The 46472-nt window shown below is 67.8% G+C and carries 52 protein-coding genes, 1 tRNA gene and 1 other RNA gene; 38 read left to right on the plus strand and 16 right to left on the minus strand.

The features are described 5' to 3' along the window. Positions 1 to 358 precede the first annotated feature (358 nt). Complete coding sequence (locus tag WC493_RS08135; protein ID WP_373064398.1) at positions 359 to 760, minus strand: hypothetical protein; 402 nt, start codon at positions 758 to 760, stop codon at positions 359 to 361. Positions 761 to 937: 177 nt separating this feature from the next. Then, positions 938 to 1705, minus strand: a complete 768-nt coding sequence (locus tag WC493_RS08140; protein ID WP_373064400.1) for a hypothetical protein — start codon at positions 1703 to 1705, stop codon at positions 938 to 940. Positions 1706 to 1803: 98 nt separating this feature from the next. Between WC493_RS08140 and WC493_RS08145 the strand changes: the two genes are divergently transcribed. Both WC493_RS08145 and WC493_RS08150 read left to right on the plus strand, forming a co-directional pair. Continuing rightward, a complete protein-coding gene (locus tag WC493_RS08145) occupies positions 1804 to 2391 on the plus strand; it encodes a site-specific DNA-methyltransferase (protein WP_373064402.1) in 588 nt (195 codons plus the stop codon). Beyond that, the gene (locus WC493_RS08150) at positions 2388 to 3245 is read left to right on the plus strand and encodes a DUF5681 domain-containing protein (protein WP_373064404.1); all 858 of its coding nucleotides are present in this window, start codon (positions 2388 to 2390) and stop codon (positions 3243 to 3245) included. Before WC493_RS08145 ends, WC493_RS08150 begins: the two co-directional genes overlap by 4 nt. Positions 3246 to 3861: 616 nt before the next feature. On the opposite strand, the gene WC493_RS08155 is transcribed toward WC493_RS08150, so the two are convergent. Then, a tRNA-Ser gene (locus WC493_RS08155) sits at positions 3862 to 3951 on the minus strand. Positions 3952 to 4035: 84 nt separating this feature from the next. On the opposite strand from WC493_RS08155, the gene WC493_RS08160 reads away from it, so the two are divergent. From WC493_RS08160 to WC493_RS08235, 16 genes are all read left to right on the plus strand, one after another. Continuing rightward, positions 4036 to 4341, plus strand: coding sequence for a DUF2293 domain-containing protein (locus WC493_RS08160; protein WP_373064406.1), 306 nt, complete (start codon positions 4036 to 4038; stop codon positions 4339 to 4341). A gap of 165 nt (positions 4342 to 4506) precedes the next feature. Further along, on the plus strand, positions 4507 to 4818 hold the full coding sequence (gene rplU / locus WC493_RS08165) for a 50S ribosomal protein L21 (protein ID WP_373064408.1): 312 nt from the start codon (positions 4507 to 4509) through the stop codon (positions 4816 to 4818). A gap of 30 nt (positions 4819 to 4848) precedes the next feature. Beyond that, positions 4849 to 5118, plus strand: a complete 270-nt coding sequence (gene rpmA / locus WC493_RS08170) for a 50S ribosomal protein L27 (RefSeq protein ID WP_373064410.1) — start codon at positions 4849 to 4851, stop codon at positions 5116 to 5118. A gap of 104 nt (positions 5119 to 5222) precedes the next feature. Then, positions 5223 to 6287, plus strand: a complete 1065-nt coding sequence (gene obgE, locus WC493_RS08175) for a GTPase ObgE (protein ID WP_373064412.1) — start codon at positions 5223 to 5225, stop codon at positions 6285 to 6287. A 55-nt stretch (positions 6288 to 6342) separates the two neighbouring features. After that, positions 6343 to 7491: a glutamate 5-kinase gene (proB, locus tag WC493_RS08180; RefSeq protein ID WP_373064414.1), complete on the plus strand. Its 1149-nt coding sequence runs from the start codon at positions 6343 to 6345 to the stop codon at positions 7489 to 7491. Between the two features lie 5 nt (positions 7492 to 7496). Next, entirely contained in the window at positions 7497 to 8786 is a 1290-nt protein-coding gene (locus tag WC493_RS08185) for a glutamate-5-semialdehyde dehydrogenase (RefSeq protein ID WP_373064416.1), read from the plus strand. Continuing rightward, a complete protein-coding gene (locus WC493_RS08190; RefSeq protein WP_373064418.1) occupies positions 8783 to 9421 on the plus strand; it encodes a nicotinate-nucleotide adenylyltransferase in 639 nt (212 codons plus the stop codon). Before WC493_RS08185 ends, WC493_RS08190 begins: the two co-directional genes overlap by 4 nt. Before the next feature lie 72 nt (positions 9422 to 9493). Further along, a complete protein-coding gene (rsfS, locus tag WC493_RS08195) occupies positions 9494 to 10180 on the plus strand; it encodes a ribosome silencing factor (RefSeq protein WP_373064420.1) in 687 nt (228 codons plus the stop codon). 28 nt (positions 10181 to 10208) lie between these two features. Then, positions 10209 to 10676 (plus strand): 23S rRNA (pseudouridine(1915)-N(3))-methyltransferase RlmH, encoded by a 468-nt coding sequence (locus WC493_RS08200; protein WP_373064422.1) that lies wholly within the window; start codon positions 10209 to 10211, stop codon positions 10674 to 10676. A gap of 40 nt (positions 10677 to 10716) precedes the next feature. Then, positions 10717 to 12306 carry a 2,3-bisphosphoglycerate-independent phosphoglycerate mutase gene (gene gpmI / locus WC493_RS08205; protein WP_373064424.1) on the plus strand — a complete coding sequence of 530 codons (1590 nt, stop codon included), beginning with the start codon at positions 10717 to 10719 and terminating at the stop codon, positions 12304 to 12306. Further along, positions 12293 to 13588 carry a murein hydrolase activator EnvC gene (locus tag WC493_RS08210; RefSeq protein WP_373064426.1) on the plus strand — a complete coding sequence of 432 codons (1296 nt, stop codon included), beginning with the start codon at positions 12293 to 12295 and terminating at the stop codon, positions 13586 to 13588. Before gpmI ends, WC493_RS08210 begins: the two co-directional genes overlap by 14 nt. Positions 13589 to 13593: 5 nt before the next feature. Next, complete coding sequence (locus WC493_RS08215; protein ID WP_373064428.1) at positions 13594 to 14880, plus strand: S41 family peptidase; 1287 nt, start codon at positions 13594 to 13596, stop codon at positions 14878 to 14880. A gap of 16 nt (positions 14881 to 14896) precedes the next feature. Next, positions 14897 to 16282 carry a divergent polysaccharide deacetylase family protein gene (locus WC493_RS08220; protein ID WP_373064430.1) on the plus strand — a complete coding sequence of 462 codons (1386 nt, stop codon included), beginning with the start codon at positions 14897 to 14899 and terminating at the stop codon, positions 16280 to 16282. Between the two features lie 30 nt (positions 16283 to 16312). Beyond that, the gene (locus WC493_RS08225) at positions 16313 to 16786 is read left to right on the plus strand and encodes an RNA pyrophosphohydrolase (protein WP_373064431.1); all 474 of its coding nucleotides are present in this window, start codon (positions 16313 to 16315) and stop codon (positions 16784 to 16786) included. A 10-nt stretch (positions 16787 to 16796) separates the two neighbouring features. Further along, positions 16797 to 17585, plus strand: a complete 789-nt coding sequence (locus tag WC493_RS08230) for an alpha/beta hydrolase (protein ID WP_373064433.1) — start codon at positions 16797 to 16799, stop codon at positions 17583 to 17585. After that, a complete protein-coding gene (locus WC493_RS08235) occupies positions 17585 to 18073 on the plus strand; it encodes a hypothetical protein (protein ID WP_373064435.1) in 489 nt (162 codons plus the stop codon). Before WC493_RS08230 ends, WC493_RS08235 begins: the two co-directional genes overlap by 1 nt. A 12-nt stretch (positions 18074 to 18085) precedes the next feature. On the opposite strand, the gene WC493_RS08240 is transcribed toward WC493_RS08235, so the two are convergent. Beyond that, positions 18086 to 19402, minus strand: a complete 1317-nt coding sequence (locus WC493_RS08240; protein WP_373064437.1) for an NtaA/DmoA family FMN-dependent monooxygenase — start codon at positions 19400 to 19402, stop codon at positions 18086 to 18088. A 175-nt stretch (positions 19403 to 19577) separates the two neighbouring features. Here WC493_RS08240 and WC493_RS08245 point away from each other — a divergent pair, with 175 nt between their 5' ends. Beyond that, a complete protein-coding gene (locus tag WC493_RS08245) occupies positions 19578 to 20519 on the plus strand; it encodes a helix-turn-helix domain-containing protein (protein ID WP_373064439.1) in 942 nt (313 codons plus the stop codon). Between the two features lie 14 nt (positions 20520 to 20533). On the opposite strand, the gene WC493_RS08250 is transcribed toward WC493_RS08245, so the two are convergent. Next, on the minus strand, positions 20534 to 21130 hold the full coding sequence (locus tag WC493_RS08250) for a YceI family protein (RefSeq protein WP_373064441.1): 597 nt from the start codon (positions 21128 to 21130) through the stop codon (positions 20534 to 20536). A 184-nt stretch (positions 21131 to 21314) separates the two neighbouring features. On the opposite strand from WC493_RS08250, the gene ssrS reads away from it, so the two are divergent. The 11 genes from ssrS to WC493_RS08305 all read left to right on the plus strand — a co-directional run bounded on the left by ssrS (position 21315) and on the right by WC493_RS08305 (position 28644). Beyond that, a non-coding RNA gene (gene ssrS / locus WC493_RS08255) (6S RNA) lies at positions 21315 to 21470 on the plus strand. Positions 21471 to 21514: 44 nt separating this feature from the next. Beyond that, complete coding sequence (locus tag WC493_RS08260) at positions 21515 to 22093, plus strand: 5-formyltetrahydrofolate cyclo-ligase (protein WP_373064443.1); 579 nt, start codon at positions 21515 to 21517, stop codon at positions 22091 to 22093. Then, positions 22090 to 22905, plus strand: a complete 816-nt coding sequence (locus WC493_RS08265; RefSeq protein ID WP_373064445.1) for a YmdB family metallophosphoesterase — start codon at positions 22090 to 22092, stop codon at positions 22903 to 22905. Before WC493_RS08260 ends, WC493_RS08265 begins: the two co-directional genes overlap by 4 nt. Before the next feature lie 95 nt (positions 22906 to 23000). Next, on the plus strand, positions 23001 to 23747 hold the full coding sequence (locus tag WC493_RS08270; protein ID WP_373064447.1) for a YebC/PmpR family DNA-binding transcriptional regulator: 747 nt from the start codon (positions 23001 to 23003) through the stop codon (positions 23745 to 23747). Between the two features lie 11 nt (positions 23748 to 23758). After that, on the plus strand, positions 23759 to 24274 hold the full coding sequence (ruvC, locus tag WC493_RS08275) for a crossover junction endodeoxyribonuclease RuvC (protein WP_373064449.1): 516 nt from the start codon (positions 23759 to 23761) through the stop codon (positions 24272 to 24274). Next, entirely contained in the window at positions 24271 to 24888 is a 618-nt protein-coding gene (ruvA, locus tag WC493_RS08280) for a Holliday junction branch migration protein RuvA (protein ID WP_373064451.1), read from the plus strand. The genes ruvC and ruvA overlap by 4 nt, the downstream gene beginning before the upstream one ends. Next, a complete protein-coding gene (gene ruvB, locus WC493_RS08285; RefSeq protein WP_373064453.1) occupies positions 24885 to 25928 on the plus strand; it encodes a Holliday junction branch migration DNA helicase RuvB in 1044 nt (347 codons plus the stop codon). The genes ruvA and ruvB overlap by 4 nt, the downstream gene beginning before the upstream one ends. Next, entirely contained in the window at positions 25921 to 26388 is a 468-nt protein-coding gene (ybgC, locus tag WC493_RS08290) for a tol-pal system-associated acyl-CoA thioesterase (protein WP_373064455.1), read from the plus strand. The genes ruvB and ybgC overlap by 8 nt, the downstream gene beginning before the upstream one ends. A 12-nt stretch (positions 26389 to 26400) precedes the next feature. Further along, positions 26401 to 27165 carry a protein TolQ gene (gene tolQ / locus WC493_RS08295; RefSeq protein WP_373064457.1) on the plus strand — a complete coding sequence of 255 codons (765 nt, stop codon included), beginning with the start codon at positions 26401 to 26403 and terminating at the stop codon, positions 27163 to 27165. Positions 27166 to 27168: 3 nt separating this feature from the next. Continuing rightward, positions 27169 to 27603, plus strand: a complete 435-nt coding sequence (gene tolR / locus WC493_RS08300; RefSeq protein ID WP_373064459.1) for a protein TolR — start codon at positions 27169 to 27171, stop codon at positions 27601 to 27603. A 36-nt stretch (positions 27604 to 27639) separates the two neighbouring features. Continuing rightward, positions 27640 to 28644, plus strand: coding sequence for a hypothetical protein (locus WC493_RS08305; RefSeq protein WP_373064461.1), 1005 nt, complete (start codon positions 27640 to 27642; stop codon positions 28642 to 28644). A 19-nt stretch (positions 28645 to 28663) separates the two neighbouring features. Here the strand turns inward: WC493_RS08305 and WC493_RS08310 are convergent, their stop codons facing one another. Next, on the minus strand, positions 28664 to 29845 hold the full coding sequence (locus WC493_RS08310) for an acetyl-CoA C-acyltransferase family protein (RefSeq protein ID WP_373064463.1): 1182 nt from the start codon (positions 29843 to 29845) through the stop codon (positions 28664 to 28666). An 82-nt stretch (positions 29846 to 29927) separates the two neighbouring features. After that, entirely contained in the window at positions 29928 to 30572 is a 645-nt protein-coding gene (locus tag WC493_RS08315) for an outer membrane lipoprotein carrier protein LolA (protein ID WP_373064465.1), read from the minus strand. A gap of 204 nt (positions 30573 to 30776) precedes the next feature. Between WC493_RS08315 and WC493_RS08320 the strand changes: the two genes are divergently transcribed. Beyond that, entirely contained in the window at positions 30777 to 32231 is a 1455-nt protein-coding gene (locus WC493_RS08320; protein ID WP_373064467.1) for a malonyl-CoA decarboxylase, read from the plus strand. Then, complete coding sequence (locus WC493_RS08325) at positions 32231 to 33748, plus strand: malonyl-CoA synthase (RefSeq protein WP_373064499.1); 1518 nt, start codon at positions 32231 to 32233, stop codon at positions 33746 to 33748. Before WC493_RS08320 ends, WC493_RS08325 begins: the two co-directional genes overlap by 1 nt. A gap of 117 nt (positions 33749 to 33865) precedes the next feature. On the opposite strand, the gene WC493_RS08330 is transcribed toward WC493_RS08325, so the two are convergent. From WC493_RS08330 to WC493_RS08345, 4 genes are all read right to left on the minus strand, one after another. Next, the gene (locus WC493_RS08330) at positions 33866 to 34024 is read right to left on the minus strand and encodes a hypothetical protein (protein WP_373064469.1); all 159 of its coding nucleotides are present in this window, start codon (positions 34022 to 34024) and stop codon (positions 33866 to 33868) included. 20 nt (positions 34025 to 34044) lie between these two features. Next, positions 34045 to 36513 carry a DNA translocase FtsK gene (locus WC493_RS08335; RefSeq protein ID WP_373064471.1) on the minus strand — a complete coding sequence of 823 codons (2469 nt, stop codon included), beginning with the start codon at positions 36511 to 36513 and terminating at the stop codon, positions 34045 to 34047. Positions 36514 to 36617: 104 nt separating this feature from the next. Beyond that, on the minus strand, positions 36618 to 36956 hold the full coding sequence (locus tag WC493_RS08340) for a P-II family nitrogen regulator (protein ID WP_373064473.1): 339 nt from the start codon (positions 36954 to 36956) through the stop codon (positions 36618 to 36620). A 64-nt stretch (positions 36957 to 37020) separates the two neighbouring features. Further along, entirely contained in the window at positions 37021 to 37422 is a 402-nt protein-coding gene (locus WC493_RS08345; RefSeq protein ID WP_373064475.1) for a hypothetical protein, read from the minus strand. A 185-nt stretch (positions 37423 to 37607) separates the two neighbouring features. On the opposite strand from WC493_RS08345, the gene WC493_RS08350 reads away from it, so the two are divergent. From WC493_RS08350 to pyrF, 4 genes are all read left to right on the plus strand, one after another. Next, entirely contained in the window at positions 37608 to 39233 is a 1626-nt protein-coding gene (locus WC493_RS08350; RefSeq protein WP_373064477.1) for an FMN-binding glutamate synthase family protein, read from the plus strand. Between the two features lie 115 nt (positions 39234 to 39348). After that, the gene (locus tag WC493_RS08355) at positions 39349 to 40116 is read left to right on the plus strand and encodes a gamma-glutamyl-gamma-aminobutyrate hydrolase family protein (RefSeq protein WP_373064479.1); all 768 of its coding nucleotides are present in this window, start codon (positions 39349 to 39351) and stop codon (positions 40114 to 40116) included. 5 nt (positions 40117 to 40121) lie between these two features. Then, positions 40122 to 41462 (plus strand): glutamine synthetase family protein, encoded by a 1341-nt coding sequence (locus WC493_RS08360; protein ID WP_373064481.1) that lies wholly within the window; start codon positions 40122 to 40124, stop codon positions 41460 to 41462. Positions 41463 to 41470: 8 nt separating this feature from the next. Then, positions 41471 to 42208 (plus strand): orotidine-5'-phosphate decarboxylase, encoded by a 738-nt coding sequence (gene pyrF / locus WC493_RS08365; RefSeq protein WP_373064483.1) that lies wholly within the window; start codon positions 41471 to 41473, stop codon positions 42206 to 42208. 21 nt (positions 42209 to 42229) lie between these two features. Here the strand turns inward: pyrF and WC493_RS08370 are convergent, their stop codons facing one another. The 4 genes from WC493_RS08370 to WC493_RS08385 all read right to left on the minus strand — a co-directional run bounded on the left by WC493_RS08370 (position 42230) and on the right by WC493_RS08385 (position 44621). Further along, positions 42230 to 42976, minus strand: a complete 747-nt coding sequence (locus WC493_RS08370) for an SDR family oxidoreductase (RefSeq protein WP_373064485.1) — start codon at positions 42974 to 42976, stop codon at positions 42230 to 42232. Between the two features lie 8 nt (positions 42977 to 42984). Beyond that, positions 42985 to 43287 (minus strand): type II toxin-antitoxin system RelE/ParE family toxin, encoded by a 303-nt coding sequence (locus WC493_RS08375; protein ID WP_373064487.1) that lies wholly within the window; start codon positions 43285 to 43287, stop codon positions 42985 to 42987. Next, positions 43284 to 43556 carry a type II toxin-antitoxin system ParD family antitoxin gene (locus tag WC493_RS08380; RefSeq protein WP_373064489.1) on the minus strand — a complete coding sequence of 91 codons (273 nt, stop codon included), beginning with the start codon at positions 43554 to 43556 and terminating at the stop codon, positions 43284 to 43286. The genes WC493_RS08375 and WC493_RS08380 overlap by 4 nt, the downstream gene beginning before the upstream one ends. A gap of 81 nt (positions 43557 to 43637) precedes the next feature. Next, positions 43638 to 44621 carry a malate dehydrogenase gene (locus tag WC493_RS08385; RefSeq protein ID WP_373064491.1) on the minus strand — a complete coding sequence of 328 codons (984 nt, stop codon included), beginning with the start codon at positions 44619 to 44621 and terminating at the stop codon, positions 43638 to 43640. 240 nt (positions 44622 to 44861) lie between these two features. Between WC493_RS08385 and WC493_RS08390 the strand changes: the two genes are divergently transcribed. Continuing rightward, positions 44862 to 45566, plus strand: coding sequence for a CoA transferase subunit A (locus WC493_RS08390; protein WP_373064493.1), 705 nt, complete (start codon positions 44862 to 44864; stop codon positions 45564 to 45566). Positions 45567 to 45577: 11 nt separating this feature from the next. After that, on the plus strand, positions 45578 to 46219 hold the full coding sequence (locus WC493_RS08395; protein WP_373064495.1) for a 3-oxoacid CoA-transferase subunit B: 642 nt from the start codon (positions 45578 to 45580) through the stop codon (positions 46217 to 46219). On the opposite strand, the gene WC493_RS08400 is transcribed toward WC493_RS08395, so the two are convergent. Continuing rightward, positions 46216 to 46472 (minus strand): methionine biosynthesis protein MetW (locus WC493_RS08400; RefSeq protein WP_373064497.1); only part of this gene is annotated, 257 nt, incomplete at its 5' end. The genes WC493_RS08395 and WC493_RS08400 overlap by 4 nt on opposite strands.

Here is a 46472-nt window from a genome sequence, read left to right on the forward strand (position 1 = left end):
CCGCGGTCAGCGCGGCGATCACGTCGCCCTGGTCGAACGGCCAGACCGAGGGCCAGATCACCAAGCTCCAACTCGTAAAGCGCAGATGTACGGCAGGGGCAGCCTGGATTTGCTGCAGGCTCGGGTAATCGGCGCTACTTGACCGAGGGATCATCAAAACTGCGTCAGAGCCAATCTTCCACGCCGAATAACAGTGGAAAGAGCACTGGCGAAATCCCCAGCAGAGACGAAGGCCACAGCATCATGGAATTGCGGCTGCCTGGTCGGGCCAAGAGACGTCTCGGCGGTCGCAGCCAAGCCGAAAGACCTCGACATTCCGGGCGCTTGAGGCGGCGGACCAGCAGGGACAAGGCTTCGGTCAGGGCCGGAAAGGGAGTGGACCCGTCCGGATCACCGCGTCGACCGTGTCGTCCTCGCCCTTGCCGGACAGCAGGCCATCGACGAGCTTGGCGATCAGGCTGCTCTTGCCGAGGCCGGCATCGCCCAGAATCAGCACCGCCCGCGGCCCGTCCGACTGCAAAGCCGCGGCCAGCCTCGGATCGACTTCCGCCCGCTCGACATAGGTTTGGGGAAACCATTTCACGCCACGCAACTGGGCGAGCGTGTGACGGGCTTCGAAGCCAGTCCATTGCGCCGCTGTCCAGGGTTTCAGGGTGTTGCGGTCGTTCTCGAGCTTGAAGCCCTTGTTTCGGAGTTGGCGCATCAATTCCGGGCGATGGATGCTGTGCCAAACGATGCGCCGAACCCCCATGATGCGCACCGACTTGCTCGTGTAACCATCAAGGATACCGGCCGGCTCGTCCCTTTCGTCCGCAACGCTCTCGATCTCGTCCCGGATGGGCAGATGCAGCGGATAGAGGGGGATCGCCGCCTTGGCCTCCTGCGAATAGGCCAGGACGCCAGTGCCCTGAAGCGCCCAAGCCCGGTCGGGAGCGGCCTAAACCACCGTCCGTTGGATGCGCTCGAGGTCATAGCCGGCCAGCGTGACGACATCGTCGCCCGCCGGCGCTTGGTCGTCGGGCGGTGTCAGCCGGGCCTGGACGATCACCGATCCAGGCGGCAGGAGGGTGCGGCAGACATGGGAGGCGACCAAGCGTACCGCCGGCACCAGTGCTTCGTCCTGCCGCGCCGTTTCTTCGTCGCGGGTCGCGCCGGCACCGAAATGCGCCCTGGCATTGCGCAGCGCCTGGATCACCTTGTCCGTCCGGCTGTCCTGGCCGGCACCTCGGCCCGCGGCCTGGAAATGAAACCGGCTGGCCGCCTTCACTTGGCCGACCGCCGCCGCCAGACCCGGCGGGAGCACACAATCTTTCCGCCCTTCCGCCTTCAGGGCGGCGTAACCATCCATGAGGCTCGGGAAGCGCCGATCTGCCTTGTCCTTGCGGGCGAAATAGTCATTCAACTTGCCGAGCAGGGTCTGCCAACTGCCCCATTCCGGACGCTGGATCTGCACCAGGGCATTGTTGACGTGATCGTCCCCGGGCCCCTCTTCAAGGAGATATTCGGCCAGCAGGATCGTGGCCGCCAACCGCTGTGCCTGATAGACCGCCAGGATGCAATTGTGGATCTGGTCCGACGCCGTGATCGTCCCGCCGGTCCAGCCCTGCGCCACCGCCAGCGGATAACCTATGCCCGCCTGCTGGGCGAAGAGCGGGCCCAGATGGTCTTCACCGACCCGCCCTACAATGTGCCCATCAACCGCCATGTCTGCGGCCTGGGGGCGACCCAGCATCGAGAATTCGCCATGGCTTGAGATGACCCCGGCCGAATTCACCGCCTTCCTCACCGGGGTTTTTCGAGCAGTTGGTCCTAGCCTCGGTCGACGGCGCGATCCATTTCCTCTGCATCGATTGGTGCCATAGGGGCGAGATGTTGGCGGCCGGTGGCGTTGCCTATGCCGAGTTGAAGAACCTCTGCGTCTGGGCCAAGAACAATGACGGCATGGGCTCGCTCTATCGTTCGAAGCATGAGTTGGTCTTCGTCTATAAGGCTGGCAAGGTGCCCCACATCAACAATGTCGAACTCGGCCGGCATGGCCGCTACCGCACCAATGTCTGGCAGCATCCGGGCGTCAACAGTTTCGGGGCAGGACGGGACGACCTCGCCCTGCACCCGACGGTGAAGCCAGTGGCCCTGGTGGCCGACGCCATCCGCGACTGTTCCCGGCGCGGCGGCATCGTGCTCGACGCCTTCGCCGGCTCTGGGACCACCCTGGTCGCCGCGGCCAAGACCGGGCGGCGGGGGTTCGGGATCGAGATCGACCCGCTTTATTGCGACGTGATTATCCGGCGCCTGAAGAAGGTCTGCCGGCTCGATGCCGTGCTGGAAGCGACCGGCAAGGTCTTTGCCGAAGTGGCCACCGAACGCGCAGCGGCGGAGGTGGCAGCATGACCCAAGATAGCGGAGACGATCGGGTCGGCTACGGCAAGCCGCCCAGGCATTCGCAGTTTCAGAAGGGGCGATCGGGCAATCCTCGCGGCCGCCCCCGGAAGGCACAGGGAGACGGGGCCGAACTCCAGACCCTGCTGAACGCCCCGGTCAAGATCGTCAAGGGCGGGCGGACGATCATGATGGCGCCCACGGAAATCGCGCTCCGCAAGATGCTGAGCAAGGCGATGGCCGGCGGGCTCAAGGAACTCGCCTATCTGCTCGACCAATTCGATCGCCATGGCGCCTTCCCGGCCTTTGAAACGGGGGGCGAGGTTGTCGTCATCCCGTCGGACGACATTCCCTTCAATATGGGGGTGTGGTTGGCACGCTTCATGGGTCTACCCCCCTGGTCCCGGCAAGACATCGCCACCGCCAAGGCCCATTACCTGAAACACCGTAGCGAGGACGACAAGCGACTGGACGATCGGATGAAATTCCCCGCCCTGGAGATCGAGGGGTGGTGCATGACCAGCCCCAGTGACCAGAAACACCAATCCGAACGCCCGTCCACTCACGCGGACATCGTTCGGAATTTATCCACCGAGATCCACAAGATTACAGCAGACGGCAAGACCAAGAGGCTGACGACGCTCCTTCTGCTACTGCATATCTTGAACCCGCTGCAGCTGAACGGTGACGTCAGGGTCGCACGCCTGCTCGACAAATACCGCAATCGCTTCGACGACAGCAACACCAGCTCAATGGGCCTTATCGTCCTTCCGTCAATGATGAGCGAGGAGCGCCACCACATCGCTTGCCAATTCCAAAATGAATGGATGGAGGCTTACGGCCCGGGCGGCACCAAGGTTCGCTGACAAACCAAGGCGAGGCGGCGGTCGTCTCAGGGCCGCCCCCTGGCCATGAAACACTGGAGGTGTCTGCCACGGCCTCTATCGGATGCGTTCCATCAGCCAGCCCTTCGATCACCGAGACCATTGCCGAGGCCCTGTCGACGGCCAGTCGCAGGGCCTTCGCATATGCCGTCAGGTCTTCCTGGCTTGCGCGATTGGACTGACCGGCCACAGCGATCTCATGCGCGTCTTCGAGCAGGCCGGTCGCTTGGGCGAAGTGCTCGTTGATCTGGTCCCGCCTGGCCTCGTCCATCGACACCTCCACACCGCCCGGCAAGGAAGGTGCTAGACGGTGGGCAAGTCCACTGAAGCTTTTGGCAAGGTCCGCGGACACCGGTTCGCCGGCCGCAGGTGGCGGGCATATTGTCGGGCGAACCGGCCGGTCCCTTTGCGAAATGGAAAGAGTACTGGCGAAATCCCCAGCAGAGACGAAGGCCACAGCATCATGGAATTGCGGCTGCCTGGTCGGGCCAAGAGACGTCTCGGCGGTCGCAGCCAGGCCGAAAGACCTCGACATTCCGGGCGCTTGCCGGGCACCGCCGAGGCGGCGTTAGGCATTGGTCTCAAAGGGGAAAGTGAATGGCGGAGAGGGTGGGATTCGAACCCACGGTACCCGCGAAGGTACAACGGTTTTCGAGACCGCCCCGATCGACCACTCTGGCACCTCTCCGCGAGACATCGGGTCGTCAAGGCGGGGAGAGATAGCCGAGGCCGGTTTCGGTTGCAAAGGAAAAATGCGGGGGGATGATGCGCCATGAGTCAGCGCCGCGCCGCCGCCCTCGCCCAAGCCCTGAGGATCCTCGCCCCCGCCCTGCCGGAGAAAGACCGGGCGGCCGTCGTGGACCGGGCGCTGGGCTCGCGGCAGATGGGGGCGGCGCCGGCGCCCGTCGCCGCCTGGGCCGCCCTGGTCGCCTATGCGAGGCACGGCTTCACCGATTACGATGCCCTGCTGGCGGAAGGCTACGGTCCGGAGGCGGCCCGGCACTTCGTCGAGGCGGCGGTCGCGGCGCGGTTGGCGGCCTGGGGTTGCCGGCGCCCCGTGGCCGGCGAAGACCGTTGACTTCGATTTCGCCGTCGCTATAGTGCGCGCTCTCGCGACGGGTGCGCCCGCCGCGTTCACCATGTTTGGGTCCCAGGCGGGTCAACCTGCCGGGATCTCGCCGCAAAAGACGGCAGCGGGTTGGTCGCAGGTGCGACAGGGGCCCGTGCAAGAAGGACTGGGATTATGTTTGCGGTTATCAAGACCGGCGGCAAGCAGTACAAGGTCGCCGAGAACGATGTCATCTCCGTCGAACGCCTGGAAGGCGAAGCCGGCGCCACTGTGGCCCTGCCGGTGCTGCTGGTCGGCGAAGGCGAGAATGTCACCGTCGGCGCTCCGGTCGTTGCCGGCGCCACCGTCACGGCCGAGATCGTCGGCCAGGCCCGCGGCCCGAAGCTGATCGTCTTCAAGAAGCGCCGCCGGCAGAATTCGCGCCGCAAGAACGGCCATCGCCAGGACCTCACCGTCCTGAAGATCACCAGCATCGCCGTCGCCTGAAGCGCCCGGCCATAGGATCAGGAGCAGAACATGGCTCACAAGAAAGCCGGCGGTTCGTCCCGTAACGGTCGCGATTCCGACGGGCGCCGCCTCGGGGTCAAGAAGTTCGGCGGCGAAGCCGTCATCCCCGGCAACATCATCATCCGCCAGCGCGGCACCAAGTTCCACCCGGGCTCCAATGTCGGCCTGGGCAAGGACCACACGATTTTCGCGCTGGTCCCGGGCACGGTGAAATTCGCCACCGGCAAGCTCGGCCGCACCTATGTGTCGGTCGAGGAACTCCCGGCGGCGGCTGAGTAACGGCCGCATGGTGCTGCGGCCTCTTCGGCCCGCGGCGCTGTAGCGGGATCGGAAGGGGCCCGGCACCTGCTGCCGGGCCCCTTTCCTTTTCAGGTCACCACAAGATGAAATTCCTCGACCGAGCCAAGATCTATATCCGCAGCGGCAACGGCGGCGCCGGCTGCGTCTCGTTCCGGCGCGAGAAATTCATCGAGTTCGGCGGCCCGGACGGCGGCGACGGCGGCCGCGGCGGCGACGTCGTGATCGAATGCGTGCAGAACCTGAACACGCTGCTCGATTACCGCTACCAGCAGCATTTCAAGGCCGGCACCGGCGTCCACGGCATGGGCAAGGACCGCCACGGGGCGAACGGCGCCGACATCGTGCTGAAGGTCCCCATGGGGACCCAGGTGATGGACGAGGACGAGGAAGACATCCTCTTCGACTTCACCAAGCCGGGCGAACGGGTGGTGCTCGCCAAGGGCGGCAACGGCGGCTTCGGCAACGCCCATTTCAAGGGCCCGGGCAACCAGGCGCCGCGCCATGCCAATCCCGGCCAGGAAGGCGTCGAGATGACGCTGATCCTGCGCCTGAAACTGATCGCCGACGCCGGCCTGATCGGCCTGCCCAATGCCGGCAAGTCGACCTTCCTGGCCGCGACCTCCCGTGCGCGGCCCAAGATCGCCGACTATCCCTTCACCACCCTGAAGCCCCAGTTGGGCGTGGTCGCGGTCGACGGCGAGGAATTCGTCCTGGCCGACCTGCCCGGCCTGATCGAGGGTGCGGCCTATGGTGTCGGCCTCGGCTCCGAATTCCTGGCCCATGTGGAACGCTGTAACGTCCTCCTGCACCTGGTCGACGGCACGGCGGAGGATCCCCAGGCGTCCTATCGCATGATCCGGCGCGAACTCCGCGCCTATGGCGCCGACCTGATCGACAAGCCGGAAGTGATCGCCCTCAACAAATGCGACGCCCTCTCCCCCGAAGAGATCGAGGAGAAGGCCAAGGCGATCGCCCGTTCCGCCCATGTCAGCAGGAAGGCGATCCATGTGATTTCGGGCCAGAGCGGCCAGGGCGTGACCGAGTTGCTGCGCGCCGTGATCGGCCCCATTCGCGAACGCCGCGCGGCGGACGCCCTGGAAAACCGCCCGGCCCGCGCGCCCACCCCGCCGGAGGCCTGGCGACCGTGACGTTCTGAAACCAGCACTCCGCCGTTTCAGAACGTCCCTCGCCAAGGCACCCGCCATGTTGCAAGCCGAAGTCCAGAGCCTCACCACCGCCGACCGCCTGCGGGCGGCGACGCGCATCGTCGTCAAGATCGGCTCCGCCCTGCTGGTCGACCCGGCCACGGGCAAGCTGCGCCGCCAATGGCTCGAAGGCGTGGCCGACGATGTCGCCGCCGCCAAGGCGCGCGGCCAGGATGTCGTCATCGTCTCCTCCGGCGCCATCGCGCTGGGCCGGCGCCAATTGGGCCTGCCCAAGGGCCCCCTCCGCCTGGAAGAGAGCCAGGCGGCGGCGGCCGTCGGCCAGATCCGCCTGACCCATGCCTGGCAGGAAGTGCTGGCCGGCCACGGTCTTTCGACCGCGCAGATCCTGCTGACGCTGGACGATACCGAGAACCGCCGGCGTTACCTGAACGGCCGCTCCACCATGGCGACCCTGCTCGGCCTCGGCGCCGTGCCGGTGATCAACGAGAACGACACGGTCGCCACCTCCGAAATCCGCTACGGCGACAACGACCGCCTGGCGGCCCGCGTCGCCGAACTCGCTTCGGCCGACTGCCTGATCCTGCTCTCGGACATCGACGGCCTCTATACCGCCAATCCGAACACCGATCCCGACGCGAAGCACCTGCCCCTGGTCAACGGCATCACGCCGGAGATCGAGGCGATGGCGGGCGAGCCGGTCTCCGGCGTCGGCTCGGGCGGCATGATCACCAAGGTGGCGGCGGCGCGGATCGCCCTCTCCGCCGGCTGCAGCATGGTGATCGGCGCCGGCCACGTGGAGCGTCCCATTTCGGCCCTCGAAAAGGGCGCCCGCTGCACCTGGTTCCTGGCCGAGCGGAGCCCGCGCCAGGCGCGCAAGATGTGGATCGGCGGCAGCATCAGCCCCAAAGGCCGGCTGATCGTCGACGAGGGCGCGGCACGGGCGCTGGCCCAGGGCAAGAGCCTGCTGCCCGCCGGGGTCCGCGAAGTGGACGGCGAATTCAGCCGGGGCGACGCCGTCATGGTGGTCGGGCTCGACGGGCGGGCGCTGGGCCGCGGGTTGGTCGCCTATTCGTCCGAAGATGCCCGCGCCATCGCCGGGCACAAATCCGGTGAAATAGAGACCCTCCTCGGCTACCGTGGCCGGGACGAGATGATCCATCGCGACGACCTCGCGATCGACGGGTGACGATCATGCGTGACGCGACTGCAAGCAAATCCCCCGAGACATTGGATGCCGTGGCCCTGGTCGACGGCATGGCGCGCCGCGCTCGCGCCGCCGGCCGCAAGCTGGCCCAGCTCCCGGCTGAAGCCAAGACCGCCGGCCTGATGGCCGCCGCCGCCGCGATCCGTGCCGCCACTCCGGCGATCCTGGAAGCCAATGCGATCGATCTCGAACGCGGCCGCAAGCTCGGCCTGACGCCGGCCCTGCTCGACCGCCTGGCGCTCGACGCCGGCCGTATCGAAGGGATCGCCCAGGCGGTCGAGACCGTGGCCGCCCTGCCCGATCCGGTGAACACGGTCGCCGCCGAATGGACCCGGCCCAACGGCATGGTGATCCAGCGCGTGCGCGTGCCGATCGGCGTGATCGGCATCATCTACGAGAGCCGGCCCAATGTGACGGCGGATGCCGGTGCGCTGTGCCTGCGCTCCGGCAATGCAGTCATCCTGCGTGGCGGCTCGGAAGCGCTGAATTCGTCCCGCGCCATCCATGCCGCCTTCGTCGCCGGCATCGAGACAGCGGGCCTGCCGGCCGATGCGGTGCAGCTGGTCCCCGTGGCCGACCGTTCCGTGGTGGGCGCCCTGCTGGCGGCCCAGGACCTGATCGACGTCATCGTGCCGCGCGGCGGCAAGTCCCTGGTCGCGCGCGTCCAGGCCGAGGCACGGGTCCCCGTGCTGGCCCATCTCGACGGCAACAACCACACCTATGTCGATGGTGCCGCCGATCCCGACAAGGCCGTGGCGATCGTCAAGAACGCCAAGATGCGGCGGACCGGCATCTGCGGCGCCAGCGAGACCGTCCTCGTAGACCGCAAGGCGGCCGCCCTGCTGCCCCGCCTGGTCACCACCTTGATCGAGGCCGGCTGCGAGGTCCGCGGCGACGAGACGGTGCAGGCCGTCGATGCGCGGGTGAAGCCCGCCATCGCGGCCGATTGGGACACCGAATATCTCGACGCCATCGTGGCCATGAAGATGGTCGACGGGGTCGACGAGGCGATCGCCCATGTCGAGCGCCACGGCAGCCACCACACCGACGCCATCGTGACCGAAGACCCCATCGCGGCCGAGAAGTTCCTGAACGGCGTCGATTCGGCGATCGTCATGGTCAATGCCTCGACCCAGTTCGCCGACGGCGGCGAATTCGGCTTCGGCGCGGAGATCGGCATTTCGACCGGCAGGTTGCATGCACGTGGGCCGGTCGGGGCAGAACAGCTCACCACGATGAAATATCTGGTGCGCGGCACCGGCCAGATCCGCCCTTGAACCCAAATCCACGCCAGCGTGAAGGCAGGATCGGCACGGCGGGGGCTGCCGGCGGGCTGACCATCGGCCTGTTCGGTGGCTCCTTCAACCCGGCGCATGACGGCCACCGGGACCTGGCACTGGCGGCCATCCGCCACCTGGGGCTCGACTATGTCTGGTGGCTGGTGTCGCCGCAGAACCCGCTGAAGTCGGCGGCCGACATGGCGCCGCTCGAAGCCCGCATGGAATCGGCCCGGGCCATGGCGGGCGGCCATCCGCGCCTCGTGGTGACCGATCTCGAAACCCGCCTCGGCACCGTCTATACGGCCGAGACCATCCGCCGGCTGCGCCAGCGCTTTCCGCGCCTTCGCTTCGTCTGGCTGATGGGGGCCGACAATCTGGCGACAATCCACCGCTGGCGCGACTGGCAGCGGATTTTCGACGATGTCGCCGTTGCCGTCTTCGACCGGCCTACCTATGCTCTGGCCGCACTGGGTGGACCGGCCGCGCATCGCTACGGCGCCGCGCGGTACCACGGCAACGCCCGCCGCCTGCTGAAATCCGCCAAGCCCCCGGCCTGGGGCTTCGTGACCATGAAGCTGAACCCCGCATCGGCGACGGCCCTTCGTGCCGCCGCCCGGGCGCAGCGCCCCTAGGAGGACAAGACCCTGGCCCCGCGTAGCAACAAGAAGACGGAAGAAACCGCAGCCGTCGCCGAAGACCAGAAGGTGAAGAAGACCGCCCGCAAGCCCAAGGCAGCAGCGGCCGAGCCGGAGCCCGTGGAAAAGCCGAAACGCGCCAAGAAGAAGGCCGAGGCCGAACCTGAGCCCGAGACGAAGCCGAAGCGAGCCAAGAAGGCCAAGGCGGAAGAGGTCGCCCCCGAGCCCGAGGCGAAACCGAAGCGCGGCAAGAAGGCCGCGGCGGAAGAACCCGCGGCCGAGCCCGTGGCCAAGCCGACGCGCGTCCGCCTGAAGAAGGCGGAGCCGGAAGCGGTGCTGGTCACCGTCGACCTCGAGGCCGAGCGCAAGAAGCCGCGCAAGTCCAAGGCGAAGAAGAAGCCGCCGGAAGCCGCCGACGCGGCCAAGGCGCTGTGCGACCTCATCGTGAAGACGCTGGACGACAACAAGGCGGAAGAGATCCTGACCATCGATCTCGCCGGCAAGACCTCGATCGCCGACTTCATGGTGATCGCCAACGGTCGTTCCGGCCGCCAGGTCACGGCGCTGGCCGATTACGTGGTCAAGGCGGTCGACGGCGCCGGCTTCGGCCCCTGCCGCCTCGAAGGCAAGTCGGCGGCGGATTGGGTGCTGATCGACGCCACCGATGTGATCGTCCACCTGTTCCGTCCCGAAGTGCGCGACTTCTACAAGCTCGAGAAGATGTGGCAGGCCGATTTCCGGCCCGACGCGGAGTGAGCACTCCACGAGGAGGTGACGGGCGCGAATGCTGGGCCTGAAGCTCTCCATCGTCGCGGTCGGCCGCTTCGGCGCCAAGGACCCGGAGCGCCTGCTGTTCGAGACCTATGCCGGGCGGATGCGGCCGCCGATCGAGATGATCGAGGTCGAGGAGAAGCGCCTGTCCGGCACCGCGCGACAGAAGCGCGAGGGCGAATTGCTGCTGGCCGCCGTGCCGGCCGGGGCCACTGTCGTCGCCATGGACGGACGGGGCGAGGTGCTGTCGTCCGAAGCGCTGGCCGGCCGGCTCGACCAGTTCCGCCAACGGGGCCAGCAGCGCGTCGCCTTCCTGATCGGCGGGGCCGATGGTCACGACGACGCAGTTCGCAGGAGTGCCGCCTTCTGCTATTCCTTCGGCGCTGCGACATGGCCGCACCTTCTGGTCCGTGCCATGCTTGCAGAGCAGCTATACCGTGCCGGCACCATCCTCGACGGGCATCCATATCACCGTGCGTGAGTTAATCAGGCATTCGCATATTCTGTTCCAAGGTTAGGCCATGACCGACGCTCCCCTTTCCGTTTCCCCGCAGAAGCCCGTGGTGCTGTGCATCCTCGACGGCTGGGGCTGGCGCGAAGGCGGCGAGGACAATGCGATCGCCAAGGCCCGGACGCCGAATTATTCCCGCCTGCTGGCGACCTGCCCGCGCAGCCTGATCGAGACCTCCGGCCTGTCGGTCGGCCTGCCGGAAGGCCAGATGGGCAATTCCGAAGTCGGCCACATGAACCTGGGCGGCGGCCGCGTCGTCATGCAGGACCTGCCCCGGATCGACCAGGCGGTGGCCGACGGCACCCTGGCCGAGAACGCGGTTCTCGTGAAGGTGATCGAGGCGACCAAGGCCAAGGGCGGCAAGCTCCATATCCTCGGCCTGCTCTCGCCCGGCGGCGTCCATTCGCATCAGGACCACATGGTCGCCCTGGTGAAGATCGCCTCGACCTATGGTGTCGACGTCGTGCTGCACGGCTTCCTCGACGGCCGCGACACGCCGCCGAAGAGTGCGCTCGAGTTCCTGGCCGAGGTCGAGGCGGCGCTGGCCGATGTGCGCGGCTGGTCCTTCGGCACCGTCTCGGGCCGCTATTTCGCCATGGACCGCGACAAGCGCTGGGACCGCGTGAGCCTCGCCTACCAGGCCCTGGTCGAGGCCAAGGGTGTCGCCGCGCCGAGCGCCCGCGAAGCGATCGAAGCCTCCTACGCGGCCGATGTGACGGACGAATTCGTCAAGCCGGCGGTGATCGGCGCTTACGCCGGCATGGCCGACGGCGACGGCCTGGTGATGGCCAATTTCCGGGCCGACCGGGCGCGCGAGATCCTGATCGCCCTGCTCGACACCACTTTCGACGGCTTCCCCCGTGGCCGCCTGCCGAGGTTCGCGGGTGTCGCCGGCATGGTCGAATATTCGAGCCAGCTCAACGCCCTGATCCCGGCGATCTTCCCGGCCGAACGGGTCGACGATCCCCTGGGTGCCGTGGTCGCCAAGGCGGGCAAGAAGCAGCTCCGCATCGCCGAGACCGAGAAATACGCCCACGTCACCTTCTTCTTCAACGGCGGCGAGGAAACCGTGTTCGAGGGCGAGGACCGCATCCTGGTGCCGAGCCCCAAGGTCGCGACCTACGACCTCGCCCCCGCCATGTCGGCGACCGAGGTGACCGACCGCCTGCTGCAGGCGATCGCAGGCAAGACCTACGACCTGATCGTGGTCAATTTCGCCAATCCCGACATGGTCGGCCATACCGGCGTGATGGAAGCGGCGGTGCAGGCGGTCGAGACCATCGATACCTGCCTGGGCCGGCTGGCCGATGCCGTACAGACGGCGGGCGGCGTCATGCTGGTGACCGCCGACCACGGCAACATCGAACAGATGTACGACCCCGAGACCCACGGCGCCTATACCGCCCATACCACCAACCTGGTGCCGGCCCTTCTGTTCAACGCCAAGGGCGCCCTCGCCCTGAAGCCGGGCCGCCTCGCCGACATCGCGCCGACCCTGCTGCCCTTCCTGGGACTGGCGCAGCCGGCAGCGATGACCGGCCACAGCCTGCTGACGGCCGCGGCCGGCGCGCAGGCATCCGAACGCCGTGCCAGCGCCTAAGGCCGCCATCGCCCTTGCCCTGACCCTCGTCCTGGCCACCTGGACCTGCCAGGCCGGCCGGGCCCACGCCCAGGACGCCGACCCCGACAAGCTGCGCGCCGTCCAGTCCGAACTCGAAGAGGCGCGCCGCCGCAAGGCCGAGGCGGAGGCGGAAAAGAGCCGCCTGGCCGCCGAAGTCGCCCGCCTGAAGGAGCAGCTCGTGCAGCGCGCCGCCGCGATCCGCACCCGCGAGGCGGAAGCCGACACGCTGGAACGGCGCATGGCCGAACTCTCTGCTTCGGAAGCCGAAAAACTCGCCGCCCTCGGCGAGCGCCGCGCCGCCCTGTCGCGCCTGCTCGGCGCCCTGACGCGCCTGTCGCGCCGGCCGCCGGTGCTGCTCATGGTGCGCCGGCAGTCGGCCCTGGACATTGCGCATACCGGAATCGTGCTGCGCGACATGGTGCCGGAATTGCGCAGCCGGGCCACCGCGCTGGCCCATGATCTCTCGACTCTCGCAACCCTGCGGGCGCGTCTCGCCACCGACCGCAACAAACTGGATGCGACCCTGGCTGCGCTCGCGACCGAACGGAGCGAGATGGACCGCCTGCTGGCCCAGAAGGCGGCGGACGGCAAACGCCTGGAAGCCCAGGCCGCGAGCGAAGGCAAGCGGGTCGACCAGCTCGCCGCCAAGGCGAAATCGATCGAAGACCTGATCGCCGCGGTCGAACGCGAAAGGCGCGCGCAGGAAGCGCGCGAGGCCGCCGCCCGCGCCAAGGCCGATGCCGAAGAGGCAGAATCGCTCGAAGCCGCCAAGCCGCCCGGCCAGCAGGCGATGGCAACGGCCGAACCGACCACCCCCGCGTCGCCCGCGCGGCCGCCGGTGATGGCCAGATTCGCCAACCTCAAGGGCAAGCTCGCCTGGCCCGCAGCGGGCGAAATCGTCAGCCGTTTCGGCGATCGCCAGGCCAACGGGCTGACATCGCGCGGCTTCCGCGTCAGGACCCGGCCGTCCGCCCAGGTAACCGCGCCCGCGGCCGGGGACGTGGCCTTCGCCGGGCCTTTCACCGGCTACGGGCAACTCTTGATCCTTTCGCAAGGCGATGGCTATCATCTGCTCCTTGCGGGGTTGGAGCGGATCGACGTGACCGTCGGGCAGAAGGTTTTAGCCGGGGAGCCGGTCGGTCAGATGGCAGGCGCCGTTGAAGGCGCCCGCCCGGTTCTTTATGTCGAGCTCAGGCACAATGGGGAGCCGGTGGATCTGACACCCTGGCTGGCCTCCAGTGCGACTAAGGTTAGCGGATGATGCGAATGAATCGAGCACTCGTGGCCCTCCTCGCCTTCGCGGCAGGTGCCGTCATACCCCTATACGTCGAGGCCGGAACTTCGGCCGAGACCTATCGACAGCTCAACCTGTTCGGCGACGTCTACGAACGGGTGAAGAGCGACTATGTCGACGAGCCGACGGACGAGAAGCTGGTGGAAGCCGCGATCAACGGCATGCTCGCCTCCCTCGACCCGCATTCGAGCTACATGAACGCCAAGGCCTTCGCCGACATGCAGGTGCAGACCAGGGGCGAGTTCGGCGGCCTCGGCATCGAGGTCACGATGGAGAACGGCTTCGTCAAGGTGGTGACGCCGATCGACGATACGCCGGCCTCGCGCGCCGGGCTCAAGACGGGCGACTATATCATCGCCCTCGACGGCAAGGACGTGGTCGGCATGACCCTCCAGGAAGCGGTCGAGAAGATGCGCGGCCCGGTCGATTCGAAGATCGTCGTCTCGGTCAAGCGCGACGGCATCGCCAAGCCCTTCGACGTCACCCTGGTCCGCGCCGTGATCAAGATCCGCGCCGTGCGCTCGCGCCGCGAAGGCAATGCGATCTACATCCGCGTCACCCAGTTCAACGAACAGGTCGACGCCGGAGTGAAGAAGGCGATCGTCGACGTCACCAAGGAAATCGGCGCCGACAAGGTGCAGGGCATCATCCTCGACCTGCGCAACAACCCGGGCGGCCTGCTCGACCAGGCGATCGCGGTTTCGGACGAATTCCTGAACCGGGGCGAGATCGTCTCGACCCGCGGCCGCCGGCCGGACGACGTTTCGCGCTATTCGGCGACCCCGGGCGACCTGATGACGGGCAAGCCGATCGTCGTTCTGGTCAACGGCGGTTCGGCCTCCGCGTCGGAAATCGTCGCGGGCGCCCTGCAGGACCACAAGCGGGCCCTGATCATGGGCACGCGCTCCTTCGGCAAGGGCTCGGTGCAGACCATCATCCCGCTGCCCAACCAGGGTGCGCTCCGCCTCACCACGGCGCGCTACTACACGCCGTCGGGCCGCTCGATCCAGGCCAAGGGCATCGAGCCGGACAAGGTGGTGACCCAGACCCCGGCCGACGGCAAGCCCGAGGACGCGAGCCAGATCCGCTCGGAAGCCGACCTGCCGAACCACCTGCAGGGCGACGGCAACGGGTCGGAAGACAGCGGCCCGCGCAGTGCCGAGGAAATCCCCGAAGACCGCGCCAAGGACGCCCAGCTGAACCAGGCCCTGGCCCTGTTGCCGAGCCTGAAGGTGGTCGACGACAAGATCGCCAACTGACGGCGAGGCGGGCGCGATGGCCACGGAGTCCGGCCCGCCCCAGCCCGCATCCGGCACCGCGACCGCGGATGCCGGTGCGGGCGGCCCCGCGAAGGTGCGGCGCAGTCTGCTGCCCTATGCCGTCGCCGGTACCCTGGCCGCCCTCGGCGGCCTGATCGGCTGGGCCGCCCTCGGCGGTCCGGGCGGGCCGACCCGGGTCGTCGTCGCCCTGCCGCCGGCCCTCACGGAACCGCCCCCCGTGGCGGCGTCCCCGATACCCACCGAACCCTCTACCGCCGAACCGGCCAGCCCGGCGCCGGCCGAACCGCCAGCCGCCGCCCCGGCTTCGGCACCGCCGCCAGCCCCGGAGCCGCCGACACCGGAGCCTCCCGCCGCGGAACCTTCCGCCCCCGCCATGCCGGCTCCCCCCATGCCGGCTCCCCCGGCCGCCGCGTCTCCCGCCCCTGCGCCGGCGCCGCAACCGGCCGCAACGCCGCCGGCCAGTCCCGCCCCGGTTCATCCGCCCGCGGCCGAGACGCCCGATGCCCACGCGGCCCCGGCAGCACCCTCCGCCACGCCGGCCGCGCCGCCCCAGCCTGCTGCCGCGGGCGGGGTCGGCCTGCCGCCGGCGCCCGATCCGCGCCTGGTCGAACAGGGGCGCGACGGCTACCTGCCGGTGATCGGCCCGGACGGCCGCCAGCCCTGGAAAGTCTATGCCCGGCCCTTCGCCGACATCACGGCAAGGCCACGGATCGCCATCGTGGTGGCCGGGCTCGGGCTTCGCGAATCGACCACGGCGGAGGCGATCGCCAAGCTGCCGCCGGATGTCACCCTGGCCTTCACGCCCTATGCCCGGAACCTGGACGACTGGGCGGCCAGGACGCGCGCGGCCGGCCACGAATTCCTGCTCCTGGTGCCGATGGAGCCGGTCGATTTCCCGACCAGCGATCCCGGCCCCAAGGCACTGATGACCAGCCTGCCCGAGGCGGACAATGCGGCACGCCTGGAGTGGACGCTGGCGCGCACCACCGGCTATGTCGGGGTGATGACCTATATGGGCTCGCGCTATACCGCCGATCCGGCCGCGGTCGCGGCAACCGCCGGCATCCTGAAGGCGCGCGGCCTGATGATCCTGGACAGCCGCACCGCCGACCAGTCGGCGATCCCGGCCGTCGCCGGCCACCTGGGCCTGCCGCGCGCCGCCGCGACCCGCTTCGTCGACGCCACGCCGACCCGCGCCGCGGTCGACGCCAGGCTGGCCGAGATCGAGCGCTATGCCCGCCAGAACGGCGCCGCCATCGGCATCGCCGCCGACTATCCGGGCTCGATCGAACGGATCGCCGCCTGGGCCGCCGGCCTCCCCGCCAAGGGCCTGGTGCTCGCCCCGGTCAGCGCCCTGGCCGACACCATGGTCGCCGAATGACCCCCCTTTCCGTAACACCAGAGTAACACCATGGATATCGCCTCCCTGCCCTATCGGCCCTGCGTCGGCATCATGCTGATCAATGCCGACAAGCTCGTCTTCGTCGGCCAGCGGCTGGACAATCTGGTCGAGGCCTGGCAGATGCCCCAGGGCGGCATCGACGAGGGCGAGACGCCCGAGGCGGCGGCGCTGCGCGAACTGGGCGAAGAGACCGGCACGACCAAGGCCGAGATCATCGCCGAGAGCAGCGACTGGCTGACCTACGACCTGCCCGCCGAACTGGTGCCCAAGGTCTGGAAGGGGCGTTATCGCGGCCAGCGCCAGAAGTGGTATGCTATGCGTTTCACAGGAACCGACGCCGACATCGACATCGAGACCGAACACCCCGAATTCGCGTCGTGGAAATGGGTCGAACACCAGCACCTGCCGTCCCTGATCGTGCCCTTCAAGCGCGCCCTCTACGAGACCGTGGTGTCCGAATTCGCCCCTCTGTTCCACGCTTGAGGAGATGTCGATGACGCAAACCCGCGGCGACATGGTGCTGATTCACGGCGCCTTTTCCGGCGGCTGGGCGATGGAGCCCTGGGCCGGTGCCATGACGGCCCAGGGCTGGCGCTGCCATACCCCAGACCTCCTGCATCACGACACGCCGCCCCACGGAAGGCCGCATCCCGAACTCGGCCACACCAGCCTGGTCGATTTCGCCGACGACCTCGCCCATAAGATCAAGGCATTGCCCGAGAAGCCGGTGCTGGTCGGCCATTCCATGGGCGGCCTGGTCGCCCAGATCCTGGCCGGGCGGGGCCTGGCGCGTGCCCTGGTCCTGCTGGCGCCGAGCCCGCCCTGGGGCGTGCTGCCCTCGACCGATTTCGAGGTCATGTCGGCGATCGGCATGGTGGCGACCCTCGGCGTGTTCTGGAACGGGCCGATCCATCCGGTCTACCGGATCGCCGCTGATCACACGCTGAACCGCCTGCCGCGCGAGGAACGCCGTGCGACCTTTGCCCGCTTCGTGCCGGAATCGGGCCGCGCCGTGTTCGAGATCATGCATTCGATCATGGACTACCGGCGTGCCAGCCGGGTCGAGCCCTGGACGGTGAAATGCCCGGTGATGTCGGTCGGCGGCGGTGCCGACCGGGTCAATTCGGCGCGCACGGTGAAGCGGATCGCGGCGCGCTACAGCGACAACCCGGGTTCCACCTTCACCGTCTACGAGGATTTCAGCCATTGGATCATCGGCGAGCCGGGCTGGCAGCAGGTGGCGGACGACGCGGCCGCCTGGCTCGACCGCGTGGTGCCGTGATGCGCTTGGCGCCGACGCTGGCTGCTGCGGCCCTGATGCTGGCCGGGACGGCCCGGGCCGACGTGGCACCGCCGCCCGCGACCGACGACCTGCCGCAGCCGCCCGATCTGCCGCTCGACATGCCGGGGGAGCTGGACGGCAGCTGGCGCGTCCTCAGCGACGACGGCAAGGGAACCCTTCTGGTCACCCTGACGATCGCGCAGAGTGCGGGCGAGGTTCAGGCCGCGGGCAGTTTCACCGCCTTTTCCGCCCTCTGCCCGCCGCTCACCGACGGCAAGCCCGCCGCGGACTGCGACCTCGACGGGGTGAGCGGCGAAATCTCCGACATCACGGTGACCGACAGCGGCGTGACCATCGACTTCACGCCCGGGGCCGATGCCGGCCTGGAGCAGGTTCTGCGCCTCTCGGAATCGCCTGACGGCAAGTGGCGCGGCAAGCTCTCGGGCGAGCCGCCGCGCCGCGTCGTCATGATGCGCCAGCCCGAATAGGCCGGCGCGCCCTCAGAAGGCGCGCAGGTTCTCGCGCAGCGTCTTGCCGGTGTATTCGGTCCGCACCAGGCCACGGCGCTGCAGGGCCGGGACCAGGCCGTCCGTCACCTCGTGGATCAGGCGCCGGTTGACGCCGAGATGCGGCGTGGTGATCAGGAAGCCGTCGCCACCCACTTCTTCCATCACTTCGCCCATGCGATCGGCCACCGTCTCGGGCGTGCCGATCAGCGGCACCGAGGAGACGAGACCGCCCGAGGCTTCGGTGACGAGCTGGCGCAGCGTCTTGCCCGAACCCCATTGCTGGAAACTGTCGAGCGAGCCCTGCTCGCCGTTGGTGGTGAGCTTGCCGGGCAGCGGCTTGTCGAGGTCGAACTGCTTGAAGTCGATGTCGGTGATCGAGGAGATCAGGCAGAGGTTCATTTCGAGGAAGGTCGGGCTCGACGCCATGCGGTCGTATTTCGCCTGCGCCTCCTCGACCGTCTCGGCCAGGGTGGGGGCGACGAGATAGAGGATCTTCACGTCGTCCGGGTTGCGGCCGTGCCCCTTGGCGCGGCCGCGGATGTCGTCGCGGAACGCCTTCATCGCCGCGGTGCCCTGATTGACCGCGACCACCGCATCGGCATATTTGGCGGCGAAGTCGCGCCCCTTGGGCGAGGCGCCGGCCTGGATCAGGGCCGGCACGCCCTGGGGCGAGCGGACGCAGTTGAGCGGCCCCCGGCTCTTGAAGAAGCGGCCCTGGAAATCGATCGTGTGGACCTTGCGGAAGTCGGCATAGGTGCCGCTCTCGCGGTCGCGCACCACCGCGTCCGGCTCCCAGGAATTGAACAGCTTCAGCACGAGGTCGAGATATTCATGCGCCATGTCGTAGCGGAGTTCGCGCGGCGGCAGCTCGTCGAGGCCGAAATTCTGTGCCGCCGCATTCTCGGCCGAGGTGACGATGTTCCAGCCGAAGCGGCCTTCCGCCAGACTGTCGATCGTGGAGCACAGGCGGGCCAGCAGATAGGGGGGATAGCCCAGCGTGGACAGGGTGGCGACCACGCCGATCTTCGAGGTCGAGCCGGCGATCAGGGCGGCGAGCGGCGCCGGATCGCCCTTCGGCACCATGCCCATGGCATGTTTCAGCACGGCTTCCGAAGTCCCGCCATAGATCTCGGAGATCGCCAGCTTGTCCTCGAACATGATGTAGTCGAAACAGGCACGCTCCAGTGCCTGGGCCATTTCGACGTAGAACTTGCCGTTCCAGGGGTCGCCACCATTGGAAAACGGCCCGTTCCATTCGTCGGTCGCGAAATTGGTGAACCAGCCGAGGTGAAATTTCTTGGACGGCATTTTGGCCCTCTCGCCAGACGCTATTCACATTCGTTCCAAAGAGAGGCTGGCACCCGCCGACGGGACCGGCAATGCGGCGCCGCAACAAGTGCGGAAATCGGCAAATCCTGGTACCGGAATCGACAAATATTCCGGCAGCCGGCATGATCTTTCGGCAGTGCAGCGAGAGGCGGCCATGAACCGTGCGTTTTCAGCCCTCGACCGGATCGAGCCCTGGCAGGACGCGGTCAGCGCGGCGCTCTTCGCCGTCGACTCGGCAGCCGAGACGCCGGAGCCCTTTTCGGGCCAACTCCGCGTCTTCGACATGGGCAGCACCTCGGTCATCCAGATGGCGTCGGGCGCCGTGCGTTACCGGCGCGAGCGCTGCCACCTGGCGGCGGAGCGGGAGGAGACGGTGCTGGTCTCCTTCGCCACGCGCTCCGAAATCACCTATTCCCAGGGCGGGATCGAGCTTACCTGCAAGCGCAACCAATGCCTGCTGGAGCGGAGCCAGCGCCCCTCGCTCTTCGTCCAGCCGCAGCGCCGGAACGAAGTCTGGGTCCTCAAGGTGCCGATGCGCCTGCTGAAGCAGCGCCTGCGCGGCATCGACCGGCTGGACTGCCTGGTGGCGGAGGCGGGCTCGGGCGCCGGCGGCCTGCTGCACGACATGGTGCGCCTGACCCCGGCGCGCCTCGGCGCATCCGATGGCCGCACGCGCGAGGCCGTGGGCCGCAGCCTGATCGACCTCCTGGCCCTCGCCATCGAAGACGACGTCCGCGTCCTGAGCAGCCGGCAATCGGCGGTGCGCCAGGGCCATTTGGCGCGGATCGAGGCCCATGTCCGGCGCAACCTCGCCGATCCCGACCTCTCGGCCGAGCGGATCGCCGCGGCCTGCGGCATCTCGGTCCGCTATCTGCACGATCTCTTCGGCGGCGGCGACGGGCCGACGCTGGCGCAATGGATCCGGGAATGCCGGCTCGACGCCGCGCGCGACCTGCTGGCCGATCCCGCCCGGGCCGATGCCATGGCCGAAGTGGCGCGGCGCTTCGGCTTCGGCGACCAGGCGCAATTCGCCCGCCACTTCCGCCGCCGTTTCGGCCAGGCCCCGCGCGACTTCCGCGCCGCGGCGCGCCTCTAGGGGGCCGTTACCCCTCAGTTGCCCGCGGCCGCCGTCTGCAGCTTGATGTGGGCGCTGATCTGGAGTTGGACTTCCTTCGAGACGAAGCTCTGGTCCGCCACCATGCCGAAAGCGGCGCGGTCGACCGTGCCGGAGACGACGAAATCGGCCACTTCGGCCCGCTCCGCCGGGTCGTAACGCCGGCCGGTGAGCTCGGCCTGGAGGATCTGGGGCCTGGTCACGCCGCGGATCGTCAGGTCGCCGGTGATCGCCACCTTGCCGTCGCCCGCCGGCTCGACCGAGATCGCCTTGAAGCGCATCACGGGAAATTGCGGCGGGTCGAAATAATCCGACGACGACAGCATGGATTTCGCCTCGTCGGAATCGACCTGCACCGAGGCCGTGTCCACCCGGACCTCGACCCGGCTGTTCTGCGGCTGTTCGAAATCGAGCAAAAGGTTGCCGTCGAAGGCGGTGAAACTGCCGTTGGTCGTAAACATGCCGAGAGTGTCGACGGAAAAGCCGATCGTCGTGGTCGCCGGCTGTATGCGATAGAGGCTGCTGGCCATGGCGCCGCCCGCCGGGACGACGAACCCGAGACAGAGGACGAGGCAGAGTCCAACCGGTTTCATGTCCGTCTCCTCCGGTTTATTGCCCCATGAGAAGTCTAGCACATCGCCGCTGGCGGCGCCCCTTCTCCTGCGGGCGGCCCCCCCGCCGCGCAAGCATGTAACTTTCGGGCCGATCCGGCGAACGGGCGCTTCGCCACGGCGCCCATGGACAATGGCGGCCCCGCATCCTACATAGAAGGGGTGACGGGTACTGCTGAGTGCGCCAGGCACTGCAATCCCTGGGGCCAATAACGACTCTATGGGAGCTGTCCCTTTCCGGACCCTGGTCCGGGAACATGGCGCCCACCTGCTGACGCAGGCCACAGAGGATCGGAACGCCAGCGGCTTCGGTGGTCCCGCCACACCCTTCCAGGCTGTTTTCCCCAGGCCCCGTTGCGCATGCCCATGGACATCGACGACGAAAAGACCCGCCTGCGCAAGATGCTGCGCGAGCGGCGCAAGCAGGCCTTCGCCGCCCATGACGGCGCCGCGGGCGCCCTGGCCGAACGGCTGGCGGAGGTGCCCCTGCCCGGCAAGGCGGCGACCGTCGCCGGTTATGTCGCCCATGGCAGCGAGATCGACCCCCTGCCCGCCCTGAAGGAACTGGCGGCGCGCGGCTACGACCTCTGCCTGCCGGTCGTGGTGGCGCCCGGCCGCCCCCTCGCCTTCCGCAACTGGGCCGAGGGCATGGCGCTGGAATCCGGCGAATTCGACATTCCCGTGCCGGCCGCGACGGTGGACGAAATCACCCCCGACGTCGTCCTGGTGCCGCTGATCGGTTTCGACCGGGCGGGCGGGCGGCTCGGCCAGGGCGGCGGCTTCTATGATCGCACCCTGCCCCTGCTCCGCGCGGCAAATCCGTCGCTTCTTGCCATCGGGCTTGCTTTTTCGGTGCAGGAAGTGGCATCGGTGCCGCGCGCGGACAATGATGCAGCTCTCGACTGGATCGTGACCGAGCGCGAGACGATCGGGATCCATTCATGAGGCTTGTGTTTTTCGGTGATGTCGTCGGCCGGGCCGGCAGGGATGGGCTCGCCCGCCACCTGCCGGAGGTGCGCACGCGCCTGAAGCCGGACCTCATCGTGGTCAACGGCGAGAATGCCGCCGGCGGCTTCGGCATCACGGCCCAGATCGCCAAGGAATTCTACGCCCTCGGCGTCGACGTGATCACCCTCGGCAATCACTCCTTCGACCAGAAGGAGACGCTGGCCTATATCGGCAACGATCCGCGCCTGCTCCGCCCGCGCAACTATCCGCCGACCACCCCGGGCCGGGGCGCCACCACGGTCGAGACCGCGGCCGGCCGCAAGGTCCTGGTGATCAGCGTGATGGGCCGGATCTTCATGGACCCGCTGGACGATCCTTTCGCCAGCGTCGAGGCGGAACTGGCCAAGGCGCGCCTGGGCGGCAGCGTTTCCGCCATCGTTGTCGACGTCCATGCCGAAGCCTCGTCCGAAAAGATGGCCATGGCCCATGTCCTCGACGGGCGCGTTTCCATGGTGGTGGGCAGCCATTCCCATGTGCCGACGGCGGATGCCCAGGTGCTGCCCGGCGGCACCGCCTATCAGACCGATGCCGGCATGTGCGGCGATTACGACAGCGTGATCGGCATGCAGAAGGCGGAACCGATCGCCCGCTTCACCCGCAAGATCCCGGGCGGCCGTTTCGAGCCGGCAACGGGCGAAGCCACGGTATGCGGCATCCTGGTCGACACCGACGATGCCACGGGCCTCGCCAAGCGGATCGAACCCATTCGCGTCGGCGGCCGCCTGAAGCCTCAGTGGCCTCCGGACTAGGCTGCGCAAGCCTACAACATATGGTATTTTGCACCCCAATTCCGACACACGGCTAGATCGGGGCGACGGTCCTTCCGGCCCCTGGAGTAGAGAACATGGCAGGCCATTCCCAGTTCAAGAACATCATGCACCGCAAGGGCGCGCAGGACGCCAAGCGGTCCAAGATCTTTTCGAAGCTCGCGCGCGAAATCACCGTGGCGGCCAAGATGGGCCTGCCCGACCCCAACATGAACCCGCGCCTGCGCGCCGCGATCATCGCGGCCCGTGCCGAGAACATGCCGAAGGACAATATCGACCGCGCGATCAAGAAGGCGCTGGGCGGCGACGCCGAGAACTACGAAGAAGTGCGTTACGAGGGTTACGGCCCGTCGGGCGTCGCCATCATCGTCGAAGGCCTGACCGACAACCGCAACCGCACCGCCTCCGAAGTCCGCTCGATCTTCACCAAGTTCGGCGGCAATCTCGGCTCGACCGGCGCGGTCTCGCATATGTTCAGCCATGTCGGCCAGATCAACTACAAGGCGGAAATCGCGGGCGCCGACGCCATGCTGGAAGCCGCGATCGAAGCCGGCGCCGAAGACTGTGTCTCGTCCGAGGACGGCCACGAGATCCTGACCTCGAACGAGGACCTGGGTACCGTTCGCGATGCGCTGGAAGAGAAATTCGGCCCGGCCGACGGCGCCAAGCTGGTGTTCAAGCCGAATGTGACCTCGCCCGTGGACGAGGATACGGCGCGCAGCCTGCTCAAGATGATCGACGCCCTCGAAGACAATGACGACGTGCAGAACGTCTACACGAACTTCGAGGTTTCCGACGACATCATGGCCCGTCTGTCGGCCTGAACGGCAAAGGGATGCGTCTCATCGGCCTCGATCCAGGACTTCAGCGCACCGGCTGGGGCGTGATCGAGGCCGTGGGCTCGCGCCTGTCGCCCGTCGCCAACGGCACCGTCACCTCGAATGCAGCGGATGATCTCGCCACCCGGCTGCGCCAGATCTTCGAGGGCGTCCAGGCGGTGATCGAGCGCTACCGGCCCGAGGCCGCGGCGGTCGAGGAGACTTTCGTCAACAAGAACCCGGCCTCGACCCTGAAGCTCGGCCAGGTGCGCGGCGTCGTCCTGCTGGCCCCGGCGCTGGCCGGCCTCGCGGTCGCCGAATATACCCCGAACCACATCAAGAAATCCGTGGTCGGCGCCGGCCATGCCGACAAGGGCCAGATCCACCACATGGTGAAGGTCCTGCTGCCCACGGTGGAGATCACCGGGCCGGATGCCGCCGACGCCCTCGCGGTCGCGATCTGCCACGCCCATCACGCGGCCAGCGCCAAAGCCTTTTCCCGCGGCCTCATTGCGGCGGGGGCGCGGCCATGATCGGCAAGCTCGCCGGCCGGCTGGACGAGACCGGGGAAGACTGGGCCATGGTCGATTGCGGCGGCGTCGGCTATGTCGCCACCTGCTCGGCGCGCACCCTGCGCCGGCTGCCCGCGATCGGCGAGGCGGTCGCCCTGGTGATCGAGACCCAGATGCGGGAGGATTCGCTCCGCCTGTTCGGCTTTCTCGACAAGGCGGAACGGGACTGGTTCCGCCTCTTGCAGACCGTGCAGGGCGTCGGCGCCAAGGTGGCGCTCGCCCTGCTCGACGCGCTCAGCCCCGAGGAATTGTCGCGGGCCGTCACCCTCGGCGACAAGGCGGTGCTGGGCAAGGCCTCCGGCGTCGGGCCCAAGCTGGCGCTCCGTCTGGTCAACGAATTGAAGGACAAGGTCGGTTCCATCGCCGGCGGCGCCTTCGTGCCCGCCGCGGCCATCCCTGCCGCCGCGGTGCCGGCGGTGAAGAGTGCCGCCGCCGAAGCGGTCTCTGCCCTGATCAACCTCGGTTACAAGCCGATCGAAGCCTCCAGCGCGGTCTCGGCCGCCGCCGCCAAGCTGGGTGAGGACGCCGAACTCTCCGCCCTGATCCGCGGCGGCCTCAAGGAACTGGCGCGGTGAGCGGCGAGCGCGTGGTTTCCAGTGCCCGGCGCGAGGAAGACATCCTCGAGGCGAGCCTGCGCCCGACCCGGCTCGTCGATTTCGTCGGCCAAGCCAAGGCGCGGGAGAACCTCAAGGTCTTCATCGAGGCGGCGCGGGTGCGGGGCGATGCCCTCGATCACGTCCTCTTCTTCGGGCCACCCGGCCTCGGCAAGACCACGCTGGCCCAGATCATGGCGCGTGAACTCGGCGTCGGCTTCAAGTCGACCTCCGGCCCGGTGATCGCCCGGGCCGGCGACCTCGCCGCCCTGCTGACCAATCTCGAGCCGCGCGACGTCCTCTTCATCGACGAGATCCACCGCCTCAACCCGGCGGTCGAGGAAGTGCTCTATCCGGCGATGGAGGATTACCAGCTCGACCTCATGATCGGCGAAGGGCCGGCGGCGCGTTCGGTGAAGATCGATCTGCCGCCCTTCACCCTGGTCGGCGCCACCACCCGCTCCGGCCTGTTGACCACGCCCTTGCGCGACCGTTTCGGCATTCCGGTCCGGCTCAATTTCTACGAGGTCGATGAGCTCGAACTGATCGTGCGCCGGGGCGCCCATATCCTCAACGTCGAGATGACGGTGGACGGTGCGCGCGAGATCGCCCGCCGCGCCCGCGGCACGCCCCGCATCGCCGGCCGCCTCTTGCGCCGGGTGCGCGACTTCGCCCTGGTCGCCAAGGCCCCGACGATCGATGCCAAGGTGGCCGACGCCGCCCTGACCCGCCTCGAAGTGGACGAGCGCGGGCTGGACGCCATGGACCACCGCTATCTCTCGGCCATCGCGCGCGACTATGGCGGCGGCCCCGTGGGGGTCGAGACCATGGCGGCCGCCCTGTCCGAACCGCGCGACGCGATCGAGGAGATCATCGAGCCCTATCTGATCCAGCAGGGCCTCCTGCAGCGGACGCCGCGGGGGCGGATGCTGACCCAGGCCGCCTTCCGCCACCTGGGACTGGCGGTGCCGGAACGGACCGACATCGCGCAACTGCCCCTGCTCGGAGAGGACGATGCCTGACTACGATGCGTTGCAGCCGGAGCAGGGTCGCCTGATCGAGGGGGCACATTGGCTGCCCATTCGGGTATTCTTCGAAGATACGGATGCCGGCGGCATCGTTTATCATGCGAATTATCTCAAGTTCATGGAGCGGGCGCGTTCCGATTTTGCCCGGCTCATCGGTATCGATCAGGTGACCATGATGGAAGGGGACGACCCCCTCGCGTTCGTCGTGAAGCGGATCGACATCGATTATGCCCGCCCTGCCCGCCTGGACGACTGCCTGGTCGTCGAGACCCGGCTCAAGGTGCTCAAGGGCGCCTCGATGGAGTCGATCCAGATCGTGCGCCGGGGTGTTGAAATCATGACACAGGCGACGGTCCGAATTGCCTGCCTCGACCGGAACGGCCGCGCGCGCCGCTTTCCCGAGGCGGTTCGCCACGCTTTTGCCCCCTTCGAGATCCAAGAACAGTCCGTTTGACGGGAAACGACGATGAATCCTGATACTGCGTCTTCGGCCTTGACCGCGCCGGTCGGCGATATTGCGGCAACCGGACTGGGTGGGGCGACCGCGCCCGACATGTCGATCCTCGGCCTCTTCATGCAGGCCGACTGGGTGGTGAAGCTGGTCGTGGTGCTGCTTCTGCTCGCCTCCTTCTGGTCCTGGGCCATCATCATCGACAAGCTGCGCCGGCTGCGCCGGGTGCAGACCCAGGCCGACCAGTTCGAGGAAGCCTTCTGGTCCGGCAATTCGATCGACGATCTCTACGAGCGGATCAACGGCCGCCCGGATCATCCCCTCGCGCTCATCTTCGTCGCCGCCATGCGCGAATGGCGTCGCGCCACCGACCGCCTGGCGACCCCGGCCGCGGCGCTGGCGACCGGGCTGCAGGAACGCATCTCCAAGGTCATGCGCGTCGCCCTCAATCGCGAGCTGGACGGGCTGGAGCGCTACCTCGGCTTCCTCGCCACCGTCGGTTCGACGGCGCCCTTCGTCGGCCTGTTCGGCACGGTCTGGGGCATCATGAATTCCTTCTCGTCGATCGCGGTCTCCAAGAACACCTCGCTCAACGTGGTGGCACCGGGTATCGCGGAAGCGCTCTTCGCTACGGCACTCGGCCTGGTCGCCGCCATCCCGGCCGTGATCGCCTACAACAAGCTGTCGTCCGACGTCGGCCGTTTCCAGGGCCGGCTCGAGAGTTTCGCCGATGAATTCTCGGCCATTCTCTCGCGCCAGCTCGACGAACGGAGGCACTGAGCCATGGGCGCTTCCCTCGGCGGCGGCGGGCGGCGCTCGGGCCGCAATCGCCAGCAGATGATGAGCCAGATCAACGTGACGCCGATGGTCGACGTCATGCTGGTGCTGCTGATCGTCTTCATGGTGGCGGCGCCGCTCTTGACCGTGGGCGTGCCGGTCGACCTGCCCACCACCCAGGCCGATACGCTGCCGCAGAACGACAAGCCAGTGATCGTCTCGGTCGACGGCCAGGGCCAGATCTTCATCGGCGACAAGCAGGTCTCGCCCACCAACCTGGTGGCGGAGCTCCAGGCCGCCGCCAAGGGCGGGCCGGAAACCCGGATCTATGTCCGCGGCGACCAGGCCATCAACTACGGCAAGGTGATGGAGACCATGGGCCTGATCAAGGCCGCCGGCTTCACCAAGGTGGCGCTGATCGCCCTGCCGCCGGCCAAATGATTGTAATGCGTTAGGACCAGAAGGCTCGTCTCGATCATGCGCCAGGGTGCAATCGCTTCCGGCATTTTCCATCTGCTGCTGATTGCCCTTCTGGTCTTCGGCCTGCCCCAGTTCGCCCAGCCCCTGCCGGACGTGGAGCCGATCTCGGTCGAGATCGTCGATGTCTTCAGCGACCGGGCCAATCCGCCGCCGCCGCTCCGCGCCAAGACGCCGATCCCGCCCGCCGCCACGACGAAACCTCTGCCGCCGGCAGAGACGCTGCACGAAGCGGCACCGCCGCCGTCCTCGCCGCCGACCCCGCCCGCGCCGACGCCGCCGACCCCGGCGCCCGAGTCCAAGCCGGTGGCCCCCCCGGTGGCCCAGACCAAGCCGTCGCCGCCCCAGGTCGCCCAGAACGTGCCGCCGCCCGATCCGGTGAAGAGCGAAGTGCCGGAACCGGCACCGGCCAAGCCCGTGCCCGAGAAGCCCAAGGAACCGGAAAAGCCGCCGGCCCCCGAAAAGCCGAAGGAGCCCGAGAAGCCGACTCCGGCCAAGCCGGCGCCCGACAAGCCGCAGCCGCAGAAACCGGCCAAGCCCGCCAAGCCGCGCGACGAGAAGGCGCTCGACCTGAACGACCTCGACGCCCTGCTGAACGACCATTCGGACACCAAGCCGGGCGCCCCGCCGCCCGCCAACGCCCGCGAGTCGGACAAGCCGAACCGCGAGACGACGAACAGCAACCGGCCGAACGAGCCCCTGAGCAATTCGGAAAAGGGCTTGATCATCGCCCAGCTCGCCCAATGCTGGCGCGTCGACGCCGGCATGGCCGGGTTCGACAAGATGTCGGTCACCTGGCGCGTCCAGCTCGACCAGACCGGGTCACTGATCGGCCAGCCCGTTTTCGTGGTCAAGTCGCCGTGGACCAGCAATGCCTTCGCAGACTCGGCTTACCGAGCCTTCTACAAATGCAGTCCGTTCAAGAATCTGCCGATCGCGAAATATGACGCCTGGCGCGACCTGCAGGTGACCTTCACGCCGCAGGGCTTCGCCTTCGGGGGCTGAGCCCCCGAAGGCGTGAGGCTCAGACCCGTTCGACGATGGCGGCGATGCCCTGGCCGCCGCCGATGCACATGGTGATCAGGCCGTAGCGGCCGCCCGTGCGCTGCAGTTCATAGACCGTCTTCACGGTGTTCATGGCACCGGTGGCGCCGACCGGATGGCCGAGCGAAATGCCCGAGCCGTTCGGATTGACCTTGGCCGGGTCGAGGCCCAGCTCCTTGGTCACGGCGCAAGCCTGGGCGGCGAAGGCTTCGTTCGACTCGACCACGTCGAGGTCGCCGGTCATCAGCCCGGCACGGGCCAGCGCCGCACGGGTCGCCGGCACCGGGCCGATCCCCATGTAGAGCGGCTCCACGCCGGCATGGGCGTAAGCGACCAGGCGCGCCAGCGGCTTCAGGCCCAGGCGCTCGACCGCCGCCTTGGACGCGAGGGTCACCGCCGCCGCGGCGTCGTTGATGCCGGAGGCATTGCCGGCGGTGACCGAACCATCCTTCTTGAAGACGGGACGCAGGCTGGTGAAATCCTCCGGCTTGGCGTCGGGACGGAAATGCTCGTCGGTGTCGAAGGCGACGGGCTTGCCCTTCACCTTCACTTCGATCGGCAGGATCTGGTCCTTGAAATAACCGGCCTTCACGGCATTGGCCGCGCGGCGATGGGATTCGAGGGCGAGCGCATCCTGGTCGTCGCGCGAGACGGCGTGGCGTTCCGCCACATTCTCGGCCGTGATGCCCATCAGCACGCGGTTGAAGGGATCGGTCAGGGCGCCGTTCAGCATGTCGCGCATGGCGACGTCGCCCATCTTGGTGCCGAAGCGCCCACCCGAAACCTGATGCGGGGCGCGGCTCATCACTTCGGCGCCACCGGCGACCGCGACGTCATAGTCGCCGAGGGCGATGCCCTGGGCCGCCGAAATGATCGCCTGCAGGCCCGAGCCGCACAGGCGGTTCAGGGTGAAGGCCGGGGTTTCGACGGGAATGCCGGCGTTCACGCCGGCGACGCGGGCCAGATACATATCCGCCGGCTCGGTCTGCACGACCTGGCCGAACACCACATGGCCGATCGTCTCGGGCGCCAGGCCGGCGCGCTTCAGGGCCTCGACCGTGACGGCCGTCGCCAGTTCGCCCGGGCTCTTGTCCTTCAGCGAGCCGCCGAAAGTGCCGATCGCCGTGCGCACGCCCGAAACGATATAGACTTCGTTCACCACTTGGATCCTCCGCTTGTTCGTGCGGCGGACTATACACGGCGAGGCGGCGGCGCCAACGTCCAAGGAGACGACGAAAAGCCGCCTATTTGTCGTGGCGGTTGGCGGTGGCGCCCGGCGGATCGTCGAAGGTGAAGATCTTGGGATCGAAGCTGCCGCCCTGCTTCATGTCGTCGAGCGTCACCACGGTGTTGATGCCCTGGGCATCCAGCACCTGCCACTGGCGGAACTCGAAGGGATTCTCCGTGAAGACCAGGGTCAGCTTGCCGTCGTCCTTGCGGTCGGGCGCGATCATCGAGATGCCGAAGGCCTGGCTGTCGCGCAGCACCTCGGTCACTTCGAGGCCGTCGGCGAAACTCACCTTGTCCCGCACCAGGACGCCGAGCGGGGTGCGGTAGAGGGGATAACGGTCGACCTGCTTGATCTCCTTGTCGAAGACGATGAGCCAGGTGCCGTCGGCGACGATGAGGAGCTGGGTCGGCGCTTCATATTCGAAGCGGAGCCGGCCGGGGCGTTGCAGGAAGAGTTTGCCCTGCGCCATGCCGCCGTTGGAATCGACCTGGGTGAAGCGCGCTTCCAGGGTACGGATGCCGTTGAACAGCGCTTCGACGCGGGCGACGTCGCCCTTGTCGCGGGTGGTCAGGGTGGCGGCCATCGCCCGCGGGGCGAAGGCGAGCGCGGCGAGACCGAGGGCGAGCAGCCCGCGGCGGTTCAAAGCACGGTCGGTCATGGCAGTCGACAGGGGTACCGAAATCATGGGCGCCAAAGTGGTACGGCAAGACGGCCAAAGCAAGGCCGCCGCCTGAAATAAGGAACCCCGGCCGCGCCGGCCCGTTCCCGCCCCACTTGGAACAAGGGCCGCAAGCCACCATTGTCTTGAGATCGGGACCCGGCCGCCGCATCCTGGCGGCCTGCCCCAGTGAGGGAGACCGTCATGAGCACTTCGGGCTTTTTTTCCGGCCTGCTGGAGACGATCACGAACCGCAGCCGCGAGGTTTTCGGCGGGCGCGACACACTCGCCCTGTCGGGGCCGAAGCGGCCGGATTTCGGGCCGCGCGTGGATGCCCTGCTGACGGGCCGGGGCGAAGCCTCCGGCGTCGCCCGGGCGCGCGAGATCCTGTCGCTCTGGCAGGCCGCGGACGAGGACGGCAAGCGCGACTTCCTGCTCATGCTGGCGCGCGCCTACGGCCCCCGGCTCGATGCCCTGGAAGCGGCGATCACCCGCTACCACCAGGAACCCTCGCCGGCCACCATCGCCGCCCTGTCCCGGGCCGCCGAACCCCGGCGCCAGGAAGTGCTGCGCCGGCTCAACCTGGCGCCCGGCGGGGTCGCCATGCTGGTCGCCATGCGCGCCCATCTCCTGACCATCCTGAAGCAGGACCCGGCACTCGACGCGCTCGACCAGGATTTCGTCCATCTCTTCTCGAGCTGGTTCAACCGCGGCTTCCTGGTCTTGCAGCGGATCGACTGGTCGACGCCGGCCAATATCCTGGAGCGCATCATCGCCTATGAGGCGGTGCACCGGATCCACGACTGGGACGAATTGCGCCGCCGCCTGGCACCGCCCGACCGGCGGCTCTATGCCTTTTTCCATCCCCAGCTGGTGGACGATCCGCTGATCTTCGTCGAAGTGGCACTGACCCGCGAGATCCCTTCGGCGATCGACCAGGTGCTGGCCGAACAGCGGGACCCGATCGACCCGGCGACGGCCACCACCGCCGTCTTCTATTCGATCTCCAACTGCCAGGAAGGGCTCCGCGGCATCTCCTTCGGCAATTTCCTGATCAAGCAGGTGGTCGAGGACCTGCACCGCGAACTGCCGTCGCTGACCACTTTCGTCACCCTGTCGCCGGCACCGGGCTTCGCCCGCTGGCTCGACGCCCGCCGGACCGAAGCGCCGGCCGAGGATCCGGAAACTTTCCCGACGGCCGACGAGCGCGCCGTCCTCCAAGCCCTCGACCGGGCCGACTGGGCACTGAACGGCGAGACGGCGGAAGCGGTGAACCGCGTGCTGGCGCGCGGCGCCGCCCATTATTTCCTGAAGGCGCGTAGCAAGGAGGGCCGCGTGGTCGATCCGGTGGCGCGCTTCCACCTCGGCAATGGTGCCCGGCTCGAAAGGGTGAACCCGCTGGGCGACCGCTCGATGAACGGAATGCGCCAGTCCCATGGCCTGATGGTCAACTACCTCTATGATCTCGCCGACATCGAGGCGAATCACGAAGCTCTGGCGACACGGGGCGAAGTGGTCGCCTCCGACGAGGTCCGCTCCCTGCTGGCGCTGCCGCCGGCCGGCGAGGACGCGGCCGGACGCAGCATGGGCGAGCGCCTGGGTCTCGGTGCGCTTCGCCTGTCGCGCCGGCGCAGCGGGGCCGGCGGCGGGGGGAAATGATGGCCAATCACCTGTTCGACCGCCTGACCGCGGGCGCGCCCGCGCCCGGGACGCCCTTCATCCAGGCGGGACCGGGGCCGGGCGTCAGCTACGGCGAACTGAAGCCGCTGTCCGGCCGGATCGCCAATGTCCTGGCCGGGATCGGCGTGAAGCCGGGCGACCGGGTCGCGGTCCAGGTCGAGAAGAGCGTCGATGCCCTGCTGCTCTATCTCGCCTGTGTGCGTGTGGGGGCCGTCATCCTGCCCTTGAACACCGGCTATACCGCGGCCGAGGTCGATTATTTCGTCGGCGATGCCGAACCCGCCCTGCTGGTGGTCGACCCTGCCAAAGCCGCCGCCCTGGCGCCCGTGGCCGCGGCCCATCACGCGAGGCTGGAAACCCTGGGACCGAGCGGCGAAGGCAGCCTGCCACGCCTCGCCGCCCATGCCGATCCCGAATTCCGCACGGTTTCGCGCGGGCCGGCCGATCTCGCCGCCATCCTCTACACCTCCGGCACCACCGGGCGTTCCAAGGGGGCGATGCTGAGCCACGACAATCTCGCCTCCAATGCCGAGATGCTGGTCGACTATTGGCGCTTCACCTCGAAGGACGTGCTGATCCACGCCCTGCCGATCTTCCATACCCACGGGCTCTTCGTTGCGACCAATGTGATCCTCTGCGCCGGCGCCTCGATGTTCTTCCTGCCGCGCTTCGATCCGGCCGAAGTGATCGCGCTGATGGCGAAGGCGACCTGCCTGATGGGCGTGCCGACCTTCTATACCCGCCTCCTGGCCCAGCCGGGCCTGACGCGGGAAGCCAGCGCTTCCATGCGCCTGTTCATTTCCGGCTCCGCCCCCCTGCTGGCGGAGACCCACCGCGACTTCGAAGCCCGCACCGGCCATGCCATTCTCGAGCGCTACGGCATGACCGAAACCAACATGAACACCTCGAACCCCTATGACGGCGACCGCGTGCCGGGCACCGTCGGCTTCCCCCTGCCCGGCGTCTCGCTCCGCGTGGTCGAGCCGGAGACGGGCGCACCGGTCGAGGCCGGCGCCATCGGCATGATCGAGGTGAAGGGGCCGAACGTCTTCCAGGGCTATTGGCGGATGCCGGAAAAGACCAAGGCGGAATTCCGCGCCGACGGCTATTTCATCACCGGCGACCTCGGCCGGATCGACGCGCGCGGTTACGTCCATATCGTCGGCCGCGGCAAGGACTTGGTGATCTCGGGCGGCTTCAACGTCTATCCGAAGGAAGTCGAGGGCGAGATCGACGCCCTGCCCGGCGTCGTCGAGAGCGCCGTGATCGGCGTGCCGCATCCCGATTTCGGCGAAGGCGTCACCGCCGTCGTGGTGCGGAAGCCCGGTGCCACCCTGGACGAAGCGGGCGTGCTCGCCGCCCTCGCCGAGCGGCTGGCCAAGTTCAAGCAGCCGAAGGCGGTGCTCTTCGTCGACGACCTGCCGCGCAACACCATGGGCAAGGTCCAGAAGAACCTGCTGCGCGAGACCTACAAGGGAATTTACGCGGCGGGATAGAGACTCTCCGTCATCGCCGGGCTTGACCCGGCGATCCACGTCTCTCGGCCCGGCGTGGTGTTCTCGTGGATGGCCGTGTCGAGCACGGCCATGACGATAGGGGGAGCCTATCGGCCTCTACATCCCGTCGGTGTCGTCGGGCGGCAGGATTTCGTCGTCAGAGTCGCTGTCTCTCTCCACCCGCAGGCGGTCGAGCTTGGCGTCGAGGGCCTGCACTTCAGCGCGCAGCGCGCGGAGTTCGGCGAGGATTTCGGTCAGGAGGCTGTCGGTACTCATCATTCACTCGCCGGGCGGGGTCAGAGGACCCGCTCGCCCGCTTCGTTGATCAAGACTTCACGTTTGCCGACATGGTTCGGCTTGCCGACGATGCCGGCGTCTTCCATCTGCTCGATGATGCGGGCAGCGCGGTTGTAGCCGATCTGCAGGTGGCGCTGGATGAAGCTGGTCGAGGCCTTGCCCTCGCGCGCCACCAGGGCGACCGCCTGGTCGTAGAGGTCGTCGCCGGTCGAGGCGCCGGCGGCACCGCCTTCGAGCGCCTCCATGCCCTCCGGCTCCTCGGTCACGGCGTCGATATAGTCCGGCTCGCCCTGGGCCTTCAGGAAGGCGATCACGGCTTCCACTTCCTGGTCGGAGCAGAAGGGACCGTGCACGCGGGTGATGCGGCCGCCGCCCGCCATATAGAGCATGTCGCCCTGGCCGAGCAGCTGTTCGGCGCCCTGTTCGCCCAGGATCGTGCGGCTGTCGATCTTGGAAGTGACCTGGAACGAGATGCGGGTCGGGAAATTGGCCTTGATCGTGCCGGTGATGACGTCGACCGAAGGCCGCTGGGTCGCCAGGATCAGGTGCATACCGGCGGCGCGTGCCATCTGGGCCAGGCGCTGGATCGCCCCTTCGATGTCCTTGCCGGCGACCATCATCAGGTCGGCGAATTCGTCGACGATGATGACGATGAAGGGCAGCGCCTCGAGCGCGATCGCCTGTTCCTCGAAGATCGGCTTGCCGGTCGAGGGCTCGAAGCCGGTCTGCACCGTGCGTTTCAATTCCTCGCCCTTGGCCCTGGCTTCGGCGATGCGGGCGTTGTAGCCGGCGATGTTGCGGACGCCGAGGCGCGACATCTTGCGATAGCGCTCCTCCATCTCGCGGACCGCCCATTTCAGCGCCACCACGGCCTTGCCCGGCTCGGTCACCACGGGTGCCAGCAGATGGGGAATGCCCTCGTAGACCGAGAGTTCGAGCATCTTGGGATCGACCATGATCAGCTTGCACTGGTCCGGCGGCAGCCGGTAGAGCAGCGACAGGATCATGGTGTTGACCGCGACCGACTTACCGGAACCCGTCGTACCGGCGACCAGCAGATGCGGCATGCGCGACAGATCGGCCACCACCGGCGCACCGCCGATGTCCTTGCCGAGGGCCAGTGTCAAGGCCGAAGCCGTCTTCTCGTATTCCTGCGACGACAGGATCTCGGAGAGCCACACCGTCTCGCGTTTGGCGTTGGGCAGTTCGATGCCGATCGCATTCCGCCCGGGCACCACCGAGACGCGGGCCGAAATAGCGCTCATGGAACGGGCGATGTCGTCGGCGAGGCCGATCACCCGGGCGGACTTGGTGCCCGGCGCCGGCTCGAGTTCATAGAGCGTGACCACCGGGCCGGGGCGCACCTTCACGATATGGCCGCGCACGCCGAAATCGTCGAGCACGGATTCGAGCAGCCGGGCGTTGGTTTCCAGGGCCGCCTCGTCGACCGCCGCCGCCTCGCGCTTGGGCGCGGGCTTCAACAGGGAGAGCGGGGGGAGCTGGTGCTGGTCGGCCGGGCCGAGGTCGAGGGCGGCCTGGCTTTCCTCGACCGCGCGCTTGCCGGGCTTGGGCGTCTTGGCCGGGGTCTCGACGATGCGGCGGCTGTCGGTCGCGGCGGGGGTCGCAATCTCGCCCGCGGCAGGCGTCGCAGGGGCCTCCGCTGCTTCCTCGCGCCGGGTGAAGCGGGGTTCCTGGCGGGAGCGAGCGGCACGGGCGGGACGCGGCGGGGCCGCCGCCTCCACCTCGTCGTCGCTCCGTTTCAGGCGGAGTTCGGGCGGTGCGCCGGGCCTGGGGTGCAGGCGGGCGGCGATCCCGGCAATCCAGCGCGTGCCGTCCCGCCCGGCGCGGCCGGCCCTTGCGGCGCCGCGACCGAGTGCGCGCCATTCGCCCAGGCTGAGGCCCATGGCCGTGACCAGGACCATGAGGCAGAGCAGGACGAGCACGAAGGAGAGCCCGCCGCCATCGAGCGAGAGGCCGACCTTGCCCAACATGCGTTGAGCCCAAGGCGCCACGACGGCGCCGACCATGCCGCCGAGCCCGCTGCGCAGCGGCCAGCCGGAACCGACCGTAAAGCCGTTGACCGCTGCGGCGCCGAGCGCCAAGCCGACAGGGGCCAGGGCCAGATTGAGCCACCACAGCCTGAGCCCGCGATGGGAGAACAGGCGCCAAGCCCAGGCGCCGAGCAGCAGCGGCATCAGCCCGGCGGCGATGCCGAGCCACTGGATCGCGAAATCGGCGACATAGGCGCCGGGCAGGCCGATCAGGTTGCGAGTCGGCGCATCGGTCTCGACATTCAGGCTGGCGTCGCCCGGCGAATAGGAGACCAGGGCGAGGCCGAGCACGGTCGCCCCCACGAAGAGTCCGAGGCCGGCGAATTCGACCACGCGAGCCCCCATCGCCCGGGCCAGCCCGTTGGGCAGCAGGCGGCTGGCGCGCACTTCGGACGACGTTCCGGCCGCTTGGGCCATGGGGACCTCATAGGCTGGCGGCCGGCGGAGCCGGCACGGGAACGAATCAACAACTGGAGGCTACACGTGCAGCCGCCCCCAAACAATGGGGGTCCAGCGCGGGTTCAGATCGCCGCTTCGCCCCGCTCGGAAGTGCGCACGCGGCAAGCGTCGACGAGTTCGAGGACGAAGAGCTTGCCGTCGCCGAGCTTACCCGTGCGGGCCGTGCGCTCGAGCGCCTCGAGCACGTCGGCCAGCCGCTCGTCGTCGACCGCGATGTCGATCCGGAGCTTGGGCACGAAGGCGATCTGATATTCGGCCGAACGGTAGATTTCGGTATGGCCGTGGGAGCGGCCGAAGCCGATCGCCTCGGTCACTGTCATGCCGCGCACCCCGAGCGGCTCCAGCGCGGCACGGACGGGTTCCAGCTTGAAGGGCTTGATGATCGCGATGACGAGCTTCATGGGGAGACTCTAGAGCATCGCGCCGATTCCGAACATCGCGATCATCGCCAAGATCCGCGACAGATCAGGCACCAGCCCCGCGGCGCCGGAGTTTCAGCCAACTGTCGAGCCCGACCGCGACGAGAGCCGCCACCACGAAGATGGTCACCGTCGGATCGACAGTGAGGCCGAGGCTGCGGAACAGGCCGCCCAGGGTGTCCTCCTCCATGCGGGCCAGGACGGCGATGCCGACCACGGCCGCGCCGATGGCCAGTGTGGCGAGCCGACCGCCGCCCGGGACCACAGCCCGGCCCGGCGCACCCGCGCCGAGCATGTGGTCGAGCGCCACGGCCGAGGCGGCGACCAGCACGAGGATGAAAGGCAGGGGATCCATCGGAAAGCCGAGACCGCGGATGACATCGTGGATTTCGCTCCGGCCCCAGGCCATGAGACCGACACCGATCAGGAAGAAGACGATCGTCCTCATCTCCAGCACCCCTGGTTGAAATCTCAGGCCCCTCGGCAACAGATTAGCGGCGGCGCGGAGGCCGGCAAGACAGCCCTTCGTCGCAGGGAACGCGGCGAAATTTCAGCACCTGTCACCGACCCGCGCTTTTCTCGGCGGAGCGGTTGTGCTCCCATGCGCGCGCCGCCAGCGGGGGAGCCGAAGGGATGCCGAACGTCAATCTCTGGTCCATGACCGGCCGTTACCTGGCATTCGGCATCTGTATCGCCTTCGCGGTCTTCTCGCTGCCCTACATCGGCACTTCGGCCTGGCTCGACCTCGCATCGTTGGTGGCCTGGATCCTGGTGGCGCTCGGCGTCTACGACCTGTGGCAGCCGCGTCATGCCGTGCTGCGCAATTATCCGGTCATCGGCCACCTGCGCTACATGTTCGAGGCGATCCGCCCCGAAATCCGCCAGTACCTGCTGGAAGACGACCGCGACAAGGTGCCCTTCTCGCGCGCCCAGCGGAGCCTGGTCTATGCCCGGGCCAAGAACGAGATCAGCGAACGGCCCTTCGGCACGCTCTCCGACGTCTATGACGACGGCTACGAATTCATCTCCCATTCGCTGCGCCCGGCGCCGCTGGCCGATCCCGGCAAGTTCCGCGTCACCGTGGGTGGGCCACAGTGCAGGCAGCCCTATTCGATCTCGGTCTTCAACATATCGGCCATGAGCTTCGGCGCGCTCAGCGCCAATGCGATCCGCGCCCTCAACCGCGGGGCCAAGATGGGCAATTTCGCCCATGACACCGGCGAAGGCTCGATCAGCCCCTATCACCGCGAGAACGGCGGCGACCTCGTCTGGGAACTGGGCAGCGGCTATTTCGGCTGCCGCACCGAGGACGGCCGCTTCGACCCGGAGAAATTCGCCAGGCAGGCGCGCGATCCCCAGGTCAAGATGATCGAGATCAAGATGAGCCAGGGCGCCAAGCCGGGCCACGGCGGCATCCTGCCGGCCCACAAGGTGAGCCCCGAGATCGCCGAGGCCCGCGGCGTCCCGATCGGCAAGGACTGCATCTCGCCGGCCCGCCATTCCGCCTTCTCGACCCCGGTCGAGATGATGCAGTTCATTGCCAAGCTGCGCGAACTGTCGGACGGCAAGCCGGTCGGCTTCAAGCTGTGCATCGGCCACCCCTGGGAATTCATGGGCATCGTGAAGGCGATGCTGGAGACCGGCGTCACGCCCGATTTCATCGTGGTCGACGGCAAGGAAGGCGGCACCGGCGCCGCCCCGGTCGAATTCACCGACCATCTGGGCGTGCCTCTGCGGGAAGGCCTGCTGTTCGTCCACAACACGCTGATCGGCGCGGGCCTCCGCGACAAGGTGAAGCTCGGCGTCGCCGGCAAGATCGTCTCCGGCTTCGATATCGCGCGCCTACTGGCGCTCGGCGCCGACTGGGCCAATGCGGCGCGCGGCTTCATGTTCGCGGTCGGCTGCATCCAGTCGCAGGCCTGCCACACCAACCGCTGCCCGACCGGCGTCGCGACCCAGGACCAGGTGCGCCAGCGCGCCCTGGTGGTGCCGGACAAGGCGGAACGGGTCTACAACTTCCACCGCAACACCCTGCGCGCGCTGGCCGAGATGCTGGCCGCCGCCGGCCTCGACCATCCCTCGAAGCTCGGGCCGCACCACTTGGCGCGGCGTGTCTCCTCCGGCGAGATCCGCCTGTTCTCGCAGATCAACTACGCGCTCGCGCCGGGTGCGCTCCTGGACGGCAGGATCGACAGCCGCTTCTACGGCTCGAGCTGGGCCATGGCGCAGGCCGAGAGTTTCGACGCCCGGCCGATGTGAGTCTTAAGGCCGGCGCAAGCCGGCCGATATGAGGTTTGCGGCCGGCGCGGGGCAGCCGAGCGCGGCGGAAAGACGCTGTTTACCCCGCGCGCCGGGCCGTGCTAGCGGTTTCCCCATGACCCGCAGCATCACACCCATCGTCGGCGTTCCCGCCTGTGCCCGCGTCATCGAAGGCCATCCCTTCAATGTCGTCGGCGAAAAATACATTGCCGCCGTGGCCGAGGCCGCCGGCTGCCTGCCCCTCTTGATCCCGAGCCTGCCCGTGCCCCTCGACCTCGAGGTGGTGCTGGGGGCCGTCGACGGATTGCTGGTGACCGGCAGCCCCTCGAACGTGCATCCCGCCCGCTACCAGGGCGAGGCGAGCCGACCCGGCACCCTGCACGACGAGCAGCGCGACGCCACCACCCTGCCCCTGATCGCCGCCGCGATCGCGCGCGGCATGCCGGTCTTCGCGATCTGCCGCGGCCATCAGGAACTCAATGTGACGCTGGGGGGCACGCTCTTCCAGCATGTCCAGGAACTGCCCGGCCGGCTCGACCACCGGGCGCCGGAGGGCGAGCCGATCGCGGTCAAATACGGCCCCGCCCACAAGGTGACGGTGACCCCGGGCGGCCTGCTCGCCCGCCTCACGGGGCTTACCGAATTCGAGGTGAATTCGCTGCATTCCCAGGCGATCGACCGTGTCGCCCCCGGCCTCGCGGTCGAAGCGGTGGCGCCGGACGGCACGATCGAAGCCGTCACCGCGCCGGATGCGCCGGGCCTCGTCATTGCTGTACAGTGGCATCCGGAGTGGCGTGCGCTGGAAAATCCGGTGTCGATGCGGCTCTTCGAGGCATTCGGCGAGGCGGCCCGGCAGTATGCGTCCCGGCCGCGGAGGGGATAGGGTTCATGTCACAGCTCGAGACTTGGCTGCGCGAGCGGCACATCACGGAAGTGGAATGCCTGGTCCCGGATATTTCCGGCGTCGCCCGCGGCAAGATCCTGCCGACCTCGAAATTCCTGAAGAGCCAGACCGACAATTCGCTGCGCCTGCCGGAATCGATCTTCTCCCAGACCGTGACCGGCGATTTCATCGACAGCGAAGTGACCGACCCGACCGAGCCGGACGTCGTCCTGAAGCCCGATCCGGACACGCTCTCGCTCGTGCCCTGGTACGACGATCCGACCGCCCAGGTGATCAACGACTGCTTCTACCGCGACGGCAAGCCGGTTGCGATCGCGCCACGCCAGGTGCTGCGCCGGGTGATCGACCTCTATGCCGAACGGGGCTGGAAGGCGATCGTGGCGCCGGAACTGGAATTCTATCTCTGCGCCAAGAACGTCGATCCCGACTATCCGCTGCAGCCGCCGGTAGGCCGCTCCGGCCGGGCCGAGACCGGCAGCCAGTCCTACGGCATCGATGCGGTCAATGAATTCGACCCGATCTTCGAGGACGTCTATCAGTACTGCGAGGCGCAGGAACTAGACGTCGATACGCTGATCCACGAGGCCGGCCGCGCCCAGTGCGAGATCAACTTCAACCACGCCGATCCGATGTCGATGGCCGACCAGGCCTTTCTGTTCAAGCGCACGGTGCGCCAGGCGGCGATGCGCCACGGCGTCTATGCGACCTTCATGGCCAAGCCCTATTCGGAAGAGCCGGGCAGCGCCATGCATCTGCACCAGTCGATCGTCGACATCAAGACCGGGCGCAACCTGTTCTCGGACGCGGACGGCAACGACACGCCGCTGTTCCTCTCCCATATCGCCGGCCTGCAGAAGTTCCTGCCGGCGGCCATGCCGCTGATCGCGCCCAACGTGAATTCCTATCGCCGCCTGACCCGCTTCATGTCGGCGCCGATCAACCTGCATTGGGCGCGGGAAAACCGCACGGCCGGGCTTCGCGTGCCGGAATCGGGCCCGGAAGCCCGCCGGGTCGAAAACCGGGTGCCGGGGGCGGATGCGAATCCCTATCTCGTCATCGCAGCGTCACTGGCGTGCGGCTATCTCGGTATGATAAACCAATTGGAGCCGACTGATCCGATCAGCGGCAGTGCTTACAGCCGCAAATTCGCCTTGCCCCGCTACCTGCCGGATGCCCTGAACAAGCTCAAGGGCGCCGACGAGCTGAGCGAGGTCCTGGGCGAGGATTTCGTCACCCTGCTCATGGAAGTGAAACAGGCGGAACACGACGCCTATCAACAGGTGATTTCGGCATGGGAACGAGAACATCTACTGCTGAACGTGTGAGCGACGACGTGGCCCTTCCCCAACAGGCCCTTCCTCGCCTCGACGTGCCGCTGCGCGAACGCCTGATTGTCGCCCTGGATGTCCCCAACGTCATCCAGGCGCGCAATATCGTGGCGGCGCTGGGCGACACGGTGGTGTTCTACAAGCTGGGCCTGCAGCAGGTCTTCGGCGGCGGTCTCTCGGTGGTCGCCGAATTGTTCCGGCTCGGCAAGAAGGTCTTCCTCGACGCCAAGCTGACCGACATCGCGGCGACCGTGGGCAATGCAACCACCAATATCGCCCGCACCGGCACGGCATTCCTGACCGTGACGGGCGATGCCCCGATCGTGCGCGCCGCGGTCGAGGCGCGCTCGCGTGCCGGGGCGCGGAAGCCGCTGATCCTGGCGGTCACCGTGCTCACCTCGCTCGACCAGAAGGACATCGAGGACATGGGCTTTGCCATGCCGCTCGAAGACCTCGTGGTGCACCGCGCGCTCAAGGCCAAGGAAGCGGGGGCCGACGGCGTCATCGCCTCCGGCTTCGAGGCGGCCAAGCTGCGCGCCCTGCTCGGCCCCTATATGCGCATCGTCACCCCCGGCATCCGTTCGGCCGACAGCCCGAAGGACGACCAGAAGCGGGTGATGACCCCGGCGGAAGCGATCGAGGCCGGCGCCGACCATATCGTGGTCGGCCGCGACATTCTGCGCAGCCCGGCGCCCGAGGCCAAGGCCCGCGCCATCCTGGACGAGATCGCCGGCGCGCTCTGAGCGCCGGCGCCTTCTTTCCGCTCAGCCCCGCCCGACGAAGGGCATGGCTGTCGCGGCGATCGTCAGGAAGCTCACGTCCGCCTCGGCCGGCTGGCTCGCCATGAAGACGACGGCATCGGCCGCGCGGGCGACATCCATGCGCGGCTCCGGCCTTATCGTACCATCGGCCTGGGGCATCCCCACCGCCATCTGCCCGGTCATGCCCGTCGCCGCATTGCCGATGTCGATCTGGCCGCAGGTGATGCCGAAGGGCCGGCCGTCCAGCGAGATCGACTTGGTGAGGCCGGTGATGGCATGTTTGGTCGCCGTATAGGCGGCCGAGAAGGGCCTCGGGTGGTGGGCCGAGATCGAGCCATTGTTGATGATCCGCCCGCCCTGGGGCACCTGCGCCTTCATGCGCCGGAACGCCTCCGCCGCGCAGAGGAAGGAGCCGGTCAGGTTGACCTCCACGAGGGCGCGCCATTCGGCGGGATCGATCAGGTCGACACTGCCGTTGGCACCGAAGGTCCCGGCATTGTTGAAGAGGACGTCGATCCGCCCGAAGGTGTCCACTGCTGCGGCAAACAGCATGGCGACCGATTTCTCGCTGGTGACATCGCTCGGCACCGGCAGCACGAGATCGGGAAAGGGGCAGAGGTCGCGCGTCTCGTCCAGCGCCGCGGCCCGGCGTCCGGCCAACACCACCTTGTCGCCCCGCGCCGAAAAAGCCAGCGCCGTCGCCCGGCCGATGCCGGAACCGGCGCCCGTGATGATCACGACCTTGCTCATGGCAGTCCTCATTCCTCGATCTGACCGACGGTCATGTCGCGCCGCCCGTGCAGGACGCGCAGAAGCTCGACCGCTGTTTCGGTGACGCGGTAGAGCGTGAGATAATGCCCCGTCACCAGATGGCGAACGCCGGGCATGATGTCGTCCCGGGCCGGCCCCGAAAAGGGGTTGCGGGCGAGCAACAACCAGCGCGCCTCGATGGCGTCGAGCATCCGGTCTGCTGCCGCGGGATTGTCGATCGCTATATGGTGCCAGATCTCGATCAGGTCTTCGTCGGCACGTCGGGTCCGCGCGATCGGCCGAGCAGTCACCGGCCCTCGCGGACCAGGCGGCGCCGTGCCTCGGCCTTGACCTCGTCCATGGTGGCATGCGGGCTCGGCCCGCTGGCGATCGACTCGACCACCAGGGCTGCCAGTTCGGCCGGATCGTAGCCGATCGGTTCGCGCCGCTCGCGCCATTCGCGAAGAGCCGCGCCGACCGCATCGCCGGCCGTGGCATAGGCCCCCGACTCGACGGCACGGCGAAGCGCGCCGGCCATCTCTGGGCTCAGATCGACGGTGATCTTTTCGGGCTTGCTCATGCACCGAGGATAGACACGTGGAGCCGAAACGAAAACCCCCCTCGCCCCGCGGGGGGGCGAGGGGGGCGAAGAGGAAACGCCTTACTTCAGCAGGTCGGCGACGCCTTCGGCTTCCGAGAGCAGCTCGTCGAGGGTGACCTTGAAGCGCTCCTTCGAGAAGTCGTCCATCTCGATGCCCTTCACGACCTTGTATTCGCCGTTCTCGCAGACGCAGGGCATGCCGAACATGATGCCTTCCGGCACGCCGTAGGAACCGTCGGAGGGCACGCCCATCGAGACCCAGCCGCCGTTGGTGCCCAGCACCCAGTCGTGGATGTGGTCGATCGCGGCATTGGCGGCCGAGGCGGCCGAGGACAGGCCGCGCGCCTCGATGATGGCGGCGCCGCGCTTGCCGACGGTCGGCAGGAAGACATCGCGGTTCCAGGCTTCGTCGTTGATCTTCGCCTTGATCGAGACGCCGCCCGAGGTGGTGGCGCGATAGTCGGCATACATGGTCGGCGAATGATTGCCCCAGACCGCCAGCTTCTCGAGCGAGGAGACGGCGACGCCGGCCTTGGCCGCGAGCTGCGAGAGTGCGCGGTTGTGGTCGAGGCGCAGCATGGCGGTGAAATTCTTCGCCGGCAGGTCGGGCGCCGACTTCATGGCGATATAGGCGTTGGTGTTGGCCGGATTGCCGACCACCAGCACCTTGACGTCGCGCGAGGCGACCTTGTTCAGGGCCGCGCCCTGGACCTTGAAGATGGCGGCATTGGCAGCCAGCAGGTCGGCGCGCTCCATGCCCTTCGAACGGGGACGGGCGCCGACCAGGATGGCGACGTCGGCATCCTTGAAGGCCACTTCCGGATCATCGGTGATGACCACGCCGGCGAGCGTCGGGAAGGCGCAGTCCTCGATTTCCATGACGACGCCGTTCACGGCGTTGAGCGCCTGCGGCAGGTCGAGAAGCTGAAGGATGACAGGCGTGTCCTTGCCGAGAAGGTCGCCGTTGGCGATGCGGAACAGCAGCGAATAGGCGATCTGGCCGGCGGCGCCGGTCACTGCAACGCGGACGGGGGATTTTGCCATGATGGTCTCCAGGACGCTGGGAAGGCGGGGAGTCGGCCCCCGCAAGAACGAAGCATCAGGCAGCACACTAGCGCCCGTTTCGCAACCTTCAATCTCGCGTTTGCACGAAGTCCCCGACCAATGTCGAGGGAAATCGCGCCGGGTTCCTGCCGCGTTGCGCTAATCCTTTCGGCGCTGCATTCTGTCCCCGGGGGGCGAGCCTGCCCCTGCGTCACCCGGCAGAAACGGAACTGCGCGACAATGAGCAAAAAGGTCTATCCCGATGCGGTCACCGCCCTCGCCGGGCTGCTCCGCGACGACATGGTCATCATGGCCGGCGGCTTCGGCCTGTGCGGCATCCCGGAAAATCTGATCGACGGCATCCGCCTGTCGGGCGTGAAGGGCCTCACCTTCATCTCGAACAATGCGGGCGTCGACGGTTTCGGCCTGGGCGTCCTTCTGGAGACGCGGCAGGTCCGCAAGATGATCAGCTCCTATGTCGGCGAGAACAAGCTGTTCGCCCAGCAATATCTCTCGGGCGAACTCGAGCTCGAATTCAACCCGCAGGGCACGCTGGCAGAACGCTGCCGTGCCGGCGGCGCCGGCATCCCGGCCTTCTTCACCAAGACCGGCGTCGGCACCCTGGTGGCCGAGGGCAAGGAAACCCGCGTCTTCAACGGCGAGACCTATGTGATGGAGACGGGCCTCGTCGCCGACCTCTCGATCGTGAAGGCCCATTGCGGCGATACCGCCGGCAATCTCGTCTACCGGAAGACGGCGCGGAACTTCAACCCGATGATGGCGACCGCCGGCAAGGTCACCGTGGCCGAGGTCGAGCAACTGGTCGAGCCCGGCACGATCGATCCGGACCATATCCACACGCCCGGCATCTTCGTCCAGCGCATCATCAAGGGCGAGAATTACGAGAAGCGCATCGAGCAGCGCACGACCCGGAAGAAGATCTGAGGAGCCCCGCCATGGCTTGGACCCGTGAACAGATGGCCGCCCGCGCGGCCAAGGAGCTGCAGGACGGCTTCTACGTGAACCTCGGCATCGGCATTCCGACGCTGGTCGCCAACTACATCCCCGAAGGCGTGCATGTCACCCTGCAGTCGGAGAACGGCATGCTGGGCATGGGTCCCTTCCCCTTCGAGGGTGAAGAGGACGCGGACCTGATCAACGCCGGCAAGCAGACCATCACCGAACTGCCCGATTCGAGCTTCTTCTCCTCGGCCGACAGTTTCGCCATGATCCGCGGCGGCCATATCGACCTCTCGGTCCTGGGCGCCATGCAGGTCGCGGAGAACGGCGACCTCGCCAACTGGATGATCCCGGGCAAGATGGTGAAGGGCATGGGCGGCGCCATGGACCTGGTCGCCGGGGTGAAGAAGGTCGTGGTGGTGATGGAACACACGGCCGGCAATTCGCCCAAGCTGCTGAAGGCCTGCAACCTGCCGCTGACCGGCACCCGCGTCGTCGACATGGTGATCACCGACCTCGGCGTCTTTACGATCGACAAGCATGGCGACGGCGGCCTGACCTTGATCGAAGTGGCCGAGGGCGTACCCCTGGCCGAGATCGAGGCGAAGACCGAAGCCTCGTTCGACGTCGCCCTCTAACCCCGGGCGAGCTGGAACACTGCCTGCTCGCCGAGAAGGTTGGGCAGGCGGCCGGCCACCCGGCGCCAGCGGCCGCTCCGTCCGACCGCCAGGCCGCGCTCGATGGTGATGCCCATCTCCTGCGTCAGCTCGACGAAGTCGCGGATGGTGCAGAGGTGGATATTGGGCGTCGCCCACCAGGGCTCGGCCAGGCAGGAGGTCACGGGCATGGTGCCGCGCATCAGAAGATGGGTGCGCACCCGCCAATAGCCGA

This window comes from Zavarzinia sp. (assembly GCF_041650655.1).
GTDB lineage: Bacteria > Pseudomonadota > Alphaproteobacteria > Zavarziniales > Zavarziniaceae > Zavarzinia.

Excerpts from the sequence above, each read along its gene's own strand:
- WC493_RS08340 (WP_373064473.1), bottom strand. The coding sequence starts at position 36,956 with ATGAAGCTCGTCATCGCGATCATCAAGCCCTTCAAGCTGGAACCCGTC.
- WC493_RS08245 (WP_373064439.1), top strand. The coding sequence starts at position 19,578 with ATGAACCGTGCGTTTTCAGCCCTCGACCGGATCGAGCCCTGGCAGGAC.
- WC493_RS08230 (WP_373064433.1), top strand. The coding sequence starts at position 16,797 with ATGACGCAAACCCGCGGCGACATGGTGCTGATTCACGGCGCCTTTTCC.
- ruvA (WP_373064451.1), top strand. The coding sequence starts at position 24,271 with ATGATCGGCAAGCTCGCCGGCCGGCTGGACGAGACCGGGGAAGACTGG.
- WC493_RS08320 (WP_373064467.1), top strand. The coding sequence starts at position 30,777 with ATGAGCACTTCGGGCTTTTTTTCCGGCCTGCTGGAGACGATCACGAAC.
- proB (WP_373064414.1), top strand. The coding sequence starts at position 6,343 with ATGTTGCAAGCCGAAGTCCAGAGCCTCACCACCGCCGACCGCCTGCGG.
- WC493_RS08235 (WP_373064435.1), top strand. The coding sequence starts at position 17,585 with ATGCGCTTGGCGCCGACGCTGGCTGCTGCGGCCCTGATGCTGGCCGGG.
- tolR (WP_373064459.1), top strand. The coding sequence starts at position 27,169 with ATGGGCGCTTCCCTCGGCGGCGGCGGGCGGCGCTCGGGCCGCAATCGC.
- WC493_RS08350 (WP_373064477.1), top strand. The coding sequence starts at position 37,608 with ATGCCGAACGTCAATCTCTGGTCCATGACCGGCCGTTACCTGGCATTC.
- WC493_RS08380 (WP_373064489.1), bottom strand. The coding sequence starts at position 43,556 with ATGAGCAAGCCCGAAAAGATCACCGTCGATCTGAGCCCAGAGATGGCC.
- WC493_RS08265 (WP_373064445.1), top strand. The coding sequence starts at position 22,090 with ATGAGGCTTGTGTTTTTCGGTGATGTCGTCGGCCGGGCCGGCAGGGAT.
- WC493_RS08370 (WP_373064485.1), bottom strand. The coding sequence starts at position 42,976 with ATGAGCAAGGTCGTGATCATCACGGGCGCCGGTTCCGGCATCGGCCGG.
- WC493_RS08325 (WP_373064499.1), top strand. The coding sequence starts at position 32,231 with ATGGCCAATCACCTGTTCGACCGCCTGACCGCGGGCGCGCCCGCGCCC.
- WC493_RS08315 (WP_373064465.1), bottom strand. The coding sequence starts at position 30,572 with ATGACCGACCGTGCTTTGAACCGCCGCGGGCTGCTCGCCCTCGGTCTC.
- tolQ (WP_373064457.1), top strand. The coding sequence starts at position 26,401 with ATGAATCCTGATACTGCGTCTTCGGCCTTGACCGCGCCGGTCGGCGAT.
- WC493_RS08345 (WP_373064475.1), bottom strand. The coding sequence starts at position 37,422 with ATGAGGACGATCGTCTTCTTCCTGATCGGTGTCGGTCTCATGGCCTGG.
- WC493_RS08305 (WP_373064461.1), top strand. The coding sequence starts at position 27,640 with ATGCGCCAGGGTGCAATCGCTTCCGGCATTTTCCATCTGCTGCTGATT.
- WC493_RS08220 (WP_373064430.1), top strand. The coding sequence starts at position 14,897 with ATGGCCACGGAGTCCGGCCCGCCCCAGCCCGCATCCGGCACCGCGACC.
- WC493_RS08185 (WP_373064416.1), top strand. The coding sequence starts at position 7,497 with ATGCGTGACGCGACTGCAAGCAAATCCCCCGAGACATTGGATGCCGTG.
- WC493_RS08385 (WP_373064491.1), bottom strand. The coding sequence starts at position 44,621 with ATGGCAAAATCCCCCGTCCGCGTTGCAGTGACCGGCGCCGCCGGCCAG.
- WC493_RS08395 (WP_373064495.1), top strand. The coding sequence starts at position 45,578 with ATGGCTTGGACCCGTGAACAGATGGCCGCCCGCGCGGCCAAGGAGCTG.
- gpmI (WP_373064424.1), top strand. The coding sequence starts at position 10,717 with ATGACCGACGCTCCCCTTTCCGTTTCCCCGCAGAAGCCCGTGGTGCTG.
- rplU (WP_373064408.1), top strand. The coding sequence starts at position 4,507 with ATGTTTGCGGTTATCAAGACCGGCGGCAAGCAGTACAAGGTCGCCGAG.
- WC493_RS08250 (WP_373064441.1), bottom strand. The coding sequence starts at position 21,130 with ATGAAACCGGTTGGACTCTGCCTCGTCCTCTGTCTCGGGTTCGTCGTC.
- WC493_RS08150 (WP_373064404.1), top strand. The coding sequence starts at position 2,388 with ATGACCCAAGATAGCGGAGACGATCGGGTCGGCTACGGCAAGCCGCCC.
- WC493_RS08335 (WP_373064471.1), bottom strand. The coding sequence starts at position 36,513 with ATGGCCCAAGCGGCCGGAACGTCGTCCGAAGTGCGCGCCAGCCGCCTG.
- ybgC (WP_373064455.1), top strand. The coding sequence starts at position 25,921 with ATGCCTGACTACGATGCGTTGCAGCCGGAGCAGGGTCGCCTGATCGAG.
- WC493_RS08330 (WP_373064469.1), bottom strand. The coding sequence starts at position 34,024 with ATGAGTACCGACAGCCTCCTGACCGAAATCCTCGCCGAACTCCGCGCG.
- WC493_RS08215 (WP_373064428.1), top strand. The coding sequence starts at position 13,594 with ATGAATCGAGCACTCGTGGCCCTCCTCGCCTTCGCGGCAGGTGCCGTC.
- WC493_RS08160 (WP_373064406.1), top strand. The coding sequence starts at position 4,036 with ATGAGTCAGCGCCGCGCCGCCGCCCTCGCCCAAGCCCTGAGGATCCTC.
- WC493_RS08360 (WP_373064481.1), top strand. The coding sequence starts at position 40,122 with ATGTCACAGCTCGAGACTTGGCTGCGCGAGCGGCACATCACGGAAGTG.
- WC493_RS08240 (WP_373064437.1), bottom strand. The coding sequence starts at position 19,402 with ATGCCGTCCAAGAAATTTCACCTCGGCTGGTTCACCAATTTCGCGACC.
- ruvC (WP_373064449.1), top strand. The coding sequence starts at position 23,759 with ATGCGTCTCATCGGCCTCGATCCAGGACTTCAGCGCACCGGCTGGGGC.
- obgE (WP_373064412.1), top strand. The coding sequence starts at position 5,223 with ATGAAATTCCTCGACCGAGCCAAGATCTATATCCGCAGCGGCAACGGC.
- WC493_RS08270 (WP_373064447.1), top strand. The coding sequence starts at position 23,001 with ATGGCAGGCCATTCCCAGTTCAAGAACATCATGCACCGCAAGGGCGCG.
- WC493_RS08355 (WP_373064479.1), top strand. The coding sequence starts at position 39,349 with ATGACCCGCAGCATCACACCCATCGTCGGCGTTCCCGCCTGTGCCCGC.
- WC493_RS08140 (WP_373064400.1), bottom strand. The coding sequence starts at position 1,705 with ATGGCGGTTGATGGGCACATTGTAGGGCGGGTCGGTGAAGACCATCTG.
- WC493_RS08260 (WP_373064443.1), top strand. The coding sequence starts at position 21,515 with ATGGACATCGACGACGAAAAGACCCGCCTGCGCAAGATGCTGCGCGAG.
- WC493_RS08390 (WP_373064493.1), top strand. The coding sequence starts at position 44,862 with ATGAGCAAAAAGGTCTATCCCGATGCGGTCACCGCCCTCGCCGGGCTG.
- WC493_RS08225 (WP_373064431.1), top strand. The coding sequence starts at position 16,313 with ATGGATATCGCCTCCCTGCCCTATCGGCCCTGCGTCGGCATCATGCTG.
- WC493_RS08200 (WP_373064422.1), top strand. The coding sequence starts at position 10,209 with ATGCTGGGCCTGAAGCTCTCCATCGTCGCGGTCGGCCGCTTCGGCGCC.
- rpmA (WP_373064410.1), top strand. The coding sequence starts at position 4,849 with ATGGCTCACAAGAAAGCCGGCGGTTCGTCCCGTAACGGTCGCGATTCC.